Source organism: Sphingomonas sanguinis (assembly GCF_001476905.1).
Classification (GTDB): Bacteria; Pseudomonadota; Alphaproteobacteria; order Sphingomonadales; family Sphingomonadaceae; genus Sphingomonas; species Sphingomonas sanguinis_B.
Genome location: NZ_LDTE01000051.1, coordinates 1 through 50,039, shown reverse-complemented (window position 1 = coordinate 50,039; position 50,039 = coordinate 1). Strand labels below are relative to the sequence as shown.

The following is a 50,039-nucleotide window of genomic DNA, read 5'->3' as shown; positions in this document are numbered from 1 at the left end:
CCCATCCCCTCCCGCTTGCGGGAGGGGCGTGGATTTCACAAGCGTGGAGCCAACAGCAATCCGATTCGTCTTCCCATCATGACACCCCTATCAGGGGAGCAAAGGGGAACCCCCAAAAACCATGCCCGCATTCCACCGCCTGCCTCTGCTCGCTCTCACGCTCGCGCCCGCCACTCTCTCCGCCCAAACCACCGAACCCGAAACCATCATCGTCACCGGACGAGGCCTGGCCGACCAGCCGGGCGACCGGGCGCTGGACGTGGTGATGATCGACCGCAACCGGATCACGCAGAACGCCTCACAGCGGCTGGAAAATGTCCTCGCCGACGTCGCGGGGCTCCAGCAGTTTCGCCGATCGGACAGCCGCTCGGCGCATCCGACCTCACAGGGAATCATGTTGCGCGGCCTGGGCGGCAATGCGTCGAGCCGCGCGCTGCTGGTACTGGACGGCGTGCCGCAGGCCGATCCGTTCGGTGGCTGGGTGGTGTTTCCCGCCTATGCGACCGGGCGGCTGGGGCGCATTCGGGTGACGCGCGGCGGCGGATCGGGTTTCTGGGGGCCGGGCGCGCTGGCGGGCACGATCGAGATGGACAGTGCGACGCCCGATCAACTGTCCCCGCTGGACATGGCCCTCTCCTATGGCAGCCGCCATTCGGTCGATGCACAGGGGGCAGCCTCCCTGGTACGGGAGGGCGGCTTCCTGACGGTGTCGGGAGCCTATGCGCGCGGCGACGGATTCACGCCCATCGTCGAGGGACAACGCGGCCCCGCCGACCGGCCCGCGCCTTACGAACAATATTCGGGCGCGGCGCGCGGGGTCATCGGGATCGTACCCGCCACCGAGTTGCAGATGACCCTCGCCGCCTTTCACGACTCGCGCGATCGGGGGACCGACTTCACCGACAATCGTTCGGACGGCGCGGATGCCAGCGTGCGGCTGGTCGGGCGGGGGCGCTGGGGCTGGTCGGCGCTGGCCTATGTCCAGACGCGGCAATTCGCCTCGCGCTATGCCAGCGTGAACGCCGCGCGAACGGCGGCCACGCTGACGCTCGACCAGTATAATGTCCCCGCCACGGGCCTTGGCGGGCGGATCGAGGTGTCGCCGCCGCTCGGTGATGCGATCACACTGCGGCTGGGCGGTGATATCCGCGACACCAGCGGGCGAACGCAGGAGCTCTACACCTATGTCGCGGGACGTCCGACCCGGCGACGCGAGGCGGGCGGCGCGACGCGCACCATGGGGCTGTTCGCCGACGGCAGTGTCGAGGCGGGCGCGCTGACCGTCACCGCCGCCGCGCGGGTGGATGACTGGCGCATCCGCAATGGACGACTGGATGAAGGCGTGCTGGCAACCGGCGCGGTGCTGACCGACACCGATTTTCCGAACCGGTCCGGCCAGGAATTTACCGGGCGGCTGGGCGCGGCGCTGCGGGTCGCGCAGCCACTGACCCTTCGGGCGGCGGCCTATCGCGGGTGGCGGCTGCCGACACTCAACGAACTCTACCGGCCGTTCCGCGCGGGAGCCGATGCGACCGCCGCCAATGCCGCGCTAAACCCCGAGCATGTCGAGGGGGTCGAGGGTGGTTTCGACCTGACCCCGGCGACGGGGGTTCGGCTGTCGGGCACATACTTCGTCAACCGGCTGACCGATGCCATCGCCAATGTGACCATGGGGCGCGGGCCGGGGACGTTCCCCGGCGTCGGCTTCGTCGCGGCAAATGGCGTGTACCGGATGCGGCAGAATCTCGATGCGATCCGATCCCAGGGGTTCGAGCTGGAAGCCAATGCCGCCGCCGGGCCGTTCAGCGCCCGCGCGTCCTGGTCGCATGTCGATGCGCGGGTGGAGGCGTCGGGCAATGCCGCTCCGCTAGACGGCCTGCGCCCGGCCCAGACACCGCGCGACCAGTTTTCGGGGACTCTGGCGGTGGAGCAACGCGGGGCGGTGTTGAGCGGGACGCTGCGCCATGTCGGGCGACAATATGAGGACGACCAGAATATCCGCTCGCTCGCGCCCGCGACGACGCTGGATGCCTATGCCGCGGTGCCGGTGGTGCGCGGCTGGCTGATCGAGGCCCGGGCGGAGAATCTCGCCGATGCGCGGGTCGAGGCGGCATATAGCGGTACGGGCCTGATCGAGCGGGCGACGCCCCGGACACTCTGGATCGGGGTTCGGACGCGGTTGTAAGCGCCCCCTAGCCCCGCTTCTTCACCAAGGCCGTTCTCAGGCACCGGCACACCACTTCACCCCGCTGGTTCAGCGCCTCGTGCCGGAAGGTCACCAGCCCCACGCCGGGCCGCGACTTGCTCTCGCGCAAGGCCGTCACCTCGCTCGTCGCGCGCAGCGTGTCGCCGAGGAACACTGGGGCGGGCATGACCAGTTCGTCGTAACCAAGGTTCGCCACCAGCGTCCCCAGCGTCGTCTCCCCCACCGACAGTCCGACCATCAGCGAAAAGGTGAAGGTGCCGTTGACGAGGATCTGGCCGAACTCGCTCGCCCTGGCCGCCTCCGCATCGATGTGCAGCGGTTGCGGGTTATGGGTCATGGTCGAGAACAGCAGATTGTCCGTCTCGGTCACGGTGCGGCGGATGGGGTGCTCGATCCGGTCGCCGATCGTCCAGTCGTCGAAGAAGCGCCCGCTCATGCCGCATCCTCTGCCACGATGCGGACCAGCGCGATCCCCTCCGCCACCTGCCCACCGGTCTTGACCTTCAGGTCGGTGACCACCCCGTCGAAGGGCGCGGTCAGGACATGCTCCATCTTCATCGCCTCCAGCGTGACGAGCGGCTGGCCTGCGCTCACCCCTTGCCCCTCGGTCACGGCGACCGCGATGATCCGGCCGGGCATGGGCGACAGGATACCGCCGTCCGCCGCCCCGCCCGCCGCCAGCCCATCGGCGCGCCAGCGGGTGAAGGACCAGCTCTGCCCGCCCTCCGAGATCAGCACCTCGTCGGTCGGCGCCGGGGGCACATCGCCCGCTTCGCTAAAATCGACCGTGATCGGTCGCCCATCGAGCAGGAAGCGTGCGTTCCGCCGAGGCGCGGCGTTCAGGCGGAAACCAGAGAAGCCATCCTGCCCGATCAAAGCGGCGGCGGCTTCCGCCAGCGCCTCTTCGGACGGCTCGGCGGGCGGCATCAGCGCCTCGCCCTCGCGCGCGATCAGGCCGGTGTCGACTTGGCCGCTCGCGAAGTCGGGATGGTCGAGCGCCTGGACCAGGAACCCGGCATTGGTGCGCACCGGCCAGATCACCGCTTCGTCCAGCGCATCGGCCAGCGCCTCGCGCGCTTCGTCGCGGGTGTCGCCATGGGCGATGACCTTGGCGATCATCGGGTCGTACCAGGAAGTGATCTCCGCGCCTTCCTCGACCCCGGTGTCGATGCGGATCGCGGGATCATCGCCGAGGTCGAACACCTCCAGCGTGCCGATGGCGGGCAGGAAACCCTTGGCCGGGTCCTCGGCATAGAGGCGGGCCTCAATGGCGTGACCGTGAATGGCAAGGTCCGCTTGCGCCATCGGCAAGGGCTCGCCCGCCGCGACGCGCAGCTGCCATTCGACCAGATCGACGCCGGTGATCGCCTCGGTCACGGGATGCTCGACCTGAAGCCGGGTGTTCATCTCCATGAACCAGACGCGGTCGGCGCGAAGTCCTTCGGAGGCGTCGGCGATGAACTCGATCGTACCAGCGCCGACATAGTCCACCGCCTGTGCGGCGCGGACGGCGGCACCGCAGACGGCCTCGCGGGTCGCATCGTCCATGCCCGGTGCGGGGGCTTCCTCGATCACCTTCTGATGGCGGCGTTGCAGCGAACAGTCGCGCTCGAACAGATGCACCACCCGCCCGTGGCGGTCGCCGAAGACCTGCACCTCGATATGGCGCGGCGAGAGGATATATTTCTCGATCAGCACCCGGTCGTCGCCAAACGAAGCCGCCGCCTCGCGACGGCAGGAGGCCAGCGCCTCGGCGAAGGCGGCGGGGTCGTCGACCCGGCGCATCCCCTTGCCGCCGCCGCCCGCGACCGCCTTGATGAGCACGGGATAGCCGACCGCATCGGCTTCGGCGGCGAGGCGGTCCGGACTCTGGTCCTCGCCGAGATAGCCGGGGGTGACGGGCACACCGGCGGCAATCATCCGCGCCTTGGCGGCATCCTTCAGGCCCATGGCGCGGATGCTGTCGGGGTTTGGCCCGACCCAGACCAGCCCGGCGGCGATTACGTTTTCGGCGAACTCGGTATTTTCGGAAAGAAAGCCATAGCCCGGATGAATCGCCTCCGCCCCGCTCTCGCGTGCGGCGGCGAGGATGCGAGCGGCATCCAAATAGCTTTCGCGCGCCGGGGCCGGGCCGATCAGCATGGCCTCGTCCGCAAGTCGCACATGCAGCGCCTGCGCATCGGCTTCGGAATAGACCGCGATCGTGCGCAGGCCCATCTCCCGCGCGGTGCGGATGATGCGGCAGGCAATCTCGCCGCGATTGGCGATGAGGAGGCTCTTCATCATCAGGATTCCAGCTTCAACGTGATGGCACCCGGTCGTTCGGCGATGGCGTCAAAGATCACGGTCAGGATACGATCGAACCGCTCGCCGATCACCTTGCGCGCCGCCGCCGCATTGGTGAGGGTCAGCGCAATCGGCGGCTCGACGACCGCGATCAGCAGGTCGAACAAGGCGTCGAGACTGCCGCCATACCATTCGACGCCCGAGGTTTCGCGGATACGGGCATGGAAATCGGCCTCGTCCGTGAGGGTCGCGCCGTCGATGGTCAGGTCCATCGCCATTACATGCGGAACACCCCGAACCGGGGCGCCTCCGCGATCGGCGAATTCAGACACGCATCCAGCGCCAAGCCCAGCACATCCCGTGTCTGCGCCGGATCGACGATACCGTCATCCCACAGCCGTGCGGTCGCGTACCAGGGGTTGCCCTCGTCCTCGTAACGCTGGCGGATGGGGGCCTTGAACGCCTCCGCCTCGTCCGGCGTCCAGCTGTCGGCGTCACGGTGCACGGTCGCCAGCACGCTCGCCGCCTGTTCGCCGCCCATCACGCTGATCCGCGCATTGGGCCAGGTGAACAGGAAGCGAGGGCTATAGGCGCGCCCGCACATGCCGTAATTGCCCGCCCCGAAGCTGCCACCGATCAGCACGGTGATCTTGGGCACCTGCGCGGTCGCCACCGCCGTCACCAGCTTGGCGCCATGCTTGGCGATCCCCTCGGCCTCGTAGCGACCGCCGACCATGAAGCCTGAGATATTCTGGAGGAACAGCAAGGGAATGCGCCGCTGACAGGCCAGTTCGATGAAATGCGCGCCCTTCTGCGCGCTTTCCGAGAACAGCACGCCGTTATTGGCCAGGATCGCGACCGGCTTGCCGTGGATATGCGCAAAGCCGCAGACCAGCGACGCGCCGTACAGCGCCTTGAATTCGTGGAAACGCGATCCGTCGACCAGCCGGGCGATCACCTCATGCACGTCATAGGGCGCGCGCACGTCCTGCGGGATCAGGCCGTAGAGTTCCTCCGCCGGGTAGAGCGGTTCGTCCGCCTCGGCGAGGTTCACGTCAGGCAGGCTCTGCGGGGGCAGCGTTTCGACGATATCGCGGACGATCGACAGCGCGTGATCGTCATTCTCGGCGACATGATCTACCACGCCCGACTTGCGGCCATGGGTGTCCGCGCCACCCAGTTCCTCGGCCGAAATGACCTCGCCGGTCGCGGCCTTCACCAGCGGCGGCCCGGCGAGGAAGATCGTCCCCTGCCCGCGCACGATCACCGTCTCGTCCGACATGGCGGGCACATACGCGCCGCCCGCCGTACAGCTGCCCATCACACAGGCGATTTGCGGGATGCCCGCCGCCGACATCTGCGCCTGGTTGAAGAAGATGCGGCCGAAATGATCGCGGTCGGGAAAGACCTCCGCCTGATGCGGCAGGTTCGCGCCGCCGCTGTCGACCAGATAGATGCAAGGCAATCGGTTCTCCAGCGCGATCTCCTGCGCGCGGAGATGCTTCTTGACGGTCAGCGGGAAATAGGTGCCGCCCTTCACCGTCGCGTCATTGGCGAGGATCATCACCTGGCGGCCATGCACCCGGCCAATGCCCGCAATCACCCCGGCACCGGGGACCGCATCGTCGTACAGGCCGTTGGCGGCGAGCTGACCGATTTCCAGGAAAGGCGAGCCCGCATCGAGCAACTGCTCCACCCGGTCGCGAGGGAGCAGCTTGCCGCGCGCCATGTGGCGTTCGCGCGAGGCGTTACTACCGCCGAGCCCAGCCTTGGCGACATCGGCGCGGAGGCGCTCGGCGAGGGCCCGGTTGTGATCGGCGTTGGTGCGGAACGTCGCATCATCGCGCGCGATCCGCGTGGGAAGAACCGCACCCATCACTTCACCCCAAGGCTCATTGCGCCACCTTTTCGAGCTTGCCGATCAGTTCGCGCCCGATCAGCATCCGGCGGATTTCATTGGTCCCTGCCCCGATATCGAGCAGTTTTGCATCACGCGCGAAACGTTCGACCGGCCAGTCCTTGGTATAGCCCGCGCCACCCAACGCCTGAATCGCCTCGAGCGAGACCTTCACCGCGTTCTCGCTGGCCAGCAGGATCGCGCCCGCCGCGTCGAACCGCGTGGTGCGCCCGGCGTCGCAGCTCCGCGCCACCGCATAGACATAGGCACGGGCGGAATTGAGCGCGACATACATGTCGGCGATCTTCGCCTGGATCAGCTGGAACTCGCCGATCGCCCGGCCGAACTGCCGCCGCTCTCGAACATAGGGCACGACCACGTCGAGGCACGCCTGCATGATGCCCAGCTGGATGCCCGCCAGCACCGCACGCTCATAGTCGAGCCCGCTCATCAGCACACCGACGCCGCCATTGACCGGCCCCATCACCTGCGCATCGCCGACGAAACAGTCGTTGAAGACCAGCTCGGCGGTCGGGCTTCCGCGCATGCCCATCTTGTCGATCTTCTGGCCGATCGCAAAGCCCGCCATGTCCTTCTCGATCAGGAAGGCGGTAATGCCCCGGCTCCCCTCGCCCGTCTTGGCATAGACGACCAGCGTCTCGGCATAGGGGGCGTTGGTGATCCAGAACTTCGTGCCGTTCAGCACCCAGCCGCCATCCGCCTTCACCGCGCGCAGCTTCATCGACACGACGTCCGAACCCGCAGAAACCTCCGACATGGCCAGGCTGCCGACATGCTCGCCCGAGATCAGGCCGGGCAGATATTTCGCCTTCTGCTCCGCATTGCCCCAACGGCTGATCTGATTGACGCACAGGTTGGAATGCGCGCCGTAAGACAGGCCCAGCGAGGCCGAGGCGCGCGACACTTCTTCAATCGCGACGACATGTTCCAGATAGCCCAGGCCCAGGCCGCCATCGGCCTCCGCGACGGTGATGCCATGCAGGCCCAGTGCGCCCATGTCGGGCCATAGGTCACGGGGAAACCAGTCTTCCGCGTCCATCCGCGCGGCCAGCGGCGCGATCCGGTCGGTCGCGAAACGGCGGGTCGCTTCGCGGATCATGTCCGCACTTTCGCCCAGCGCGAAGTCGAAATCGTCGATCATGTCCTCTCCAGGCGGCTCTTTGAGTCCGTGGCCGTGCTTTAAACGGAAATTACCCAAACGCGCAATCTTCGTTCCAACGCCGCCGCTTCTTCCCACTTTGGGCCAAAGCTTGGTTCCGTATCGGATCGATTGTCCCATTCGCGAATTTGCAACCGGGTAGGAAACCCGGCATGTGGCGGGAAGAGAGGAATTTTTCGCCCGATGGCCACGCGCCCCATCGCCACCGATCCCAACATGGACATCACTGCCTGCGATCGGGAGCCGATTCATATCCCCGGGGCGATCCAGCCCCATGGCCTGTTGCTCGTGGTCGATGCGGCCACGGGAAATGTCGTTGCAGGCGCGGGCGCGATCGAGGAGCGGCTGGCCCCGGAATGGCTGGGACAGCCGCTCGCCACGCTGCTGGGCGAGGATGTGGCGCGCATGGTCGCCCATCTGCCGATCGGGCCGGGATCGGTCGTTGCGGGCGTACCGGTCGACGGCATCGCTGAGCGCTTCGCCGTTACCGCGCACCGGATCGGGGGCGAGCGGGTACTGGTAGAACTGGAGGCCGGGATCGTCGATGCGCCCTGGGGCACGGGCAGTCCCCTGGCCTGGCTCGACGCGGCGGTCACCAGTTTCGAGCGGACCGGCGACCTGCCGATGCTGTTCGAGCGCGCGGCCACCACCTTTCAGATGCTCACCGGGTTCGACCGGGTAATGCTCTATCGCTTTCTGGACGAAGATGCCGGGCGCGTGGTGGCGGAGGCGCGCGGCGCTGGCCTGCCGTCCTTCCTCCATCATCATTTTCCCGCCTCGGACATTCCGAAACAGGCGCGCGCCCTTTACGTCCGCAACCGGACGCGCTGCATCCCGGATGTCGATTACGTCCCCGCGCCGATCCGGCCGGAGGGATTCGAGACGCTCGACCTGAGCGACGTCGCGCTGCGCAGCGTGTCGCCGATCCATGTCCGCTATCTGAAGAATATGGGCGTCGCGGCCTCGGCCTCCATCTCGATCGTCAAGGACGGTGTGTTGTGGGGCATGATCGCCTGTCATCATTATAGCCCGCGCCGCCTGTCGCCCGACCTGCGCGCCGCCGCCGCCGCGCTGGCGGGCGCGCTGGCGCGGCAGATCCGCGCTCGCGAAGAGGCCGAACTCTATCGCGAGCGGCTTCGCCTGCGCGCCGCCGAGGACAGCTTGCTGCCACGCATCATCGGCCTGGGCGATCCGGCCCCCGCCATCCGCCGCCTGATGCCCGAAATGACGGCGATGCTGGGCGCGACGGGCTTTGCCATCGTTGACCAGGGCCGGGTGCAAGCGCACGGCACCTGCCCGCCCGATCTGGCCATCCTGGATATCGCCGGCTGGGCAGCAATCCGGGGTGGCGGCGAGCTTTTCGTCACGCATGAACTGCCCTCCGTCATGCCCGACGCGGCGGCAATCGTTTCGACGGCGGCGGGCGTGCTGGCGCTGCCGCTGGTCGATGGTGGCGTCACCCTTCTCTGGTTCCGCGCGGAGCAGGTCGAAGAGGTCGAATGGGCGGGCAATCCGCACAAGTCGGTCGCCCTGTCGCCCGAGGCCACGCTCAACCCGCGCACATCGTTCGAGAGCTGGCGTGAGACGGTGCGCGGACGCGCCCGCCGCTGGACGATGGAAGAGGTGGAGGCCGCCCACCGCCTGCGCCGCGCCTTGCATGACGCGGCGCAGAACCACCGCCTGCGCGGGCTGAACACCGCCTTGCAGCGCACGCTCGACGACAAGGAAGCACTGCTCCTGCAAAAGGACGTCCTGATGAAGGAGGTAGACCACCGGGTCCAGAACAGCCTCCAACTCGTCTCGTCCTTCCTGTCTCTCCAGGCCAAGGCGGCGGACGATCCGCGTGTCCGTGAACAGCTGACCGAGGCGCAGGCACGCCTGTCGGCGGTGGCGCTCGTCCATCGCCGCCTCTACCGCGACGACCAAATCCAGACGGTCGACCTCGCCCGCTATCTGGAGGAGCTGGTCGGCGACATGAAGCAGTCGATGGGCCGCGACTGGGCGACGATGATGCGCTTGGACCTCGCGCCCGTGCTGATGCCGACCGACCGTGCGATCAACCTGGGGCTGGTGACGACCGAATTGATCATCAACGCCACCAAATATGCCTATGACGGCACGCCGGGCCCAGTGACGATCACGCTGGAGCAATATGGCAACCGCCTGCGCCTGATCGTCGCCGATCAGGGGCGCGGCAAGGGTGATGAAGAGCCCGGTCACGGGCGCGGCTTCGGCAGCCGGATGATGGCCGCGATGATGCAGCGTCTGTCGGGCTCGATCGAATATGACGACAACCAGCCCGGATTGCGGGCCATCGTGATCGCACCGATCGCCGATTGAGGGCGAGACTCTGACAGTCTGAAATGGCCCCCTCCCCTTCAGGGGAGGGGCTTAGTGTCGCCCTGCTCTAAGCGGCCCTACGATATAGTCCAAAGACCTGCTCAGCCGCCACAACAGCGCGGTCGACCCATGCCTCATCGCCAGCCGCAGCATCGAGCGCATGGCGAAAATCCCGCCACTCCCCTGCCGCGAAACCGGATTCCAGATAGGCACGGGGAAGCCCCTCCCCCACCTGCCGGGCGAGCATCACGCCGCCCAGCCGCGAGCCCTCGGTCACATAAAGCGCGCCCCAGCGCGCCGCGTCGTCGTCGGCCAGATCGAACGGCAGGGGCTCGGGCATCTCACGACCGAGGGCGGCCAAGTCTGCTATCAGCGCCGCGCGTCGCGACCGCCAGGGAAAAGCGATGTTCCGCTCCGCCAACCGCGCTTCGACGGCCAGCAGCGCGCGGGCGTGAGCGATCAGGAATGCCGTATAGCTTTCCCGATCATCCAGCCGATAGCCGCCATAAGCCGCATCCACCGCTTCATGCGCGGCAGCGGTGCGCGCCCGCAAAACGGCGGACGCGCTATCGCTCACTTCAGGCAGGCGACGATCCCCGCGATGACGGCCAGCGTCTCTTCCGGGTCGCGCACGCGCACCGTATCCAGGCCGAGTTCCTTGGCCGGATAATCGTTGCCGCCCGGGAAGATCGCATCGCCGATGAACATCATCGCGTCGAGCGCAATGCCGCTGGCGTCGCGCAGCTTCTTCAGGCCGTACGCCTTGTCGACGCCCTCACGCGTGATGTCGATCGAGGTCGCGCCGCCCATGTTGATCGACAGGCCCGGCAGGCGCTGCTTCAGATCGGCCTGGATGACCTTACGCTTCTCGAACTTGGGGTCCCAATGTTCCTTGGCATCGATCGGCGCCTGCTGGCCGAGTGCGGAGAAGGTGATCTGGCTGCCGCGATCCTCGATCCGCTCGCCCCAGGTCTGTTCGGGCACGAAACCGGTCGCCTCCAGCGAGGCGTCGAACGCCTCCAGGATCTTCGCCTTGGTTTCGTCGTCGAACAGCTCGGCATAAACCGGAGTCCAGCTGCCATCCTGATAGGTGTAGAGCTTGGTGCCGGTGGTCGGCATCAGCCACAGCTTGGCGCGGTTAGCACGTTCGGGCAGGCGGCTCGCGACCTGCTTGTCGAACTGCGGCCAGTCGCCGCCCGAGATCACCGCGACATGTGCGACGTCGAGCAGGTCGGCCAGCGCCTCCCCCATCGGCTCGCCCAGGGGCTGCTTGCTTTCGGCCAGCGTACCGTCGAGGTCGAACGCAACCAGTTGCTTCATGAAGGCACTCCGATTCTGGGCAGGATAAGGGTATCGATGGCATAGGCCACACCATCGTCCGCGTTGGAACGGGTGTGTACCGATATCTGTTCCCTAACCGCATCCGGCGCATTCGCCATCACGATCGGCAGCCCGGCGCGTGTCAACATGGGAAGGTCGTTCGCCTGATCGCCCAGCACCGCCACTTCCTCCAGCGAGACGCCGAACGCCTCGGCGAGCGTCGCCACGCCATCGCCCTTGTTGGCCTTCAACGCAGTTACGTCGAGATAATAGGTCTGCGACTGGGCGATGGTCGCTTCTTTCCCATGCGCCGCATTCGCCTTTTCGAGTAGATCGCGCAGAAGGTCGGTATCGTCGCTGACCAAGGTGATCTTGTCGACTTTCTCCACGAGCGAGGAAAAGTCCTGCGTGATGACCGGCTCCTGCGACGACGCCTTGCGCTCATGATCGACATGGGTGCCTTCACCGCTGCTGGCGTACCAGCGATCGTCGGCAAACACCCAGATGGTGAGCGGCTTGTCCGCCGCTATCGCCAGCACGTCGTTCACCACCGCGACCGGCACGCGGAATTGCGCATCGACCGAGCCGTCGCGGCGAAACACGGTGCCGCCGTTGAACGCCCCGATCGGTGCGTCGATCGCCAGTTCGTCGGCCAGCCAGCCCAGCCCCGAACGTGGCCGTGCGCTAATGATGGTGAAGCCGACGCCCGCCGCCTCCAGCCGCCGGACGGCGGCGATGGTGGCGGCGCGCAGCTTCTTGTCGGGGTCGACGAGCGTGCCATCGACGTCCGACACGACGAGCCGGATGGATTTCGTCATTGCGGGATTTCGGTATGACCGCCGAAACCGAAGCGCATCGCCGACAGCACCTTGTCGCCATAGGTATGCTCGATCCGGCTGCGATAGCGCGCGAAGAGCGAGGCGGTCAGGACGTTGGCCGGGACCTTCTCCTCCATCGCGGCGTCGATCGTCCACTGGCCCTCGCCCGAATCCGCGACATGGCCCGAGAACTGTTCGAGCATCTCGTCCTTGGCCAGCGCGATGGCGGTCAGGTCGAGCAGCCACGACGAGATCACGCTGCCGCGACGCCAGACTTCGGCGATGTCGGTCAGGTTCAGGTCGAAGCGTTCGTCCTCGGGCAGCTTGTCACTGTTCTTCGACTTCAGAATGTCGAAGCCCTCGGCATAGGCCTGCATCAGGCCGTACTCGATGCCGTTGTGGATCATCTTGACGAAGTGACCCGCACCCGCCGGTCCGGCATGGATATAGCCCTTTTCGGCGCGCTCATCGACCTTGTCGGCGACGCGACCCGGCGTGCGGACGATAGTGCCCAGGCCCGGTGCCAGCGCATCGAAGATCGGGTCGAGATGGTCGACTGTTTCCTTGTCGCCGCCGATCATCATGCAATAGCCGCGCTCCAGGCCCCAGACCCCGCCCGAGGTGCCAACATCGACATAATGGATGCCATGCTCGGCCAGCATCTTGGCGCGACGGATATCGTCCTTGTAGAAGCTGTTGCCGCCATCGATGACGACGTCGCCGTCCTTGGCCAGCTTGGCGATTTCCGCGATCGTGTCTTCGGTCGGGCCACCGGCGGGCAGCATCACCCACCAGATCGCCTTATCGGCCAACTTTCCGGCCATGTCCTCCAGCCCGGTGGCGGCTTCCGCGCCGTCCTTGGCGAGCGTCTGCACCGCCTCGTCGCTGCGATCCCAGGCCACCACCTGATGCCCAGCCTGCATCAGGCGGCGTGCGATATTGCCACCCATGCGGCCAAGGCCGACCAGACCGATCTTCATCGCGGGAACTCCATTTACTGAGATGAGAAATGAAAAGGCCCCCTCCCCGTATTTGGGGAGGGGGCCGCCGGGGCCTCAGGCCGCCGGCTGCTTTTGCCCGATCGCGCCGAGCAGATCGTCGAACGCCTTGACGAAGGAGGCGACCCCCTCCTGCACCAGCGTATCGGTGACACCGTTCAGGTCGAGACCCAGGCGTTCCGCCTCGGCCAGCACATGCTTGGCGTCGTCAATGTCGGCGGTCAGCGTCTCGGCCACGGTGCCATGGTCGCGGAAGGCGTCCATCGTCTTGGGCGGCATGGTGTTGACCGTGTCCGGCCCGATCAGCGTGTCGACATAGAGCGTGTCCGGGAAGGACGGGTCCTTGGTCCCCGTCGATGCCCAGAGCAGACGCTGCGGCTGCGCACCCTTGGCGGCCAGCGCCTGCCAGCGGTCGGACTTCAGGAAGTCCAGATACCATTGATACGCCATCTTGGCGTTGGCGATGGCGACCTTGCCGCGCACGGCCTTGAGGGCGTCCGCTTCCGCATCACCGGCGGCGACGCGCTCGTCGATCTTCTTGTCGATCGCCGAGTCGATGCGGCTGATGAAGAAGCTGGCGACGCTGGCGATCCGGTCGATCGGCTGCCCCGCCTTGACCCGCTCTTCGAGGCCCGACGCATAAGCCTCGGCCACCTTGATATAGGCGTCGACCGAGAAGAGCAGCGTCACGTTGACGTTGATCCCCTTGGCGATGGTCGCCGAGATGGCCGGCGCGCCCGCATCGGTGCCCGGAATCTTGATCATCAGGTTCGGGCGGTCGACCGCATGCCACAGCTTTTCGGCCTCGGCGGTGGTCGCGTCGGTGTCATCGGCGATATAGGGCGACACTTCCAGGCTGACATAGCCGTCCTTGGCGTCCAGCTTGTCATAGACGGGCTTCAGCGTGTCCGCCGCCGCCTTGATGTCCTGGATCGCCAGATGCTCGTAACGGTCGATGGTCGCCGCGCCGGGGTTTTCCTTGTCGAAGGCGGCGAGCGTGGCGTCATAGGCGTCGCCATGCCCCATCGCCTTTTCGAAGATCGACGGGTTGGAGGTGACGCCGGTCAGCCCGTCCTCGGCAACGAGCTTTTCCAGCCCCTTCGCCTCCAGGAACTTGCGATCGACGAAATCGAGCCAGGGGGCGCAGCCCTTGGCGCCCAGTTCCGACAGCTTGCTCATCACTTGGTCTCCAGCATTTCGCGGGCCACCTTCACGACATTGTCGTGGGTGAAGCCGAACTTGTCCTGCAACTTGGCGAGCGGGGCCGAGGCACCGAAGGTCGACATGGTGATCGTGCGACCATCGAACCCGACATAGCGGTCCCAGCCGATCGACCCGGCCTGCTCGACCGCGAGGCGCTTGGTGACGGCGCGCGGCAGCACGCTGTCCTTGTAGGCCGCGTCCTGCAGCTCGAAGCGATACCAGCTCGGCAGCGAGACGACGCGGACCTTCTTGCCCTCGGCCTTCAGCGTCTCATAGGCGTCCGTCACCAGCGACAGTTCCGACCCCGTCGCGATCAGGATCAGGTCGGGCGTGCCGTCGCAATCGGCGAGCACGTAACCGCCCTTCTTCACGCCCGAAGCCGGCGCGTACTTGCTGCGGTCGAGCGTCGGCAGCGCCTGACGCGAGAAGATCAGCGCGGTCGGGTGGCTGGCCGACTCGACGGCGCAGCGCCACGCCTCGGCCACTTCGTTGGCGTCGCCGGGGCGGATGGTGTCGAGGCCGGGGATCGCGCGCAGCGTCGCCAGATGCTCGATCGGCTGGTGGGTCGGACCGTCCTCGCCCACGCCGATCGAGTCGTGCGTGAAGACGAAGGTCGCGCCCAGCTCCATGATCGCCGCGAGGCGGATCGGCGCGCGCATATAGTCGGAAAAGACCAGGAAGGTCGCGCCATAGGAGCGCAGATGCGACAGCGCCATGCCGTCGACGATCGCGCCCATCGAATGCTCCCGCACGCCAAAGTGCATGTTGCGCCCGCCATAGCTGCCCGCCTGGAACGAGCCGCCGTCCTTGATGAGCGTCTTGGTCGAGGGCGCGAGGTCGGCCGAGCCGCCGATCAGCCACGGCACCTTGGCGGCGATGGCGTTCTGCACCTTGCCGCCCGAGTCGCGGCTGGCGACGCCCTTGGCATCCGCCTCGAACACCGGGATGTCGGCATCCCAGCCCTCGGGCAGCGTGTCGGCGAGCATCGCGTCGAGTTCGGCGGCGAGATCGGGATAGGCCGCGCGATACTTCTCGATCATCGCGACCCATGCGTCGCGCAGCGGCTTGCCGCGGGCCTCGATCGCGCCCTGGAAAGCTTCGCGCACGCCATCGGGGACCAGGAACTTGGCGTCCTCGGGCCAGCCATAGGCCTTCTTCGTGGCGCGGATCGCGTCCTCGCCCAGCGGCTCGCCATGCGCCTTTTCGCTGCCCGCCTTGGGGCTGCCATAGCCGATGACCGACTTCACGACGATGAAGGTCGGCTTGTCGGTGGTCGCCTTGAAATTGTCGAGCGCGGCGGTCAGCGCGGCGACGTCATTGGCGTCGTCGACGTGCAGTACGTTCCAGCCATAGGCCTCGAACCGCTTGGCGACGTCTTCGTCAAACGCGATGTCGGTGCCGCCCTCGATCGAAATCTGGTTCGAGTCGTAAATCCAGCACAGGTTCGACAGCTTGAGGTGACCGGCGGTCGAAGCGGCTTCGGACGCGACGCCTTCCATCATGTCGCCATCGCCGCAGACCACGTAGACGTCATGGTCGAAGATCGGAAAACCCTCGCGGTTGAAGTGCGCGGCCAGCCAGCGCTCGGCGATCGCCATGCCGACCGAGTTGCCGCAGCCCGCACCCAGCGGACCGGTCGTCGTCTCGACGCCCGTGGTGTGGCGATATTCGGGGTGGCCGGGGGTCTTGGAATTGAGCTGGCGGAAGCCCTTCAGGTCTTCGAGGCTGAGAGCGGGCTTGCCCGACTTGTTGCCGTCTGCGTCGATCTCTTCGATCCCCGCCAGGTGGATCAGCGAGTAGAGCAGCATCGAGGCATGGCCGACCGACAGCACGAAGCGGTCGCGATTGGGCCAATCGGCATGAGCCGGATCGTAACGCAGGAATTTCGACCAGATGGTATGACCGACCGGGGCCAGCGCCATGGGGGTGCCGGGATGGCCCGAATTGGCCTGCTGCACCGCGTCCATCGACAGGGTACGGATGGTGTCGATGGTCAGGCGCTCGATCGACCCGTCCTCGTGGAGGTGCGAGTCGGCGTTGATGGTGGCATCGGTCATGAAACTGGCCTTATCCTTACATTCTGCGACCGAGCGCTGCCGCGAACGGTCAGGGTTGCCATGCATGGGCCGCCTTAGCGCGGGTTCCGCCCCCGTTCCAGCCGGGTAACGATCCCGTCCTCGGCAATATAGGCGGCGTCGATCTCACTGAGGAACAGGCCGTGCCCGACGACGCCGGGGATGGCCATCAGCGCATTCGCCAAGCCGTATGGGGCGGCATCGTCCCAGCCATGACCATCGATCACGATATTGCCGTTGTCGGTCACATAATCGGGCCGCTCGACACAGCGCACGAACATCTGCGCAAGCCTCAGCGACGCATAGCCGCGCGCGAAAGGCAGAATCTCGACCGGCAACGGCGTCGCGCCCAGCCGGGTCACACGCTTGGAGCCGTCGGCGATCACGATCATCCGGTCGGCGGCGGCGGCCACGACCTTTTCCCGAACCATCGCGCCGCCCGCGCCCTTCACGGCGCGCAGCCGTGCGTCGATCGCATCCGCGCCATCGATCGCGAGGTCGACCCGCGCCACCGAATCGAACGGCCGCACCTTCAAACCCAGACGGGTCGCCAATGCGGCGCTCGCCTCGGACGTGGCGACCGTCTCGATGGCTAGACGCTTTTCGGCAAGGGCAGATATCGCATGGGCGGCGGTCGAACCCGTGCCCAGGCCGACGAGCATATTGTCGCGCACCTCATCAACCGCTGCGGCAGCGGCCAGGCGTTTATCGGCGTCGCGGTCGGTCATGCCCTTTGAAAATGCGCCAGAAACCCAAAGGGTCCCACGTCACTCGCTTTTGTAGCCGCGCGACAAGTTGCGACAATTAAGGCGGGCGATTTAGGCCATCATCGCTTGCCTTTCGGAACCGCCCTCGTGCAATTTGACACGTGTCAGCAACGTTTCGCCGGTTCGCGCATTGAGGCGCGGGCCGTAACCGCGGCGAATCTCAGGCAGGTGAATGAATTGAACTTTGCAGGCTTTCGCGGGCACCGGGTGCTCGCCGGTACGGCCATGGCGCTCGCGCTGGTGAGCCTGTCGGCATGTGGTGGCAGCGAGAAGGGCGGCGCGTCCAAGGGGCGCGGCGGCGCCCAGCAGACCCCGACCGTCGGCTTCGTGACCGTCCAGCCGACCAACGCGCCGATCGTGACCGAACTGGCGGCACGCACCAGCGCCTTTGAGAGCTCCGACGTTCGCCCACAGGTGACCGGTGTCATCCGCCGCCGCCTGTTCACCGAGGGTACGCTCGTCAAGCGTGGCCAGCCGCTCTACGAGATCGATCCGCGCCTCTATCGCGCCGCCGCCAACCAGGCCGCCGCCAACCTGCAAAGCGCGCAGGCCAATGCCGAGGCGACGAAGACGCTCGCCGATCGCTATCGCCCGCTGGCGCAGATCGAGGCCATCTCGAAGCAGGACTATACCAACGCGCAGGCCAGTGCCCGCCAGGCCGCGGCCCAGGTCGCGCAGACCCGCGCCGCGCTGGAAACCGCGCGCGTCAATTTGCAATTCACCACCGTCCCCGCGCCGATTACCGGGCGCATCGGCCGTTCGCTGTTCACCGTCGGCGCGCTGGTGAGCGCGAACCAGACCGACCCGCTGGCGCAAATCCAGCGGCTCGACCCGATCTTCGTCGATATCCAGCAATCGGCCAGCGACCTGCTCTCGCTGCGTCGCAGCCTGGGCGCGCGTGACGGCCTGATCCCCGCCAGCGCGAACGTGAAGCTGCGACTGGAGGACGGCACCGATTACGGCCAGACCGGCAAGGTCGAATTTGCCGAGGCGGTCGTCGATCCGCAGACCGGCACCGTGACGCTGCGCGCCCGCTTCCCCAATCCCCAAGGGCTGCTGCTGCCCGGCATGTTCGTGCGCGCGCAGTTCGCCCAGGCGATCGACACCAGCGCGTTCCTGGTCCCACAACAGGCAATTTCGCGCGATCCAAAGGGCAATGCGACGCTCTTCGTCGTCGGCGCCGACGACAAGGTGCAGGAACGGAAGGTCAAGGCCGAACGGACGCAGGGCGCCTATTGGGTCGTGACCGACGGCCTGAAGGCTGGCGACAAGGTGGTGACGCAGGGGCTGGCGAACCTGCGCCCCGGCCAGAGCGTCCGGGCGGTGCCCGCCAACAGCCCCCAAAAGGTCCAGCCCCCCTCGCCCGAGCAGTTGAAGAAGATGCAGGCCGCCAAGGGCAAGGCGGGCTGACCGGACCATGATGAGCCGCGTCTTTATCGATCGCCCGATCTTCGCCTGGGTCCTTGCCATCATCGTCATGCTGGCGGGCATCGGCGCGATCATGGGCTTGCCCATCGCGCAATATCCCGACGTGGCCCCGCCCCAGGTCTCGATCCGCGCGACCTTCCCCGGCGCGTCCGCCCAGACGCTGCAGAATTCGGTGACCCAGGTCATCGAGCAGCAGCTGACCGGCATCGACGGCCTCCTGTATTTCCAGTCGTCCTCGTCCAGCCGCGGCTCGGTGACGATCACCGCGACCTTCGCCAAGGGCACCGATCCCGACATCGCGCAGGTCCAGGTCCAGAACCAGGTCCAGCAGTCGGTCGCGCGATTGCCGCAGCAGGTGCAGCAACAGGGTCTGGTCGTCCGCAAGTCGAACCCCGACTTCCTGTTGATCGCGGGCGTCTATGACGAGACGAACCGGATGACGAACCAGGACGTCGCCGATTATCTCGTCTCCAATTTGCAAGACCCGCTGGGCCGTATCCAGGGTGTCGGCGATACCAACGTCTTCGGTTCGCAATATGCGATGCGCATCTGGCTGAACCCGGAGCGGCTGTCCTCCTATCAGCTGATGCCGTCCGACGTCGTCACCGCGATCCAGAACCAGAATACCGAGGTCGCGGCCGGTGAGGTCGGCGGCACGCCCTCACCCACCACCCAGATGCTGAACGCGACCGTGACCTCCATGTCGCGGCTCCAGACGCCCGAACAGTTCCGCGAGATCATCGTCAAGACGCTGAACAACGGCGCGACGGTCAAGCTGTCCGACGTGGCGCGTATCGAGCTGGGCGCGGAAAGCTATGCCGCCGTCAGCCGGATCAACCAGCATCCGGGCGCGGGCATCGCCGTGCTGATGGCGCCGGGCGCCGACGCGCTGAAGACCGCCGAGCTGGTCAAGGCCGAGGTCAACCGCGTCGCCAAGACCTTCCCGCCCGGCCTGAAGGTCGCCTATGCCAACGATACGACCGCCTTCATCAAGCTGTCGATCGACGAAGTGGTCAAGACGCTGATCGAGGCGATCATCCTCGTCGTCATCGTCATGTTTGTCTTCCTGCAAAGCTGGCGGGCGACGCTGATCCCGACGATCGCGGTGCCGGTCGTGCTGCTGGGCACCTTTGCCATCTTCTATCTGGCGGGTTTCTCGATCAACACCTTGACGCTGTTCGGGCTGGTGCTGGCGATCGGCCTGCTGGTCGACGACGCGATCGTGGTCGTCGAGAATGTCGAGCGTCTGCTCGAGGAAAATCCCGACATGACGCCGCGCGAGGCGACGATCGAGTCGATGAAGGAGATCAGCGTCGCGCTGATCGCCATCGCGCTGGTCCTGTCGGCGGTGTTCCTGCCGATGGCGTTCTTCGGCGGATCGACCGGCGTCATCTATCGCCAATTCTCGATCACCATCGTCTCGGCCATGATCCTGTCGGTCGCGGTGGCAATCATCCTGTCCCCGGCGCTGACCGCCACGCTGTTGAAGCAGAAGGCCAAGGAGCATGAGGAAGGCGCGTGGCTCGACCGCAAGTTCCCGCGCGTGGCGCATGGGCTGCAACGCGCCAAGGACGGGTTCAACTCGCGCTTCGAGTGGACGGTCGAGAAATATACCTCGGCCGTGCGCACGGTGGTCGACCGGAAATGGCTGTTCCTGCTGATCTATGCGGGTGTTGTCGCGCTGCTTGCCGTCCTCTTCCTCCGCTTGCCGACCGGTTTCCTGCCGACCGAGGACCAGGGTTCGGCGATCGTCCAGTTCCGCCTGCCCGCCGGCGCTACCCAGGGCCGCACCATGGAAGTGCAGCGCCAGGTCGAGCAATATTTCGCCCAGCATGAGGGCAAGAACGTCAAGGTTCTGTTCTCCGTCGCGGGCGGCGGCGGCGGAGGCACCAGCGGCCAGAATACCGGCCAGGGCTTCATCAACCTCGTCGACTGGGCCGACCGCAAGGGCAAGGAGAACAGCGCCGACGCCATTACCGGCCGCGCCTCCGCCGCCTTCCGCGGCCTTCGCGACGCGCAGGTCTTCGCGCTGGTGCCTCCGGCCATCCGCGGTCTGGGCCAGTCGGACGGCTTCACCATGGAATTGCAGAACATCTCGGGCATGCCGCTGGAGAAGTTCGAGGCGATCCGCGACCAGCTGCTCGCCAAGGCCAATGCCGATCCGATGCTCGCCTCGGTCCGCCTGACCGAGCTGCCCGATATCGCCACGCTGCGCGTCGACCTCGACCAGCAGAAGCTGGCGGCGCTGGGTCTGACGCAACAGCAGGTGAACTCGACCCTGTCGACCGCCTGGGGCGGGCAATATGTGAACGACTTCATCGACCGGGGCCGCGTGAAGCGCGTCTTCGTCCAGGGCGACGCACCCTATCGCGCCGAGCCAGAGGACCTGAAGCAGTGGTTCGTGCGCGGGTCGAGCGGGCAGATGGCCCCCTTCTCCTCCTTCTCGACGATCAACTGGGGCGTGGCCCCGACCACCCTGTCGCGCTTCAACGGCATCCCCTCCTATGAATTCCAGGGGTCGGCCGCGCCGGGCTACAGCTCGGGCGACGCGATGAAGCGGATGACCGAGCTGGCGGCGCAAATCCCCGGCACCTCGATCGCCTGGGCGGGCCTGTCCTATCAGGAGCGGCTCTCGGGCGGGCAGGCGCCGATCCTGTACGGCCTGTCGATCCTGGTCGTCTTCCTGTGCCTGGCCGCGCTTTACGAAAGCTGGTCGATCCCGTTCGCGGTGCTGCTGGTCATTCCGCTGGGCCTGATCGGCGCGGTCGCCTTCGTGACGCTACGCGGGCTGACCAACGACGTCTATCTCCAGATCGGCCTGCTGACGACGATGGGGCTGGCGGCGAAGAACGCCATCCTGATGATCGAGTTCGCCGAACAGGCGGAGAAGCAGGGCAAGCGCGTCATCGACGCCGCGCTGGAGGCCGCCAAGATCCGTCTGCGGCCGATCCTGATGACCAGCTTCGCCTTCATCTTCGGCGTGCTGCCGCTCGCCATCTCGACCGGTGCGGGGGCCAACAGCCGTATCGCGATCGGCACCGCCGTGATCGGGGGCATGCTGACCGCGACGGTGCTGGCGATCTTCTACATCCCGCTGTTCTTCGTGCTGGTCCGCCGGTCGGTCCGCAACGGCCTGGCCCGGTTGCGGGGCAAGCCGATGAGCGAACATGGCGCGGGGCATCGCCCCGCCCCCGAAGGCGAAGCGGAGAAGGCCTGATGCGTATCCTGTCCCCCCTCCCTGCCCTGCTGCTCGCCGCCACCGCGCTGTCGGGTTGTTCGCTGGCTCCGAAATATGAGCGGCCCGCCACGCCGGTGCCGCCGTCCTGGCCGGTCGGCGACGCCTATCTCCGCCAGTCGGAGGCAGCGCTGCCCACAGTCCGCTATACCGACATCTTCCGTGATGCGCGGTTGCAGCAGCTGATCACCCAGGCGCTGGCCAACAACCGCGACCTGCGCGTGGCGGTGGCGAACATCGCCGCGACCCGTGCGCAATATCGCATCCAGCGCGGCAGCCTGTTCCCCGAGGTCGATGCCTCGGGCCGCTACAGCTATACCGAACGCGGATCGAACGGCGCGGGGTCGCAGGCCGTCGGCGGAACAGGCACCGGCGGCACGGGAACGGGCACCGGCACAGGAAACGGCACCGGTGGTGTCGGAACCGGCACGGGCGGGACCGGCGGGACGGTCGTCACCGGCGCGAACGGGTCGGGCAGTGCCTGGTCGGTCAATCTGGGCACCACCGCGTTCGAGCTGGACCTGTTCGGCCGCGTCCGCTCGCTGACCGGCGCGGCGCTCGACCGCTACTTCGCGACCGAGGCGGCGGCGCGGGCGACCCGGCTGACCCTGGTCGGCGACATCGCCGATGCCTGGCTCAATTACGCGGCCAACCAGAGCCTGCTCGCCATCGCGCAGCAGACCGCCGCCAGTGCCGAGCGCAGCGTCACGCTGACCCGCGCGCGGCTTCAGGGCGGGATTTCGCCGCGCACCGACCTGCGCCAGGCCGAACAGGTGCTGGCGACCGCGCAGGCCGACCTCGCGCTCCAGAAGACGGCGGTGGCGCAGGATATCAACGCGCTGCAATTGCTGGTCGGTGCGCCCATCGACACCGCCCTCCTGCCCCGTTCGATCGAGGAAGCCTCGCCCACCGTCGCGACGCTGCCCGCCGGGCTTGACTCAGGCATCCTGCTGCGTCGCCCGGACGTGGTGCAGGCCGAATATCTGCTGCGCGCCGCCAATGGGCAGATCGGCGCGGCGCGCGCCGCGCTGTTCCCCCGCATTTCGCTGACCGGGCTGGTCGGGTTCGCCAGTAACGCGCTGACCTCGCTCTTCTCGGGCGGGAGCTTCAACTATTCGGTCGCCCCGTCCGTCAGCTATCCGATCTTCCAGGCGGGGGCTGGCGTGGCCAATGTCCAATATTCCAAGGCGCAGCGCGACGCCGCGCTCGCGACCTATGAAAAGACGATTCAGACTGCATTCCAAGAAACCGCCGACGCCCTGGCTCGGCAGGGCACGATCGATGACCAGCTGGGGGCCAATCGTCGCTTCCTGAATGCTGCGGCCGATACCTATCGATTGACCGAGGCCAGCTATCGCGGCGGGGTGACGCCGTTCCTGAATACGCTGGACGCGCAGCGGTCGCTCTATTCGGCCCAGCGGACGGTGATCGCGACGCAACTTACCGCCGCGACCAACCGGGTGACGCTCTACCGCGTACTGGGTGGAGACTCGCTGCTGGAGGCAACGACGAAGGGCCCGGTGGCGCTGAGCCCGGGGCAGTAGTGCTTATCCCTCACCCTTCCGGCCCTGAACCGGAAGGGTGAGGATAGCCGGATTTCAGTCCTGCTTCGTGCCCCGCGCCGCGCCGATCGCATCGCGGCCGAACTGCACGATCATCTCGCCGATCTCACGCGCCTGCGACATGGAGCGATTGCCCTGTTCGCGCATGAACTCGCCCTGGATGCGCATCACCTCGGACAGGTCGCGCGCCGAAGCGGCCTCGCGCATGGCGGCAAAGGCTTCGCGCGCATTGGTTTCGGCCTGGTCGAGCATCTTCAGCGTCACCGCCGATCCACCCTCGGCCATTTTCTGGCCGGACGCCTGCATCGCCTCGCCTGCGCCCTTCATGCGGTCGGTAAAGGCGCCTGCGCCCATATCGCCGCCAATCGCACCCGCGCCGCCGCCATTCCCGATATCCTCGGCCATCCGTCTTCTCCTGTGGTTATGCCCGTGGCCATTGAACCCGCGGGGCTATCAAGAGTTGCACGGCATCCCGGCCGTGCGCGATCGGATCAGGTCCGGGCGAAATAACCCGACAGGATCGCGACCATCTTGTCGGTCGCCAGCAGATCGCCCTCCGCGTTTCGCTCGATCCAGTCGCGCTGGACCAGAAGGCGAATCCAACGCGCGCCCAGGGTGCCGGTCGGCGAAAGATGCGCCGTCTCCAGCAGGGCCGCGTCACTCATCGGCGCCTCGGCCTGAAAAGCGGCCAGCGCAATCTGCCAGGCGGGGTCGCCGAACATGTCGCCATCGACCCCGATGAAATCACGCATGTCCCGGCGATGGCGAAGAACCATCGCGGCGCACTCGCGCGGGGTGGGCACCCGCGGCGGGCGTGGCACCGGCACGCCGCCGCCAACGCCGGAGATCGCCTGGATGCGGGCCTGCACGTCCGCCATGACGCTGGTGAAATGCGCAAAGCTCGCCCGATCCTCGGCCGGCCAGTGCAGCAGTTGAAGGTCGCAGTTCATCGCAGGTCCCGCCAAGAAAAGGCCCAGTCGGGATCACGACCGAAACGGGCGACGCGCATCCGGTGGCGCAATACGCCAAGCCCCAGGATGGTGAGCATGGGATAGGCGATCTTGCCCTCTGCCATGCCATACATCCATGGCATCAGGCTCGAATCGAATCCCCGCACGCCGTGGATGGCGATGCCCAGAAGATGCAGCGCCGCCAGCCAGAGCGGCCAATAGCGATTGGCCAGCAACGCGATCGTCAACAGCCCGCCCATCAGGACGATGTCGATGATGACCTCTCGCGGGTCGGTCGTGCGGAAATGGGTCGCTGGCTCGAACGCGATCAGGATGGTGGCCGCCGTCGCCGACAGCAGCAAGAGCGCGCCGAATCGTTCGGGCCAGCCCCCCATCGTCAGGGCGTAAAGGCAGATCAGCCCCTGAACGATGTTAAAGACATAGATATGCGTCACGGCGTGCCCCGTATGATGAAAATCCGATGAGACACGCCGCGATGATCTTCGTCAGGCAGCCACGCGCAGCGGCGTGGCCGTGATCGCACCGGTCGTCTCGGGCGGCTTGGGATGGTTGTCGCCATAGCCATCGGCATCGAAGCCGATCGTCTTGCCGACCTTTTCCAGGATACGGTGGCTCTGCACGGCATGTCCGCGCGCCTGGCCGATCGCCATCATCGCCTGGCCGAGCATTTCGAAAGCGTGCTGGCCGACCACCGCCGACAGCTTGGCTTCGGCCCGCGCCCGCGGCAGTGCCATGGCAAGTTCACCTGCGGTCGAAAAAGCCGTGTCGAGTTCGTTTTCCAGCTTCCACAGGAGCTGGGTGACCTGAAGTGCCGCTTCATGTTCCGTCGTCATGGCCTGTGCCCCTGAAATGGCCCATGCGTGCCGTTGGCCGCACGGAGGATCATCACCCGGCAAGGTTCGACACACGTCCGATCACACGGGTCAAAACGTCGAGGCCGGTCGCCAACATGCCGAAGCCAATGGCCAGTGCGACTGCGATCGTTGGAACCCAGAGCATCCTCTCAGCGACGCTCATGTCGTTGCGGGTCTGTCCTTGCCGCCGGACCGGGAGGGACAAGCGGGGCGATGCGTGGACATGGCCGTCCTGCACCGCCCCACCGACCGTACTCCCATCCGGTGCCATTGGAGGTGCCACGGTCGGCGGTTTGGAAACCAGCCCCGTAGAATCGGGTATGATTTTATTGGGGGTTACTTCTTCTTTTTCTTCAGTAGCTTGGTCATTATCCAAGGCCTCATGATCAGCCAATGCCATGGCCGCCTCGCGGCGATTGCGCGCGCCCAGAAGCCTGACCGCTTCTGCCAGATAGCTGTCGACGGTCGACTTTCCCAAGCCGAGTTCGATCGCGATTTCCTTGGAGCCCTTGAGCGCTTTGACGCCACGAAGGCATTCGCGGTGGCGGCGGGTCAACAGGGCGAAGCGTTCGGGAGTCATTGCGTTTTCCGGCCGTGCCGGAGAATCCGTCCAGGCATGCGTGACGCATTAGCCGGGACTTACCCCCGTCGCCAAGCGCTTCCACGTCCGATCCGGGCAGAAAGGAACCCTGCTAGATCATCCTTGATCGACAGCGACGATCAATCCCGCCGATTCGGCACATGGATCGCTTCTATCGAGTCCAGCGCCTGAAGCAGGTCGTCGAATGCCGTATCCTGGCTGACCGGGAACGAGCGGCGAAAGCCGGAGCCCAGCACATCGAGGTCACGCTGGGTCAACAGGCCGACCGCTACGATCTGATCGGGACGGCGCGGCGGTCGGGGAGCGTGCTGCGTCATCGCCACCCTCCTGTTATGCTGATGGCATCCGTACCGCGCGTCACGGAACCGCGTCCCGCCGCCCCGTGACGGCCCGAAGCCGTAAAAGCGGAAGATCGCCTATCCTTCAACGCGCCCATGGTCGGAACTCCATTCATGACGTCTGAACCCGTCATTCATCATGCCTGTTCCACGCTTTTTCCACGGTTGCGACGGGACACCGTTGCAACGCCGCAAATGCGCCGATCCCGCCCTCGATTTCCACCCTTGATGCCCTTCCCTGTCGGGCCACCCCTTGCTAAGGCCGCTCGCATCACCGGATTTATCCCCGGCACGCCTTGCTCGCGGCTGCATGCTGCCGTGTCCCCCTGGGCGTGCCCGGCTCGACCAAGAAGGGACGCCCATGACTGCGATAGGCCAGGACAGCCTGAACACCCGCTCGACGCTCGACGTCGACGGCAAGACCTATGATTATTACAGCCTCGCCAAGGCTTCCGAGCAGCTCGGCGACATCAGCCGCCTGCCCTTCTCGATGAAGGTGCTGCTGGAGAACCTTCTGCGCTTCGAGGACGGCAAGACCGTCACGCGCGAGGACATCCAGGCGATCGTCGACTGGCAGAAGACCCAGCGTTCGGACCGCGAGATCCAGTATCGCCCGGCGCGCGTGCTGATGCAGGACTTCACCGGCGTGCCCTGCGTGGTCGACCTCGCCGCGATGCGCGACGCGATCACCAAGCTGGGCGGCGACGCGGCCAAGATCAATCCGCAGGTCCCCGTCCACCTCGTCATCGACCACTCGGTCATGGTCGACGAGTTCGGCACGCCGCAGGCGTTCGAGGATAACGTCGACCTCGAATATCAGCGTAACATGGAGCGTTACGAGTTCCTGAAGTGGGGCTCCAAGGCGCTCGATAATTTCTCGGTCGTTCCGCCGGGCACCGGCATCTGCCACCAGGTCAATCTGGAATATATCGGCCAGGCCATCTGGTCCTCGACCGAGAGCGGCGAGCACGCCAAGGGCGGCGCGACCATCGCATACCCGGACACGCTGGTCGGCACGGACAGCCACACCACGATGATCAACGGCCTGGGCGTGCTCGGCTGGGGCGTCGGCGGGATCGAGGCGGAAGCCGCGATGCTCGGCCAGCCCGTGTCGATGCTGATCCCCGAAGTCGTCGGCTTCAAGCTGACCGGCAAGCTCCAGGAAGGCATCACCGCCACCGACCTGGTGCTGACCATCACCCAGATGCTGCGCGCCAAGGGCGTGGTCGGCCGCTTCGTCGAGTTCTACGGCCCCGGCCTGTCGTCGATGACCCTCGCCGACCGTGCGACGATCGCCAACATGGCACCCGAGTACGGCGCGACCTGCGGCTTCTTCCCGATCGACGACAAGACGCTCGACTATATGCGCCTGACCGCGCGTTCGGACGACAATGTCGCGCTGGTCGAGGCCTATGCCAAGGCGAACGGTTTCTGGCGTCATGACGATGCCGCCGACCCCGTCTTCACCGACACGCTGGAACTCGACATGTCGACGGTCGTGCCGTCGCTCGCCGGTCCGAAGCGTCCGCAGGACAAGGTCGTGCTGACCGAAGTCGACGACGTGTTCAACGCCGACCTCGCCAAGGTGTACAAGAAGGAGGCCGCCGTCCGCGTCGCGGTCGAGGATCGTAGCCATGACATCGGCGACGGCGACGTCGTGATCGCCGCGATCACCAGCTGCACCAACACCTCGAACCCGAGCGTGCTGGTCGCCGCCGGTCTGGTCGCGCGCAAGGCGAACGCGCTGGGCCTAAAGCCCAAGCCCTGGGTCAAGACCTCGCTCGCCCCCGGTTCGCAGGTCGTGACCGATTACCTGGACAAGGCGGGCCTGACCGCCGATCTCGACGCGATCGGCTTCAATCTGGTCGGCTATGGCTGCACCACCTGCATCGGCAATTCGGGCCCGCTCGCCGAGCCGATCTCGAAGGCGATCAACGGCAACGACATCGTCGCCGCCTCGGTCCTGTCGGGCAACCGCAACTTCGAGGGCCGCGTGTCGGCCGACGTCCGTGCCAACTTTCTCGCCTCGCCGCCGCTCGTCGTCGCCTATGCGCTGAAGGGCACGGTCACGCAGGACATGCGTGAAACGCCGATCGGCCAGGGCAAGGACGGCCAGGACGTCTATCTGAAGGACATCTGGCCCTCGAACGAGGAAGTCCGCAGCCTGATGGATGCGAACATCGACGACGAGATGTTCCGTTCGCGCTACGGCAATGTCTATGCGGGCGACGCCAAGTGGTCGGCGATCGAGGTCACCGGTTCGGACACCTATGCGTGGCCCGCCGCTTCGACCTATGTCGCCAACCCGCCCTATTTCGAGGGCATGGAGATGACGCCGAAGCCCGTCACCGACATCATCGAGGCCAAGCCGCTCGCCATCCTGGGCGACTCGATCACCACCGACCACATCAGCCCGGCCGGTTCGATCAAGGCCGACAGCCCGGCAGGCACCTTCCTGCAGGAGCATCAGGTCGCCAAGAAGGACTTCAACTCGTACGGCGCGCGTCGTGGCAACCATGACGTGATGATGCGTGGCACCTTTGCCAACATCCGCATCAAGAACGAGATGGTCCCCGGCGTCGAGGGCGGCATGACCCAGTATGACGGCGAAGTGATGCCGATCTACGACGCCGCGATGCGTCACAAGGCCGACGGCACGCCACTCGTCATCGTCGCGGGCAAGGAATATGGCACCGGTTCGTCGCGCGACTGGGCGGCGAAGGGCACCAACCTGCTCGGCGTGCGGGCGGTCATCACCGAGAGCTTCGAGCGTATCCACCGCTCGAACCTGGTCGGCATGGGCGTCCTGCCGCTGCAGTTCGCAGACGGCGTGACCCGCGAGACGCTGAAGCTGGACGGCAGCGAGAGCTTCACCATCCAGGGCGTGGCTGGCTTGCGTCCGCGTCAGGATGTCGAAGTGATCCTGACCCGCAAGGACGGCTCGACCGAGACCTTCCTGACCAAGTGTCGCATCGATACCGTCAACGAGCTGGAATATTTCCTGAACGGCGGCATCCTGCAGTACGTGCTGCGCAATCTGGCGGCGTAAGCCGTTTGACGAGGGCGGGTCCGTCAGGCCCGCCCTCAAGGTTATGCGAAAAGACCCGCTCGGAGTGATCCGGGCGGGTTTTTTGTGTCACGCGAAGCCGCGATGACGCGAAGAAGAGAAGAGGTTCGCGCGTAGGCGCGGAGAGTTTGACCTTGCCGCGCCAGCGGCCCTTTAGCCTCAACGATGGACTCAAATGCGCTGCCGCGCGCGCTGTCTCTCCGCGCCTCCGCGCGAAAACCCTCTGCGATCTCTGCGCCTCTGCGCGAACCATCTTCGCGTCATCGCGACTTCGCGCGAACTTTCCACCCCCGTCACCCGCCAAAGGGTCGAAACCCCGTTGGGTATCGGCAGGTAAAGACTCCCGACCGCCAGCAACTGGACCCCGGTCTTCGCCGGGGTGGAGCGGAGAAGAGAAGAAGCGGCCTCAGTCCGCCCGTTTCGACTTGCGCAGGGCGGTTTCGCGCTCCAGCCGGTCGAGCAGCGTCTCGATCGACTCGTTCGCCCGGTCGGGGAGCGGCAGGGCCGCGCCCTGATCAACCGGCACAGGGTCGCGCATCGGCGGCAGGGGCATGGGTTCGGGCGTCAGCGGGGCGACCGGCCGGACCGGCGCGCGCGGGGCGGACAGGATCGCATCGGGATCGAACGCCGCCAGCGGCTGATCGAGATCGGCGGGCAAGGTCCGCTCGACGATGTCCTCTTCTTCCGCGGTGGGTGGCGGTGGCACGCCCAGTTCGGCGGCATGGAGCGGACGTCGCGGCGGCGCGTCGGGATGCCGATCGGAGCGGCGGACGCTCGGCACGTAATCATCGTCGTCCTCGCGCTCGACGGGCACGCTCTTGGCGAGCAACCCGCCCGGTCCCCAGAGGAGATAGGCGATCGCCCAGCCGACCGCGCCCGCCCCGATGCCCGCCGCCACGGCAAGCATCAGCCGCGCCTTGGTGCCTAAGGGCGGCTGCGCGGCGGACAGGATATCGGGCAGGCCCAGCTGGCCGACCAGCGTCTCCAACCGCCAGTCGGGTGCGACCAGAACCAAAAAGGCCAGGAACACGCCGATAGCCCCGCCGATCCAGGCAGGGGCAAGGCGATAGGGAGAGGGCGTGGCGGTGAATGTCATGGCCGTTTCGTCGCCGCCTTCTCTAGCAAGCGCTGGTAAACAGGTTCGTAACGCCGAATGTTCGACGCCCAATTGCGTTCTTTTTCAACGAACGCCCGCCCCGCATCGCGCCGCCGCTCCCAGATCGATCGATCGGCCAGCAAAGCCGCCAGGGCGTCGGCCAACGCGGCCGGATCGTCCGGAGGAAACAGCGTGCCGGTCCGTCCATCCTCGATCAGCTCACGGTGCCCGCCGACATCCGACGCCGCCACCAGCCGCCGCTGCGCCATGGCCTCCAGCGGTTTCAGCGGTGTTACCAGATCGGTCAGCCGCATCTTCTTGCGCGGATAGGCGAGCACATCGACCAAGCTATAATAACGCTCGACCTCCTGATGCGGCACGCGCCCGACGAAGCGGATCGCATCGGCGACGGGCGACGCCTCGGCCTGGGCGCGTAGCGCCGCCTCCATCGGACCACCGCCGACCAGCAGCAGCCGTGCGCCGGGCCGGGCCGCGACCAGCCGGGGCATGGCGGCGATCAGGTCGTCCAGCCCCTCATAATCATAGAAACTGCCGATAAAGCCGATCACCTCGGCCCCCTCCAGCCCCCATTGCCGCGCCAACGCCTCGTCGCGCGGGGCGGGCTGGCCGAACAGCGTCAGATCGACGCCGTTGGGCGACACCACGATCTTGTCGGCGGGCAGCCCGCGCGCGATCAGGTCGCCGCGCAGCCCTTCGCAGATGACGGCAATCGCATCGGCCCGGCCGCAGGTCCAGCCCTCCAGCGCGCGGGTGGCGCGGTAGCGCGCGCTCCCCTCGACCCCGGTGCCGTTGCCGACCGCCGCATCCTCCCAAAAGGCGCGAATCTCATAAATGAGCGGCAGGCCGTGCCGCCGCGCGACCGCCAGCCCGGCCAGCGCGTCGAGCACGGGGGAATGGGCATGGAGGATATCGGGCCGGAACGCCTGGACCGCCCGCTCGATAGCCCGGACATGCGCCGCGAGTCCGGCCAGTTCGCCCAGCGCGCCGCGCGGCCCGAACCGACCCGCCGCTGCGGTACGATAGAAGGTCAGCCCATCCAGCGTCTCGACCTCACCCGCCGCGCCGCCCTGGCGCGGACCGGTCACCGCCGCGACCGCGTGCCCTTCGGCCCCTTGCGCCTTCAGGATAGCGCGGGTGCGAAAGGTATAACCGCTCTGGAGCGGCAGGCCATGGTCGAGGATGTGCAGGATGCGCATGACGATGCACCTGTCATGCCAGCCCTTAACGCCGCGTCAACCACCGGTTTATAAGCATCGCCGACAGCGACCGGCGTCAGCAGGAAAGGACGGGCGATGATCGACAGCTTTGCCCTTCTCCTGACCCATGGCCTGATGCTGATCGCGGCTTGGCGCCTGTTGGGACGGCGCGACCTGGACCAGGAGGGAGACGCGCGCCCGACCGACGGCAAGCGGCTGCGCGGGAAAGGTGCGCACCCCGATGCGTGACCTGTTCCTGATCGGGTTCCTGTTCAGCCTGTTCGCCATGGGGCTGCGACGGCCGTTCCTGCTGGTCCTCGCCTATATCTATATCGATATCGTCTCGCCCCAGCGGCTGACCTATTATCTGCTCAACACCGTGCCGATCTCGTTGATCGCGGTAGTGGCGGCGGTGGGTGCCTGGGCGCTGGTCGACGACAAGCGGGACAGTCGCTTCACCTTGCGGCAGGGCGCGATCCTCCTGCTGCTCGGCTATTGCGCCACGACCACCTTTTTCGGCGCGGACTTTCCGGTCGAGGCCAGGGACAAGTGGGACTGGGTGTGGAAGGCGCTGGCCTTTGCCGTCTTCCTGCCACTGACGCTGCGCACCCGGCTCAGGATCGAGGCGCTGCTGCTGTTCATGATGCTGTCGCTGGCGTCGATCGTCATCGTCGGCGGGATCAAGACGCTGTTCAGCGGCGGCGGTTACGGCGAGCTAAACCTGATGGTGACCAACAATACCGGCCTCTATGAGGGCAGCATCATCTCGGCGGTCGCGATTGCGGCGATCCCGGTCATCCTGTGGCTGATGAAGCATGGCACCATCTTTCCGCCCGACCGGCGGGTGCAGCTGTTCGGGTCGGGGCTGATCTTCGCCTGTCTGCTGATCCCGGTCGGCACCTCGGCGCGCACGGGACTGCTCTGCATCGGGCTGCTCGCCATCCTGATGTTGCGTGAGGTCAAGCGGCGGGTCCTGTATATCAGCGTACTGGCGGTGGCGGGGCTGGCGGTCGTGCCGCTCCTCCCCTCCTCCTATACCCAGCGGATGAACACCATCCGCACCTATCAGGGCGACGAGTCCGCCTCGACCCGGCTGGCGGTGTGGAAATGGACCTTGGACTATGCCACATCCAACCCGTTCGGCGGCGGGTTCAATGCCTATCTGCAGAATAGCCTGCGCTATGACCTGACCAAGGTCGAGGGCACCGCGCACAACGCCACCATCGAGAAACAGGTCACCACCGACCGCGCCCGCGCCTATCACTCCAGCTATTTCGAGATGCTGGGCGAACAGGGCTGGCCGGGCCTGTTCCTGTGGCTGGGCATCAATGTCGCGGGGCTGCTCCGGATGGAGGCGCTGCGGCGACGTTATCGCAAGACCGACGATCCGCTCCACTGGGGCGGGCGGCTGGCGGGCGCGCTCCAACATGCTCACCTGATCTATCTGCTGGGCGGGGCGTTTGTCGGGATCGCGTTCAATCCCTTCCTCTACCAGCTGATGGCCGCGCAGATCGGGCTGGACACCTATCTCGCCCGGCGAACCCGCGAGGCGCGGTTGAAACCACCACCCGGTCGCCGTCCTTTGCGGCCCGAGGTCAGAACTTCCGCGCCGTCGGCGTGATGCCCGGCCCCAGGATATTCCCGCGGATCACCAGCGGCTCGCCCGACCAGTTGCCGACGAAAACCGGCTTATAGTCCGCCCCCGGCGCCAGTCGCGCGCGGTTGTTTTCGACCACCAGCCCGGAGGAATCATTCTTCGCCCCCTCCGGTCCGACGGTGATCAGGGTCGAGTGATTGTCCTTGTCGCGGCCGTCGACGAATTCGTTGCCCGCGATCCGCCCCTTCGCACCATTGGACAGGTCGATCATATAGTTGGTCATATGGCCGTGGCTGTCGTCGAAGCTGCTGTCCAGCACCTCGACATAGGGTGCGCGGGTCTTAACGTAATGACCACCCTGCCCGCGCTCGAAACGGCAATTGGTGACTTTCAGGCTCTTGTAGCGGCCCATATAGATGCTGTGCGCGCCGTAACCGGTCGGGTCGTGGCCCAGCCCCGAAAAGGTCGAGTGGTCGATCACGACCGTGCCGTTTGGGTCCTCCGCCGACAGGATACCCGACTGGCTGTCGAGGAACATCGCATTGCTGACGACCAGCGGACCCTTTTCGATGCGAATGCCCGCGCCATTGCCGTCGCCGACCTCGATATGGCTGAAGACGATGCCGTCGACCTGCGCGCCGCGTCCGCGCAGGACCAGCGCCGCTTTTCCTTCGCATGCGATGCGGGTGAAGATTACCTTGCCCGGCTCGGTCGCGGTGATGGTCACGCGCCCGGCATTCTGCACCGCGCATTCGCGGTAGGTGCCCGGCGCGATGCGGACCGTGCCCTCACCATCGCCGATCGCGTTCAGCGCATCCTGAAGGCTCGCAAAGCCGCGCCCGCCGACCATGAAGGGCTGCGTCGTCCCCTGCGCCAGCGCGACGCCGGAGGTCAGACCGAGGAGCAGCAGCGGAACCAGACGCATGGCATCATCCTGAAAAACAAGCGGGCGCCGCATCCTGCCACGCACGATGGCCGGATGCGACGCCCCAGATCGTCCCGTGCTGGGATCAGGCTTCTTCGGTCTCTTCCTCGTCGGCCAGCTCTTCTTCCAGCGCAGTCAGGATCGCCTTGTTGAAGGCGGGGATGTCGTCCGGCTTGCGGCTGGTGATCAGGTTGCCGTCGACCACGACCTCCTCGTCGACAACATCCGCGCCCGCATTGGACAGGTCGGTGCGGATCGAAGGATAGCTGGTCAGGCGGCGACCATCGATCACATCGGCTTCGGCCAGCAGCCAGGGGCCGTGGCAGATGGCGGCGACGATCTTGTCGTCCTCCATGAACTCGGTGACGATCTCGACCGCGCGCTCGTTCAGGCGCAGCTTGTCGGGGTTGCAGGTGCCGCCGGGGATGACGAGCGCGTCGTAATCGTCGGTGTCGACCTCATCGACGGTCAGGTCCGGCGTCGCCGTCTCAGCCTTGTTGATGTCGCCTTCCATGCCCTGGATCGGGTCGGACTTGAGCGAGGCCAGTCGCACCTTGGCGCCTGCCGCCTCCAGCGCCTTGCGCGGTTCAAAAAGCTCGACGGTCTCGAAACCGTCGGCGGCGAGCATCAGGACGCGTGCCTGGGAAAGATCGGCCATGATGGAATACTCCTGTCGGGAAACGCCTCGGGGGAAAGGCACTTGCAGAACCACCGACCGCATCGGCCGTTCCGGAACGAAGCGACCAGCGACGCATTTGCAAAGATGACCCGAGAGAGAGCGATGGCCACCCGATTAGTCTATTGCGACGACAGCAAGCCCGGCATCACCCGAACCAAGGTCCGGGGGAAATGGGCCTATTGGACGACCAAGGGCGAGCGGATCACCGACACCAACGAGATCGATCGGCTGAACAAGATCGGCCTGCCCCCCGCCTATAAGAACGCCTGGTTCTGCCCGCGCGCCAATGGCCATATCCAGGCGGTCGGCTGGGACGAAAAGGGTCGCAAGCAATATCGTTATCACGCCGACTTCCGCGAGGCGCAGGACGCCGCCAAATATGAGCGTTGCGTCGAGTTCGGCCATGCGCTCCCCGCCCTGCGCAAGCGCGTCGAAGCGGATTTGAAGAAGCGCGGCCTGTGCAAGGAGCGCGCGGTCGCCGCCGTCGTCCGGCTGCTCGACAACGGCCATTTGCGCGTCGGCAACGAAGCCTATGCCGCGACCAACAAGAGTTTCGGCGCAACGACATTGCGCAAGCGCCATGGCCAGGTGAAGGGTACGACGCTACGGCTGCGCTACCGCGGCAAGTCCGGAAAGATGCGCGACCTGACCCTGACCGACCGTTCGCTCGCCAGCTTCGTGAAGCGCTGCCAGGATCTGGACGAGCAGCATCTTTTCGCCTGGGTCGATGATGATGGCGAGGCGAACCCGGTCTCCTCGTCGGACGTCAACACCTATATCCGCGAGGCGACGGGCTGCGACTTCACCGCTAAGCATTTCCGCACCTGGGCCGCCAGCGTCGCCGCGTTCGAGGCGCTGGCACTGGCCGAGGCGGACCTCAGCCTGAAGGCCATGCTGGAGCCGGTCGTCGAAAAGCTCGGCAACACCCCCGCCATCGCGCGGAAGTCCTATGTCCACCCCTCGCTGATCGCGCTCGTCAAGGATGGGCAGGCGGCGTTTCGCAAAACCCTGCGCCTGCCCCGCGCCCGCGCCGGGCTGTCGCGTGTCGAATGCGGCCTGATCGCGTTTCTCGAAGCCGGAACCCCGGCGACCAAGGCGGCCTGACCGCCCCGATTTCCAAGGAGTCCCCATGGCGAAATCCTCGCCCAAGGCGCCGATCTTCGACGGCTCCCGCATCCCCGATCAGGTCGGCGGCATCATCAACGCCACCTCCTGGTGGGTCCAGCATTACTGGCTGAAGGTGCTGATCGCGATCGGGTTCGGCGCGGTCATCGTGCTGGCGCTGCTTTGGGTGCGCAAGCTAGGCGACAAATTGTGCAGCCGCCCCGGCTTTGCGGGCGGCTGGGGTGTGATCCTGGGCCATGCCATTGCGCGCACCAACCTGTTCTTCATCGTCACGCTCGCCGCGCAACTGGTCGCGGGCTATGCGGGTGCGCCGGGCGAGGTCGCCAAAACGATCAGCTTCCTCTTCACCATCGCCAGCACCTTCCAGGCCGCGATCTGGGCACGCGAGCTGATCCTGGGCGCGATCGAGCATCGTACCCAGTCCGAACATTATTCGGGTGAGGCGCTGCTGTCGGCGATGGGGCTGATCCGGTTGCTGGTGACGGCGGTGCTCTTCGCCATCGCGCTGGTCGTGGTGCTCGACAATCTGGGCGTCAACGTCACCGGCCTGGTCGCGGGTCTGGGTGTCGGCGGCATCGCCATCGGTCTGGCGGCGCAGGGGATCTTCGGCGATCTGTTCGCCGCCCTCGCCATCATCTTCGACCGGCCGTTCCGGCGCGGCGACAAGATCGCCTATGATAATACCACCGGCATCATCGAGGCGATCGGCCTGAAATCCACCCGCATCCGCGCCTTTACCGGCGAGCTGCGAATCATCTCGAACCGCAACCTGCTGGACAAGGAAATCCAGAACCAGACGGTGCGCCACCATATCCGCCTGTCACTGACCATCGGCGTGGCCTATGAAACCCCGCCCGAGACGCTGGCGCGCGTGCCGGACATGCTGACCGAGATCGTCGAGGCGGAGGGCGGCAAGGTCGCACGGTCGAGCTTCGAGAGCTTCGGCGCGTCGAGCCTCGACTTCGTGCTGCAATTCGACGTGCCCGGCGACGACTGGGCCACCGCGCACGCCACACGCAACCGGGTGCTGGTGACGTTGATGAAGCGGTTCGCCGAGGAGGGGATTTCCATCCCCTATCCCACCCAGACCACCTACACCGCCGCGCCGGACGGGACGCTGGTCATGCCCTATCCGCAGGTTCAGCCGGTCGAGGTGCATCAGGCCGCTGGCGGCTGATCCTCGGCGGGCTTTGGCGCGGCCGGAGCCTCTGAGGATAGGGCGTTCGGATGCTCGGCTTGCAAGGCGGTATCAGCGGGGGCCGCTTCGCCCTCCCCACTCTGCTCCGCCTCCTTGCGGCCGAACAGCTTGCGGCCCCAGCGCATCACCGCCATGCCCGCCGCGACGATCAGGACGATGAACTTCTTCCCGAAGCCCAGAATGATCGCGAGCAGCCCCAGCTTCTTGGCCGCCGCCACGCCGACGCCAGCCGCGACCAGGCCTGCCAAACCATATTCGGCCGTCTTGTCAGTCGAGGCGTCGTAATCGGCATAAGTCTCGCCCCGGTCGAAGCTCGCCGCACGACCGAACTCCGCCGCCGCCGCGCGCACCTCGGACAGATGCGCCATGTCGGAAACCATATTCAGGCTCAGCACCCCGCGCCGCCCGAGCAGCCGCACGTCATAGTTGAGCGAGTCCGGCCCCTTGCTGCCCTCGAACTTCAGCTGGCGCGCCCAGACCAGCGAATGGTCCTTGGCATCATAGGACGGAGGCTGAGCCCAGCCGACGATCTGGACCGCCGAAAAGCCCTGCTTCTTGCGCTCCTCGTTCCGCTCCTTGGCGGCGTCGCGCATGTCGGACAGGACCTTGTCGTAATCCTGTTCGGCGGCGTCCTTGTCGCTGACGTAACCGGTGTCGTCATAGGTCACGACCGCGCCCCAGACATTGTCCGACGCCGTGGTTCCCTTAGGCAGAACCAGACCCAACACGTCGCTGACCGCATCGGCCGGGTTGCCCCAGACCTGGGTCAGCACCTTCTTGGCATCGTCGGCGGGCAGGAAATAATAGTGGTCGCCCAGATGCAGCGTCGCCTTGGCAGGGGCGATCACGACGTCACCCGTCTGCTTGTGCAGGCCCTGCTCGAGCGCGCGCAACTGCGCCTCGGCGCTGTTCGACGTGGGCGCCGGATCGGCCGCCATCGCGCCGCCAGACCAGTTGCCGACCACCAGCATCAGCGCCACGGCAACGGCGCGCGTTCTCCGCCAATTCATCATTCCCCCCTCGCCCGCCCTCCCATGGCGGACGAAGGGAGAATAACGATCAGATCCCGCCTTCGTCCAGCGACAACAGCGTCGCGTTGCCGCCCGCCGAGGTCGTGTCGACCGACACCGCCCGCTCCGCACAGAAGCGGTACAGGTAATGCGGTCCGCCTGCCTTCGGTCCGGTGCCGGAAAGTCCTTCGCCGCCAAAGGGCTGGCTGCCGACCACCGCGCCGATCATCGAGCGGTTGATGTAGAGGTTGCCGACCGCCGCTTCCGCCTCGATCACCTCGCCCGCCCGCGCGATGCGGCTGTGCAGACCCATGGTCAGGCCGTAACCCTTGGCGTTCACCTTCGCGATCGTCTCGGACAGGGTGCCCGCTTCCCAGGTCGCGACGTGCAGGATCGGGCCGAACCATTCCTGGGTCAGGTCTTCCACGCGGTCGAGCCGGATCAGCGTCGGCGGCACGAACAGACCATCCGCAGGCGCGTCGAGCGTCTTGATCGTCTGCGTGACCATGTCGGCGCGATAGGCCATCAGCTTGTCATAGGCCGCCCGGTCGATCACCGGGCCGACATCGGTCGCCGGATTGCCGGTGGAGCCCAGCACCAGCGTCTCCATCGCGCCCTTCAGCATTTCGATGACATTGTCCGCGACATCCGCCTGCACGAGCAGGAGGCGCAGCGCCGAGCAACGCTGCCCCGCCGAGCGGAAGGACGAGGTGATGACGTCGGCCACCACCTGTTCGGGCAGCGCGGTCGAATCGACGATCATCGCGTTGATGCCGCCGGTCTCGGCGATCAGCGGCACGATCGGGCGATCGTCGTCCGCGACCAGGGTCCGCGCGATCCGCTTGGCGGTGGCGGTCGAGCCGGTGAAGGCGACGCCCGCAATGCGGTGATCCTCGGTCAGCGCCTGGCCGACATCGGGCCCGCCGACCGCGAGCAGCAGCGCGTCACGCGGAACGCCCGCGCGGTACGCCAGTTCGACGGCCGCCTGCGCGATGGCGGGCGTCTGTGGCGCGGGCTTGGCGACGACGGTGTTGCCGGTCACGAGCGCCGCCACCGTCTGGCCGAGGAAGATGGCCAGCGGGAAGTTCCACGGCGCGACCGTCGCCCAGACGCCGCGCCCTTCGAGGTGCAGCGTGTTGCGCTCGCCCGTCGGTCCGGGCAGCTCGACCGAACCCAGCCGCGCGCGGGCCTGCTGCGCATAGTAACGGCAGAAATCGGCGGCCTCGCGGACCTCACCGATCGCGTCGGGGATGGTCTTGAACGCCTCCTGCACCAGGATCGCCATCAGCCGCTCACGATCCTGCTCCAGCAGGTCGGCCAGCTTTTCCAATACGCTGGCGCGGGTATCGAGCGGCGTCGCGTTCCAGGTCGGGAAGGCTGCCTGGGCCCGCGCGACCAGCGACGCGACATCGGCGGTGGCGGCGACCGGCTTCACAGCGGGCGCGTTGACCGCCTTCACCGTGGCGTCGAGCGTCGCGATATCGCTCAGGTCGATGCCGGTCGAGTTGCGATGGCCCGGTGCAAACAGGTCGACGGGCAGCGGGATGCTCGGGTGACGCGCACCACCGACGGCGGCGATCTTGGCGACCGGATCGGCGAGGATCTCCGCCTCGGTCAGCCGCGCATCGGCGAGCTGGTGCACGAAGCTGGAATTCGCGCCATTCTCCAGCAAGCGGCGGACGAGATAGGCCAGCAGGTCGCGATGCCCGCCGACCGGCGCATAGATGCGGCACTTGTGACCATGCTCGCGCACCAGCCGCTCGTACAGGCCGTCACCCATGCCGTGCAGCCGCTGGAACTCGAAGTCGTGGCTGTTGCCCGCCCATTCGAGGATCGTCGCGACGGTCAGCGCATTGTGGCTGGCAAAGGCGGGGCGGATATTCTCGGCCGCCAGCATGTCCTTGGCGACCGCCAGATAGGACACGTCGGTCGCCGCCTTGCGGGTGAACAGCGGATAGTCGTTTAGCCCCTCGACCTGGGTGCGCTTGATCTCGCTGTCCCAGTATGCACCCTTGACTAGGCGCACGTTCATGATCCGGTCGAGGCCATTGGCCCAGGCGATCACCGCGCGCGCGCGCTTGCCATAGGCCTGCACCGCCATGCCGAAGCCGTCCCAGCCCTTCAGCGCCGGGAGCGCCGCAACGCCGCCGATGATGTCGAGGCTCATCTCCAGCCTTTCGGACTCCTCGGCATCGACGGTCAGCGCAATGCCCTTGTCCGCCGCCTGCCGCGCCAGCTGCGCCAGCATGTCGGTGAGTGCTGGCACGCACTCGTACGCGCGCGGCAGTTCGTAGCGCGGGTGGAGCGCCGACAGCTTGACCGAAATCGAATGGCCCGCCGCCGGGTCCGAACCCACCGCGTCGATCGCCTTCACATAGGCCTGGAAATAGCGCTCGGCATCCTCATGCGTGCGGGCGGCCTCGCCCAGCATATCGAAGCTGGCGGTGAAGCCCTTGTTCTCGGGCTTCTTCATACGGCGCATGGCCTCTTCGATGGTGCGGCCCATCACGAAGATCTCGCCCATCATCCGCATCGCGGCACCGACCGCCTGGCGCACGAAGGGCTCGCCCGCGCGCGACAGCAGCCGCTTGAGCGGCCCCGCCTCGCCCTCACCCACCAGCGCGCGGCCGACGACCAGGCCCCAAGTGGCGGAGTTGACCAGCTTCGACGCCGACCGCCCGGTATGCGCGCGCCAGTCCGCCTCGCCGAGCTTGTCGGCGATCAGTAGATCGGCGGTCTCAGGGTCGGGCACACGCAGAAACGCCTCGGCAAGGCTGAGCAGCGCCACGCCCTCGGACGAATTGAGGCGATATTCCTGGAGGAACTGGTTCACCCAGCCGCGATTCTGCGCCGCGCGCAGATCGGCGAGCAGGCCGGAGGCATGGACCATGATCCGCTCGCGCATCTCCGGCGTCGCGGCGGCGCGGTCGAGCAGCGGCTTCAGGACATCGGGTTCGGGCGCGCGGTACAGCGATTTCATGGTCTTGCGCGCGTCGGCGGTAACGGCAGAGGTCATAGGTCTTCAGGTCCGGTCGGGCGACCCGGCGCGCGACGATGCGCTGGCGGGTCGCATGGCTATGCTGTGATGGACCAGCGCTTAGCGGGAAATATGGGGATTGGGTATCGTTTGATACGATGTGGGGCGCGGTGCAGCGCCCATCGCCGGAATTGAATTTTTGCACTTTTAGTGTATATGGAGAGGAGGCGAGGACATCCGCCTTTCTGTAGAGCCCCGGCTGTTGCAGCGGCCGGGGCTCAAATGCCTTTGGGGCCCAGGTTGCAGCCCGAGCCCCGCCGGGCACCCTACCTGTTGCGAACGTCGATAATCTTCACGACTAAGGTCGCGAAGGCTATGACGACGCCCAGGATCAGGCACAGATCGGCTACGGACATCCGTGGTCCTTTCTGTGAGTGACAGCGAAATTGCCGTCGCGGACCTTGTGGCGCATCAAAACAGTAACCGCCACACGCTTTCCTATAGAAAAGCATTCTGCAAGATTCCCGCAACCATCCCCGCCCCCGCATCGTTCTCCCGCCAAACCCCTGAAAGGAGAGCCACGATGGCCGATGACAGCCCCCAGGAAATCGCCGCCAAGTTCCTCGACAAGCTGAAGAGCAGCCCGTTCGTCATGATCAGCCTGAACGACGGTCAGCATTCGGAGCCGATGACCGCGCAGATCGATGACGATCAGCCCAACACGCTGTTCTTCTTCGCCGGTCGCGACAACCGCATCGCGAGCGGCGGTGAGGCGATGGCGCAGTTCGTCGGCAAGGGCCACGACTTCTTCGCCTGCCTGGCGGGCCATGTGTCGAAGGACAACGACCCGGCGCAGATTGACAAGCTGTGGAGCAATCAGGTCGAGGCTTGGTTTCCGCAAGGCAAATCGGACCCGAACCTGACGCTGCTGCGCTTCGACATCAATTCGGCCGAGCTGTGGGAAACCGACATCTCGATCTCGGGCCGAGTGAAGATGCTGTTCGGCGGCACGATCCGCTCGGACGAGTCGTCCAGCCATGCGGTGGTCGGCTCGGTCGCGTAACCCGCGATCACCGGAATGCGAAACGCCCGGAGGCCTTGGCTTCCGGGCGTTTTTCTATGTCCTTCAGCGCCGCTCCACCAGAGCGGATGCGGGGATCAGGCGTTCGCCTTGATCCATTCCTCGACCACCGGTGCGATGCGGTTGCGCCATTTCGAGCCGTTGAAGATGCCGTAATGGCCGACCTTCTCGGCCATGTAGTAGCGCTTCTTCTCGTCCGACAGGTTCGTCGCCAGGGTCAGCGCCGCGCGAGTCTGGCCCAGGCCGGAAATATCGTCCCGCTCGCCCTCGATCGCCAGGATGCCGATATCGGTGATCGCGCCCGGATCGACGCGCTTGCCATGGTGCAGCATCTCGCCCTTGGGTAGCGCGTGACGCTGGAACACCAGTTCGACGGTCTGGAGATAGAATTCCGCCGTCATGTCGCAGACCGCGCGATATTCGTCATAGAATCGCTTGGTGGAGTCGGCGCTTTCGCCGTCGCCCTGGACGAGATGCTTGAACATCTCCCAATGCGAAATCATGTGGTTGCCCAAGTTCATCGACATGAACCCGGCCAGCTGCAGAAAGCCCGGATAGACCCGCCGTCCGGCCCCCGGATAGGTCATGGGCACGGTCGCGATGGCGTTCTGCTCGAACCAGGCATGGGGCCGCTCGGTGGCGAGCAGATTGACGGCGGTCGGTGCCTCGCGCGTATCCACCGGCCCGCCCATCAGGGTCAGCGTGCGCGGAGTGCAGGGATGCTTGTCCGCGCTCATCACACAGGCCGCGACATAGCAGGGCACCGAGGGCTGGCAGACCGCCAGCATATGCGCGTTCGGACCGATCTCGGTCAGGAAGTCGATGATATAGTCGACATAATCGTCGAAATCGAACCGCCCGTCCGACAGCGGGACCAGCTTCGCATCGCGCCAGTCGGTGATGTACACCTCACAGCTCGGCAGCATCCGCTCGACCGTGCCGCGCAGCAGCGTGGCATAATGGCCCGACATAGGCGCGACGATCAGCAGCTTGGGGCTGTCCTCCACGCCCTCGCGGCGGAAGCGCTTCAGCTGGCCGAACGGCTTGCGCAGCATGATCTCCTCATGCACCGCCACCTCGCGCCCGTCGATCTCGGTCTTCGTGAGGCCGAAAGCGGGCTTGCCGCGCGGCGCGGCGGCATGGGCAAATACCTCCAGCGCAGATCCCATGATCGCGCCGCCGCCCAGATAGGCGAAGGGATTGGCCGGATTCTGGAGCAGGCCCGCCCCGAAATTGGCCAGAGCACTGGCGCCCGCCAGCATCGAGCGTTGCATTTCATAGGCGTCGTACAGCATCGTCGATTCCCCTGCGCTCCGCCGGACGGAGCCCTGATGGCCTTTGGTCTAGCATGAAACCGTTTTCGCATAATGACCAGAATATGGCCGTTGCGTCATAGTGCCGGTGTCGTGACAAAACCGTGATACGCTATTGTCCGTCTAAACGCGCCGAAACGGCGAAACGATGCAGAGGCGACGACCGCCGCCGTTGAGCCGCTGTGCGCACGCTGCTAGGCCCGGTCGCATCATGGCCAGACCCGCCGCTTCCCCGCAATCCGCCCCGATCCCGGCCAGCCGCCGCCTCAGCAACCTGAAGATGGTGTGGCGCTACACGCTGCGCTATCCGGCGCAGATCGTCGCCGCCTCCGTATCGCTGGCGGTCGCGGCGCTGGCGACGCTGTTCATCCCACGCACCTTTCAGAAGGTGATCGATCATGGTTTCGGCAAGGTCGCCGACACCGGCGATATCGCGCCCTATTTCCAGGGCCTGCTCGCGGTCGTCGTGGTGCTGGCCATCGCCACGGCCTTTCGCTTCTATTTCGTGTCGTGGCTGGGGGAGCGGACGGTCGCGGATATCCGTATCGCGGTGCAGGCGAACCTCTTGCGTCTCGCCCCCCGCTATTTCGAGGAGAATCGCCCGTCCGAGATCGCCAGTCGGTTGACCGCGGACACCGCGATCATCGAGCAGGTCGTCGGCTCCACCGTCTCGATCGCGCTGCGCAACACGGTGATCGGGATCGGCGGCACCATCTATCTGTTCGCGCTGTCGCCCAAGCTGACCCTGTCGCTGCTGGTGTGCATCCCGGTCATCGTCCTGCCCATCGTCCTGCTGGGTAAGAAGGTACGCGGCTATTCGCGCGACAGCCAAGACCGGCTGGCCGATATCGGCGCGACCGCAGTGGAGACGCTGGGCGCGATGAAGGTCGTCCAGGCCTTCGGCCAGGAACGCCGCGAGGCCGAGCGGTTCGAGCTGGCGGTCAGCAACGGCTTTGCCACCTCGCGCAAGCGCTTCCTGCTGCGCGCGCTGATGACCGCGATGGTGATCGGGCTGTTCTTCGGCGGGTTGACGCTGCTGCTGTGGGAAGCGGTCGCCGATGTCGCGAGCGGCCGTCTGTCGGGCGGGTCGCTGACCGCGTTCGTCGTGACGGGCATGCTGGTCGCCGGTTCGTTCCAGGCACTGACCGAGGTCTGGGGCGACATATTGCGCGCCTCGGGCGCGGCGCAACGGCTGGCCGAACTGCTGGCGGAACAGCCGGAGATCGCGCCGCCCCCCGCCCCCGCCGTGCTGCCGGTCATCCCGATGGGTGCGCTGCGGTTCGAGCATGTCGTGTTCCACTATCCGACCCGACCCGAGGTCGCGGCGCTCAACGACTTCTCGCTCGACATCCGGCCCGGCGAGACGGTCGCGGTAGTCGGCCCCTCGGGTGCGGGCAAGTCGACGCTGTTTCAGCTGGCCGAGCGATTCTACGACCCGCAGGACGGCAACATCTCGCTCGACGGCGTGTCCTTGCGCGATGCCGATCCGGCGGCGATCCGTGCGCGCATCGCGATGGTGCCGCAGGAGACGGTGATCTTCGGCGCCTCGGCGCGCGACAATCTGCGCTATGGCCGGTGGGAGGCGAGCGACGACGAACTCTGGGCCGCCGCCGAAGCCGCCAATGCCGCCGACTTCCTGCGCGCGCTGCCGCAGGGGCTCGACACCTTCCTGGGCGAAGGCGGCGCGCGGCTTTCCGGGGGCCAGCGCCAACGCATCACCATCGCCCGCGCGCTGCTGCGCGATGCGCCGATCCTGTTGCTCGACGAAGCGACAAGCGCGCTCGACGCCGAAAGCGAGCAGCTGGTTCAACAGGCGCTGGAGCGGTTGATGGCAAACCGCACCACGCTGGTCATCGCCCACCGGCTGGCGACCGTGCGCGCCGCCAAGCGGATCGTGGTTATGGATGGCGGCCGGATCGTCGAGCAGGGCCGTCACGCCGAGCTGATCGCGAATGGCGGGCTCTATGCGCGGCTGGCGAGCCTGCAATTCCACGATTGATATAGCCGCTTTAGCACCAGTTTTGAGCTGAAGGTGTCCTTCAGGCCGCTTGCCACAAACCCGAGGGTCAGCGCGCTTGCAGCCCGCCCCCCACTCCCCTACCCTCCAACAATACCAGTTCAATACCGGAGGTTGAGGATGACGCGGGCGGCAAACATAGGAATGGGCGCGGCCCTGGCGGCGATCGCGCTGGCGACGCTGGCCCCGGCGGCTCAGGCGAGCCCCGCCACCCTGCCCGCGATCTTCCCCGCCCCTGCCGCGATGACGCTGAGCGACGGCACGGTGACTCTGGGCCGCGCAGTCACGCTGATCGTCGCGCCGGGCATCGAGCCGGAAACCGCCGCGCTGGTCCGCGATCTGCTGGCCAAGGCCGGTGTCACCGACATCGCCACGGCCCAGCGCCTGCCCGCCTCGCCCGACCGCCCGACCATAGTGATCGGCCCGGACAGCGCCGCCCTGGTCCGTGAGGCCCTGTCGCGCAGCAACACCAGCCCCGACGATGCCCGCGAAGGCTATACGCTGACCGTCCTCGCCTCGGGTCGCAGCGGCCTCATCACGCTGGCCGGGCATGATGCGGACGGACTGTTCCATGCCGCCCAGAGCTTCCGCCAGTTGCTGGCCCGCCAGACCATCCCGGCGCTGACCATCCGCGATCATCCCGCCATGCCGATCCGCGGCACGATCGAAGGTTTCTACGGCAAGCCCTGGTCGATGACCGACCGGACCAAGCATCTCGACTTCCTCGGCCAGATGAAGGCCAACACCTATGTCTACAGCCCGAAGGACGATCCCTTCGCCCGCGACAAATGGCGCGATCCCTATCCCGCCGCGACGTTGAGCGCGCTGGGCACGCTGGCCGCGCGGGCCAGGGCGAACCATGTCGATTTCGTCTATGCCATCTCGCCGGGGCCGAGCATCTGCTTCTCCGACCCGGCGGACGAGCAGGCGCTGCTGCGCAAATTTGCCGCCCTGCGCGGGATCGGCGTGCACAGCTTCTATGTCGCGCTCGACGACATCGAATATCAGAAGTGGAATTGTGAGGCGGACAAGACCGCCTTCGGCCCCTCGGGCGCGCAGGCGGCGGGTGTCGCCCAGTCGAAGCTGCTGAACGCGGTCCAGGCCGATCTGCTCAAGCAGGACCCGGCCTCGCGCCCGCTGATCATGGTGCCGACCGAATATTATGACGCCAAGGAAAGCCCGTACAAGGCGGCCCTGCGCGCCAATCTGAATCCGCGCATCGTCGTGCAATGGACCGGCACCGACGTCGTGCCGCCCGCCATTTCCGTCCCCGATGCCAAGGCCGCGACCAAGGCGTTCGGGCGCAAGACGCTGCTCTGGGACAATTATCCGGTCAACGACTATGCGAGTTCGGCCGGGCGGCTGCTGCTCGCGCCCTATGCCAAGCGTGAGGCCGGGCTGTCGTCAGAGCTGACCGGCATCCTGTCCAACCCGATGAACCAGGAAGCGCCCAGCCGCGTCGCGGTGACGGGCGTGCTGGCATTCGGCTGGAACGACAAGGGCTATGACGCCGACCGCACCTGGCACTATGCCGCGCGCGATCTGGCCGGGAATGACACCCGCGCGACGGCGGCCCTGCTGGAGCTGTTCGACACCCAGCATCTCGCCCCCACCTTCGGCAGCCAGCCCTGGCAGGAACAGGCCCCCAAGCTGAAGGCGCTGCTCGACCATGTTCGCGAGGCGCTGGCGAACGGTGACGAGCGCGAACGCCTCGCGGCACTGGCCGAACTCCATGCCAAGGCCGATGCGCTGGCCGATGCGCCCGACACGATCCGCGCGGGCGTGGTCGATCCGGCCTTTGCCGAACAGGCCTCCCCCTGGCTGGAGGCGATGCAGCTTTGGGGCCGCGCACTGCAGCAGACGGCCGCCGGACTGGACGCCGCCGAGCAAGGCAATGCGGCGGCAACCCGCTACTTCGCCGATGCCAAGCGCATCGCGGATCAGGCGGCCGCCGTTCAAAGCATCAAGGGCGCGGTGCGCTTCGACGGACCGATCAAGATCGCCGACGGCGTGCTCGACCGCTTCATCGCCGACGCACCCGGCCTGATCGCGGTTACGGCGAAACCGTAACCGTCCGGCTGGCGCGGCGGCCATCGGGGGTGCGGGTGCGAAGCTCGACTGCCCCCTTCACCGCCACCGGCCCGGTATAGCGGGTCCAGGCGGAGCCGCCGCTGCGATACTCAATCGGCGTTCCGGCGAACTCGGTGTTCGCCTCCAGCCTGCCATTCGCGATCCGCGCCCCCGGCGGGGCCAGGCGATAGGTCACGCCCGTCCGGTCGAGCAGCCGCATCTGCACGCCCATCCGCCCGGCGAAATCCTGCCACCCGGTCAGCAGCTTCGTCCGGTCGACACGAGGATCGTTCGGCTGATAGCCGCTGCCCGCGACATAGGCAGGCTCCCAGTCCGGCTTGCTCCACGCCCGCTCGGCCAGCGCCAGCAGGCGGGGGAAGAGCATGTAATCCACCTGGCTGTCGCGGCGCACCGTCTCGCTCCACAACTGCGCCTGTATTCCGGCGATGCCGCGGCCCGGCTGGAGCGGCACGGTGTCGGCAATTGCCTTGGGCTGAGCGAGGATATTGGGGATCAGCGCAGCGTTCGCGGCAAGATTGCCCGGCATGAAGCCGAACACTTGGAAACTGTCCACCCCGCGCGAGGCCCAGTCATAGCCGGTCTCGTTCGGATCGGCGGCATAGGGCATGTCGAAATAGCCGAGATCGGGGATGGACAGCACCGTCTTCCACCCGCGATTGGCCTGCTCGTGCGCCTCGGCGACGCCGCCCGCGTGCAGGTTGCTCCAGATATTGGTCTGGACCTTTGCGGGCATCTTTGCCGGATCGGTGTGGCCCAGCCCGTCGCTCCACCCCGCGACCGCGATGCCGCGCTTAGCCAAGTCGGCGGCGATCCGCTCGATGAAATAGGCCCCCAGCTGCTTGGGCTGCAGGCCCGTCTTGCCCATCATCACCTTGCAGGCGGGCGACTGGACCCAGGCCCCCGCCGTCTCGTCCGCGCCGATATGATAGGTGGTCAGCGGCACCCCCGCCGCCTTGTGGAGCGCGGCGATGGCGTCGATCACCGTGTCGATGAAGCGATAGGTGCTGGGAATACAGACGTTCAGTGTGTTGTCGTCATAATGCTGGACACTGGAATAGCGGGTGGTGTCGCCCGGCTCGACCAGCCGGAAATGCTCGGCCCCCGCCTTGTCGCCCTTGGCCATCAACCGCTGATAGCGCACTTCCATCGACCGGATGGCCGCGCGCGAATGGCCGGGCATGTCGAATGAGGGGATGACGTCGATCTGGCGCGCGGCGGCGGCACGCAGGATGTCGGTATAGTCGGCGGCGGTCAGATAGCCGTTGGTGGCCGCATCCCTGGCGGGGTCTGCCCCCAATTGCGGCGACAGGCAGCTCTTCTCGGTCAGATCGGTGCAGCGATAGGCACCGATCTCGGTGAGTTCGGGCAAGCTGGCGATCTGCAACCGCCAGCCCTCGTCATCGCCCAGATGCAAATGGAGCTTGTTGAGCTTGTAGGCCGCCATCTGCTCGATCAGCTTCAGGATTTCGGCCTTGCTGTGGAAGTTGCGCGCCAGATCGACGTGCAGCCCGCGAAAGCCGTAGCGGGGGGCATCCTCGACGATCAGCGGTCGGAGCGCCATCCCCTCCGCCGCCATCTGCTGGGCCAGCGAGCGAAGCGCATAGGAGGCCCCCGCCGCATCCGCCGCCGCGACGGTCACGCCACCCTGCCCGATGCTCAGGCGATAGCCCTCAGGTGCGATCCCCGCCTGCTTGCGGATGGTCAGCGGCACCGTTCCCACCGGCAATCCCGCCAGCGCGGGCGCGATGGCGGCGCGGGTGAAACCCTGGGTGGTGACGCGCAATCCTTTGGACAGATCGACCGGCGCCCCCGTAGGGCGCACGGCCTTCACGGATCGGGGCAGGATCGCGACATCGACCGGCGTCGCGGCCCCCCGCTCGGCATAGAGCGCAAAGGCGCGCTCGGGCGTGCGCCAGACCGTCTGGTCGTCGGGGGCGCTGCGGGCGAGCGCAGCTTCGTCGGTCATCGGGGCGACGAAAGGCAGCGTCTCCAGCCCCGTCTCGGCGTCGGTCCCTGTCCGGGTCGCGGCGATCACGCGCGGAGCAAGGCCCTCGGCCGCCAGCATCGCGTTGGGCATCATGTGATTGCGCGAGAAGAACGCGCCCAGGCCGGTCAGCTTCACATGATAGGTCTGGCCCGGCTTCAACTGCTGGCCGGGCTTCAACGTCAGGACGTTCAGATCGCCATTGATCGTGCGATTGTCGAAAATGTTGCTGTCGATCTTCAGCACCGGGTTGACCAGGCTGTAGCGGATTTCGACCGGCAGGCTCGGAGCGCCCTCCGGCACGGCGATGGCGATATCCGCCTCGAAACAGCGCGGCGTGCCGGTCGGGCAGGATGCGGGACGGTTGGTGAGGATGGTGTAGCGATAGCCGAGCGTCGCCGCGAGCCGGTCGAGATCGGCCTGCGCGCTCGGCGCCGCTGCCAGGATCGCGGCCGAAGCCCATAATGTCATCATGTTCTGCCCGTCCCGCTACGCCGTACTGGTATTACATTGGATCATGACCATAGAACTCCTCCCCTGCAAGGGGAGGGGGACCGCCGCGAAGTGGTGGTGGAGGGGTGTC

General features: G+C 66.4%; 39 protein-coding genes. 13 read left to right on the top strand and 26 right to left on the bottom strand.

What is annotated here, in order from left to right:
* The first annotated feature begins 121 nt into the window (after nt 1-121).
* Nucleotides 122-2,185 carry a TonB-dependent receptor gene (locus SB4_RS09240; protein WP_058752347.1) on the top strand — a complete coding sequence of 688 codons (2,064 nt, stop codon included), beginning with the start codon at nt 122-124 and terminating at the stop codon, nt 2,183-2,185.
* A gap of 7 nt (nt 2,186-2,192) precedes the next feature.
* Here SB4_RS09240 and SB4_RS09235 read toward each other — a convergent pair whose 3' ends face one another.
* The 5 genes from SB4_RS09235 to SB4_RS09215 are packed head-to-tail and all read right to left on the bottom strand — an operon-like array spanning nt 2,193 to nt 7,551.
* Nucleotides 2,193-2,642: a MaoC family dehydratase gene (locus SB4_RS09235; RefSeq protein WP_058752346.1), complete on the bottom strand. Its 450-nt coding sequence runs from the start codon at nt 2,640-2,642 to the stop codon at nt 2,193-2,195.
* Complete coding sequence (locus tag SB4_RS09230; protein WP_058752345.1) at nt 2,639-4,492, bottom strand: acetyl/propionyl/methylcrotonyl-CoA carboxylase subunit alpha; 1,854 nt, start codon at nt 4,490-4,492, stop codon at nt 2,639-2,641. Before SB4_RS09230 ends, SB4_RS09235 begins: the two co-directional genes overlap by 4 nt.
* Nucleotides 4,492-4,764, bottom strand: a complete 273-nt coding sequence (locus SB4_RS09225; protein ID WP_193753777.1) for a barstar family protein — start codon at nt 4,762-4,764, stop codon at nt 4,492-4,494. The genes SB4_RS09230 and SB4_RS09225 overlap by 1 nt, the downstream gene beginning before the upstream one ends.
* A gap of 5 nt (nt 4,765-4,769) precedes the next feature.
* Nucleotides 4,770-6,368: a carboxyl transferase domain-containing protein gene (locus tag SB4_RS09220; RefSeq protein ID WP_058752343.1), complete on the bottom strand. Its 1,599-nt coding sequence runs from the start codon at nt 6,366-6,368 to the stop codon at nt 4,770-4,772.
* Nucleotides 6,369-6,384: 16 nt separating this feature from the next.
* Complete coding sequence (locus SB4_RS09215) at nt 6,385-7,551, bottom strand: acyl-CoA dehydrogenase family protein (protein ID WP_058752342.1); 1,167 nt, start codon at nt 7,549-7,551, stop codon at nt 6,385-6,387.
* A gap of 201 nt (nt 7,552-7,752) precedes the next feature.
* Between SB4_RS09215 and SB4_RS09210 the strand changes: the two genes are divergently transcribed.
* On the top strand, nt 7,753-9,909 hold the full coding sequence (locus SB4_RS09210) for a histidine kinase dimerization/phosphoacceptor domain -containing protein (protein WP_058752341.1): 2,157 nt from the start codon (nt 7,753-7,755) through the stop codon (nt 9,907-9,909).
* Between the two features lie 67 nt (nt 9,910-9,976).
* Here SB4_RS09210 and SB4_RS09205 read toward each other — a convergent pair whose 3' ends face one another.
* The 7 genes from SB4_RS09205 to rpiA all read right to left on the bottom strand — a co-directional run bounded on the left by SB4_RS09205 (nt 9,977) and on the right by rpiA (nt 17,051).
* Nucleotides 9,977-10,486: a biliverdin-producing heme oxygenase gene (locus tag SB4_RS09205; protein ID WP_082670080.1), complete on the bottom strand. Its 510-nt coding sequence runs from the start codon at nt 10,484-10,486 to the stop codon at nt 9,977-9,979.
* Nucleotides 10,483-11,229: an HAD-IIB family hydrolase gene (locus SB4_RS09200; protein WP_058752339.1), complete on the bottom strand. Its 747-nt coding sequence runs from the start codon at nt 11,227-11,229 to the stop codon at nt 10,483-10,485. The genes SB4_RS09205 and SB4_RS09200 overlap by 4 nt, the downstream gene beginning before the upstream one ends.
* Complete coding sequence (locus SB4_RS09195) at nt 11,226-12,047, bottom strand: Cof-type HAD-IIB family hydrolase (RefSeq protein ID WP_058752338.1); 822 nt, start codon at nt 12,045-12,047, stop codon at nt 11,226-11,228. The genes SB4_RS09200 and SB4_RS09195 overlap by 4 nt, the downstream gene beginning before the upstream one ends.
* On the bottom strand, nt 12,044-13,027 hold the full coding sequence (gene gnd / locus SB4_RS09190; RefSeq protein ID WP_058715427.1) for a phosphogluconate dehydrogenase (NAD(+)-dependent, decarboxylating): 984 nt from the start codon (nt 13,025-13,027) through the stop codon (nt 12,044-12,046). Before gnd ends, SB4_RS09195 begins: the two co-directional genes overlap by 4 nt.
* A 75-nt stretch (nt 13,028-13,102) precedes the next feature.
* Complete coding sequence (tal, locus tag SB4_RS09185; RefSeq protein WP_058752337.1) at nt 13,103-14,224, bottom strand: transaldolase; 1,122 nt, start codon at nt 14,222-14,224, stop codon at nt 13,103-13,105.
* On the bottom strand, nt 14,224-16,305 hold the full coding sequence (gene tkt, locus SB4_RS09180) for a transketolase (protein WP_058752350.1): 2,082 nt from the start codon (nt 16,303-16,305) through the stop codon (nt 14,224-14,226). The genes tal and tkt overlap by 1 nt, the downstream gene beginning before the upstream one ends.
* Before the next feature lie 74 nt (nt 16,306-16,379).
* A complete protein-coding gene (gene rpiA / locus SB4_RS09175; RefSeq protein ID WP_058752336.1) occupies nt 16,380-17,051 on the bottom strand; it encodes a ribose-5-phosphate isomerase RpiA in 672 nt (223 codons plus the stop codon).
* Nucleotides 17,052-17,315: 264 nt separating this feature from the next.
* On the opposite strand from rpiA, the gene SB4_RS09170 reads away from it, so the two are divergent.
* The 3 genes from SB4_RS09170 to SB4_RS09160 are packed head-to-tail and all read left to right on the top strand — an operon-like array spanning nt 17,316 to nt 23,297.
* Entirely contained in the window at nt 17,316-18,500 is a 1,185-nt protein-coding gene (locus SB4_RS09170; RefSeq protein WP_082670082.1) for an efflux RND transporter periplasmic adaptor subunit, read from the top strand.
* Nucleotides 18,501-18,507: 7 nt separating this feature from the next.
* Nucleotides 18,508-21,735 carry a multidrug efflux RND transporter permease subunit gene (locus SB4_RS09165; protein WP_058752335.1) on the top strand — a complete coding sequence of 1,076 codons (3,228 nt, stop codon included), beginning with the start codon at nt 18,508-18,510 and terminating at the stop codon, nt 21,733-21,735.
* Entirely contained in the window at nt 21,735-23,297 is a 1,563-nt protein-coding gene (locus tag SB4_RS09160; protein WP_082670079.1) for an efflux transporter outer membrane subunit, read from the top strand. Before SB4_RS09165 ends, SB4_RS09160 begins: the two co-directional genes overlap by 1 nt.
* A 54-nt stretch (nt 23,298-23,351) precedes the next feature.
* Here SB4_RS09160 and SB4_RS09155 read toward each other — a convergent pair whose 3' ends face one another.
* From SB4_RS09155 to SB4_RS09130, 6 genes are all read right to left on the bottom strand, one after another.
* Nucleotides 23,352-23,720, bottom strand: coding sequence for a phasin family protein (locus SB4_RS09155; RefSeq protein ID WP_058733955.1), 369 nt, complete (start codon nt 23,718-23,720; stop codon nt 23,352-23,354).
* 86 nt (nt 23,721-23,806) lie between these two features.
* Nucleotides 23,807-24,265, bottom strand: coding sequence for a hypothetical protein (locus SB4_RS09150; protein WP_058752334.1), 459 nt, complete (start codon nt 24,263-24,265; stop codon nt 23,807-23,809).
* On the bottom strand, nt 24,262-24,720 hold the full coding sequence (locus SB4_RS09145; RefSeq protein WP_058715420.1) for a hypothetical protein: 459 nt from the start codon (nt 24,718-24,720) through the stop codon (nt 24,262-24,264). The genes SB4_RS09150 and SB4_RS09145 overlap by 4 nt, the downstream gene beginning before the upstream one ends.
* 51 nt (nt 24,721-24,771) lie before the next feature.
* Nucleotides 24,772-25,119, bottom strand: coding sequence for a hypothetical protein (locus tag SB4_RS09140; protein WP_058733952.1), 348 nt, complete (start codon nt 25,117-25,119; stop codon nt 24,772-24,774).
* Nucleotides 25,120-25,171: 52 nt separating this feature from the next.
* Nucleotides 25,172-25,720 carry a LuxR C-terminal-related transcriptional regulator gene (locus SB4_RS09135; RefSeq protein ID WP_058752333.1) on the bottom strand — a complete coding sequence of 183 codons (549 nt, stop codon included), beginning with the start codon at nt 25,718-25,720 and terminating at the stop codon, nt 25,172-25,174.
* A gap of 140 nt (nt 25,721-25,860) precedes the next feature.
* On the bottom strand, nt 25,861-26,058 hold the full coding sequence (locus SB4_RS09130; protein ID WP_058715417.1) for a hypothetical protein: 198 nt from the start codon (nt 26,056-26,058) through the stop codon (nt 25,861-25,863).
* Between the two features lie 382 nt (nt 26,059-26,440).
* Here SB4_RS09130 and acnA point away from each other — a divergent pair, with 382 nt between their 5' ends.
* Nucleotides 26,441-29,128 (top strand): aconitate hydratase AcnA, encoded by a 2,688-nt coding sequence (acnA, locus tag SB4_RS09125; protein WP_058752332.1) that lies wholly within the window; start codon nt 26,441-26,443, stop codon nt 29,126-29,128.
* 424 nt (nt 29,129-29,552) lie between these two features.
* Here the strand turns inward: acnA and SB4_RS09120 are convergent, their stop codons facing one another.
* On the bottom strand, nt 29,553-30,242 hold the full coding sequence (locus SB4_RS09120; RefSeq protein WP_058752331.1) for a hypothetical protein: 690 nt from the start codon (nt 30,240-30,242) through the stop codon (nt 29,553-29,555).
* Nucleotides 30,239-31,459, bottom strand: a complete 1,221-nt coding sequence (locus SB4_RS09115; RefSeq protein WP_058752330.1) for a TIGR04063 family PEP-CTERM/XrtA system glycosyltransferase — start codon at nt 31,457-31,459, stop codon at nt 30,239-30,241. The genes SB4_RS09120 and SB4_RS09115 overlap by 4 nt, the downstream gene beginning before the upstream one ends.
* Nucleotides 31,460-31,555: 96 nt before the next feature.
* Between SB4_RS09115 and SB4_RS19965 the strand changes: the two genes are divergently transcribed.
* Together SB4_RS19965 and SB4_RS09110 are read left to right on the top strand one after the other, a co-directional pair.
* The gene (locus SB4_RS19965) at nt 31,556-31,708 is read left to right on the top strand and encodes a hypothetical protein (protein WP_193753776.1); all 153 of its coding nucleotides are present in this window, start codon (nt 31,556-31,558) and stop codon (nt 31,706-31,708) included.
* Nucleotides 31,701-33,080, top strand: a complete 1,380-nt coding sequence (locus SB4_RS09110) for a putative O-glycosylation ligase, exosortase A system-associated (protein WP_058752329.1) — start codon at nt 31,701-31,703, stop codon at nt 33,078-33,080. The genes SB4_RS19965 and SB4_RS09110 overlap by 8 nt, the downstream gene beginning before the upstream one ends.
* Here SB4_RS09110 and SB4_RS09105 read toward each other — a convergent pair.
* Nucleotides 33,055-33,981 carry a right-handed parallel beta-helix repeat-containing protein gene (locus SB4_RS09105; protein ID WP_058752348.1) on the bottom strand — a complete coding sequence of 309 codons (927 nt, stop codon included), beginning with the start codon at nt 33,979-33,981 and terminating at the stop codon, nt 33,055-33,057. The two genes, SB4_RS09110 and SB4_RS09105, sit on opposite strands and share 26 nt — an antisense overlap.
* 85 nt (nt 33,982-34,066) lie before the next feature.
* Complete coding sequence (locus SB4_RS09100) at nt 34,067-34,639, bottom strand: type 1 glutamine amidotransferase domain-containing protein (RefSeq protein WP_058752328.1); 573 nt, start codon at nt 34,637-34,639, stop codon at nt 34,067-34,069.
* Between the two features lie 123 nt (nt 34,640-34,762).
* Between SB4_RS09100 and SB4_RS09095 the strand changes: the two genes are divergently transcribed.
* Both SB4_RS09095 and SB4_RS09090 read left to right on the top strand, forming a co-directional pair.
* On the top strand, nt 34,763-35,764 hold the full coding sequence (locus SB4_RS09095; RefSeq protein WP_058752327.1) for a DNA topoisomerase IB: 1,002 nt from the start codon (nt 34,763-34,765) through the stop codon (nt 35,762-35,764).
* A gap of 25 nt (nt 35,765-35,789) precedes the next feature.
* Nucleotides 35,790-36,962, top strand: coding sequence for a mechanosensitive ion channel family protein (locus tag SB4_RS09090; protein ID WP_058752326.1), 1,173 nt, complete (start codon nt 35,790-35,792; stop codon nt 36,960-36,962).
* Here SB4_RS09090 and SB4_RS09085 read toward each other — a convergent pair.
* Entirely contained in the window at nt 36,944-37,996 is a 1,053-nt protein-coding gene (locus SB4_RS09085) for a DUF2167 domain-containing protein (protein WP_241488560.1), read from the bottom strand. The two genes, SB4_RS09090 and SB4_RS09085, sit on opposite strands and share 19 nt — an antisense overlap.
* A 46-nt stretch (nt 37,997-38,042) precedes the next feature.
* A complete protein-coding gene (locus SB4_RS09080; protein WP_082670078.1) occupies nt 38,043-40,973 on the bottom strand; it encodes an L-glutamate gamma-semialdehyde dehydrogenase in 2,931 nt (976 codons plus the stop codon).
* Nucleotides 40,974-41,553: 580 nt separating this feature from the next.
* On the opposite strand from SB4_RS09080, the gene SB4_RS09075 reads away from it, so the two are divergent.
* On the top strand, nt 41,554-42,033 hold the full coding sequence (locus SB4_RS09075; protein ID WP_058752324.1) for a pyridoxamine 5'-phosphate oxidase family protein: 480 nt from the start codon (nt 41,554-41,556) through the stop codon (nt 42,031-42,033).
* A gap of 95 nt (nt 42,034-42,128) precedes the next feature.
* Here the strand turns inward: SB4_RS09075 and SB4_RS09070 are convergent, their stop codons facing one another.
* Nucleotides 42,129-43,346, bottom strand: coding sequence for a polyhydroxyalkanoate depolymerase (locus tag SB4_RS09070; RefSeq protein ID WP_058752323.1), 1,218 nt, complete (start codon nt 43,344-43,346; stop codon nt 42,129-42,131).
* A gap of 229 nt (nt 43,347-43,575) precedes the next feature.
* Between SB4_RS09070 and SB4_RS09065 the strand changes: the two genes are divergently transcribed.
* Nucleotides 43,576-45,363: an ABC transporter transmembrane domain-containing protein gene (locus tag SB4_RS09065; protein WP_058752322.1), complete on the top strand. Its 1,788-nt coding sequence runs from the start codon at nt 43,576-43,578 to the stop codon at nt 45,361-45,363.
* Between the two features lie 138 nt (nt 45,364-45,501).
* Complete coding sequence (locus SB4_RS09060) at nt 45,502-47,451, top strand: glycoside hydrolase family 84 protein (RefSeq protein ID WP_058752321.1); 1,950 nt, start codon at nt 45,502-45,504, stop codon at nt 47,449-47,451.
* On the opposite strand, the gene SB4_RS09055 is transcribed toward SB4_RS09060, so the two are convergent.
* Nucleotides 47,435-49,930, bottom strand: a complete 2,496-nt coding sequence (locus SB4_RS09055; RefSeq protein WP_058752320.1) for a family 20 glycosylhydrolase — start codon at nt 49,928-49,930, stop codon at nt 47,435-47,437. The two genes, SB4_RS09060 and SB4_RS09055, sit on opposite strands and share 17 nt — an antisense overlap.
* Nucleotides 49,931-50,039: the final 109 nt, after the last annotated feature.

Excerpts from the sequence above, each read along its gene's own strand:
- SB4_RS09230 (WP_058752345.1), bottom strand. The coding sequence starts at position 4,492 with ATGATGAAGAGCCTCCTCATCGCCAATCGCGGCGAGATTGCCTGCCGC.
- SB4_RS09235 (WP_058752346.1), bottom strand. The coding sequence starts at position 2,642 with ATGAGCGGGCGCTTCTTCGACGACTGGACGATCGGCGACCGGATCGAG.
- SB4_RS09195 (WP_058752338.1), bottom strand. The coding sequence starts at position 12,047 with ATGACGAAATCCATCCGGCTCGTCGTGTCGGACGTCGATGGCACGCTC.
- SB4_RS09115 (WP_058752330.1), bottom strand. The coding sequence starts at position 31,459 with ATGCGCATCCTGCACATCCTCGACCATGGCCTGCCGCTCCAGAGCGGT.
- rpiA (WP_058752336.1), bottom strand. The coding sequence starts at position 17,051 with ATGACCGACCGCGACGCCGATAAACGCCTGGCCGCTGCCGCAGCGGTT.
- SB4_RS09150 (WP_058752334.1), bottom strand. The coding sequence starts at position 24,265 with ATGAACTGCGACCTTCAACTGCTGCACTGGCCGGCCGAGGATCGGGCG.
- SB4_RS09215 (WP_058752342.1), bottom strand. The coding sequence starts at position 7,551 with ATGATCGACGATTTCGACTTCGCGCTGGGCGAAAGTGCGGACATGATC.
- SB4_RS09090 (WP_058752326.1), top strand. The coding sequence starts at position 35,790 with ATGGCGAAATCCTCGCCCAAGGCGCCGATCTTCGACGGCTCCCGCATC.
- SB4_RS09120 (WP_058752331.1), bottom strand. The coding sequence starts at position 30,242 with ATGACATTCACCGCCACGCCCTCTCCCTATCGCCTTGCCCCTGCCTGG.
- SB4_RS09240 (WP_058752347.1), top strand. The coding sequence starts at position 122 with ATGCCCGCATTCCACCGCCTGCCTCTGCTCGCTCTCACGCTCGCGCCC.
- SB4_RS09080 (WP_082670078.1), bottom strand. The coding sequence starts at position 40,973 with ATGAAATCGCTGTACCGCGCGCCCGAACCCGATGTCCTGAAGCCGCTG.
- tkt (WP_058752350.1), bottom strand. The coding sequence starts at position 16,305 with ATGACCGATGCCACCATCAACGCCGACTCGCACCTCCACGAGGACGGG.
- SB4_RS09095 (WP_058752327.1), top strand. The coding sequence starts at position 34,763 with ATGGCCACCCGATTAGTCTATTGCGACGACAGCAAGCCCGGCATCACC.
- SB4_RS09200 (WP_058752339.1), bottom strand. The coding sequence starts at position 11,229 with ATGAAGCAACTGGTTGCGTTCGACCTCGACGGTACGCTGGCCGAAAGC.
- SB4_RS09170 (WP_082670082.1), top strand. The coding sequence starts at position 17,316 with ATGGCGCTCGCGCTGGTGAGCCTGTCGGCATGTGGTGGCAGCGAGAAG.
- SB4_RS09110 (WP_058752329.1), top strand. The coding sequence starts at position 31,701 with ATGCGTGACCTGTTCCTGATCGGGTTCCTGTTCAGCCTGTTCGCCATG.
- SB4_RS09225 (WP_193753777.1), bottom strand. The coding sequence starts at position 4,764 with ATGGACCTGACCATCGACGGCGCGACCCTCACGGACGAGGCCGATTTC.
- gnd (WP_058715427.1), bottom strand. The coding sequence starts at position 13,027 with ATGAAGATCGGTCTGGTCGGCCTTGGCCGCATGGGTGGCAATATCGCA.
- SB4_RS09135 (WP_058752333.1), bottom strand. The coding sequence starts at position 25,720 with ATGACTCCCGAACGCTTCGCCCTGTTGACCCGCCGCCACCGCGAATGC.
- SB4_RS09160 (WP_082670079.1), top strand. The coding sequence starts at position 21,735 with ATGCGTATCCTGTCCCCCCTCCCTGCCCTGCTGCTCGCCGCCACCGCG.
- tal (WP_058752337.1), bottom strand. The coding sequence starts at position 14,224 with ATGAGCAAGCTGTCGGAACTGGGCGCCAAGGGCTGCGCCCCCTGGCTC.
- SB4_RS09105 (WP_058752348.1), bottom strand. The coding sequence starts at position 33,981 with ATGCGTCTGGTTCCGCTGCTGCTCCTCGGTCTGACCTCCGGCGTCGCG.
- SB4_RS09165 (WP_058752335.1), top strand. The coding sequence starts at position 18,508 with ATGATGAGCCGCGTCTTTATCGATCGCCCGATCTTCGCCTGGGTCCTT.
- SB4_RS09085 (WP_241488560.1), bottom strand. The coding sequence starts at position 37,996 with ATGATGAATTGGCGGAGAACGCGCGCCGTTGCCGTGGCGCTGATGCTG.
- SB4_RS09060 (WP_058752321.1), top strand. The coding sequence starts at position 45,502 with ATGACGCGGGCGGCAAACATAGGAATGGGCGCGGCCCTGGCGGCGATC.
- SB4_RS09055 (WP_058752320.1), bottom strand. The coding sequence starts at position 49,930 with ATGATGACATTATGGGCTTCGGCCGCGATCCTGGCAGCGGCGCCGAGC.
- SB4_RS09065 (WP_058752322.1), top strand. The coding sequence starts at position 43,576 with ATGGCCAGACCCGCCGCTTCCCCGCAATCCGCCCCGATCCCGGCCAGC.
- SB4_RS09075 (WP_058752324.1), top strand. The coding sequence starts at position 41,554 with ATGGCCGATGACAGCCCCCAGGAAATCGCCGCCAAGTTCCTCGACAAG.
- acnA (WP_058752332.1), top strand. The coding sequence starts at position 26,441 with ATGACTGCGATAGGCCAGGACAGCCTGAACACCCGCTCGACGCTCGAC.
- SB4_RS09140 (WP_058733952.1), bottom strand. The coding sequence starts at position 25,119 with ATGACGACGGAACATGAAGCGGCACTTCAGGTCACCCAGCTCCTGTGG.
- SB4_RS09130 (WP_058715417.1), bottom strand. The coding sequence starts at position 26,058 with ATGACGCAGCACGCTCCCCGACCGCCGCGCCGTCCCGATCAGATCGTA.
- SB4_RS09220 (WP_058752343.1), bottom strand. The coding sequence starts at position 6,368 with ATGGGTGCGGTTCTTCCCACGCGGATCGCGCGCGATGATGCGACGTTC.
- SB4_RS09070 (WP_058752323.1), bottom strand. The coding sequence starts at position 43,346 with ATGCTGTACGACGCCTATGAAATGCAACGCTCGATGCTGGCGGGCGCC.
- SB4_RS09210 (WP_058752341.1), top strand. The coding sequence starts at position 7,753 with ATGGCCACGCGCCCCATCGCCACCGATCCCAACATGGACATCACTGCC.
- SB4_RS09155 (WP_058733955.1), bottom strand. The coding sequence starts at position 23,720 with ATGGCCGAGGATATCGGGAATGGCGGCGGCGCGGGTGCGATTGGCGGC.
- SB4_RS09100 (WP_058752328.1), bottom strand. The coding sequence starts at position 34,639 with ATGGCCGATCTTTCCCAGGCACGCGTCCTGATGCTCGCCGCCGACGGT.
- SB4_RS19965 (WP_193753776.1), top strand. The coding sequence starts at position 31,556 with ATGATCGACAGCTTTGCCCTTCTCCTGACCCATGGCCTGATGCTGATC.